This window comes from Streptomyces sp. NPDC088745 (assembly GCF_044751045.1).
Classification (GTDB): domain Bacteria; phylum Actinomycetota; class Actinomycetes; order Streptomycetales; family Streptomycetaceae; genus Streptomyces; species Streptomyces cremeus.
Map to the genome: position 1 here is coordinate 622,955 of NZ_JBIVLB010000002.1, position 56,991 is coordinate 679,945.

At 73.8% G+C, this 56,991-nt stretch carries 49 protein-coding genes (2 of these 49 only partly in view); 14 read left to right on the forward strand and 35 right to left on the reverse strand.

Annotated features, from left to right (window positions below; translation table 11 throughout):
- Both ACIP93_RS07420 and ACIP93_RS07425 read right to left on the reverse strand, forming a co-directional pair.
- Positions 1-437: the start of a glutathionylspermidine synthase family protein gene (locus tag ACIP93_RS07420; protein ID WP_401756606.1), read on the reverse strand. Its footprint begins 748 nt before the window's first position; the window shows 437 of its 1,185 coding nt (coding positions 1-437); it begins with the start codon at positions 435-437; its stop codon lies off the left edge, out of view.
- Positions 438-555: 118 nt separating this feature from the next.
- Positions 556-870, reverse strand: a complete 315-nt coding sequence (locus ACIP93_RS07425; protein ID WP_345228825.1) for a hypothetical protein — start codon at positions 868-870, stop codon at positions 556-558.
- A 374-nt stretch (positions 871-1,244) separates the two neighbouring features.
- Here ACIP93_RS07425 and ACIP93_RS07430 point away from each other — a divergent pair, with 374 nt between their 5' ends.
- Positions 1,245-1,628, forward strand: coding sequence for an STAS domain-containing protein (locus ACIP93_RS07430; RefSeq protein WP_401756608.1), 384 nt, complete (start codon positions 1,245-1,247; stop codon positions 1,626-1,628).
- A 96-nt stretch (positions 1,629-1,724) separates the two neighbouring features.
- Here ACIP93_RS07430 and ACIP93_RS07435 read toward each other — a convergent pair whose 3' ends face one another.
- The 4 genes from ACIP93_RS07435 to ACIP93_RS07450 form a co-directional block, all read right to left on the reverse strand.
- Positions 1,725-2,822 (reverse strand): methyltransferase, encoded by a 1,098-nt coding sequence (locus ACIP93_RS07435; RefSeq protein WP_401756610.1) that lies wholly within the window; start codon positions 2,820-2,822, stop codon positions 1,725-1,727.
- The gene (locus ACIP93_RS07440) at positions 2,819-4,480 is read right to left on the reverse strand and encodes a class I adenylate-forming enzyme family protein (RefSeq protein WP_401756612.1); all 1,662 of its coding nucleotides are present in this window, start codon (positions 4,478-4,480) and stop codon (positions 2,819-2,821) included. The genes ACIP93_RS07435 and ACIP93_RS07440 overlap by 4 nt, the downstream gene beginning before the upstream one ends.
- 75 nt (positions 4,481-4,555) lie before the next feature.
- A complete protein-coding gene (locus ACIP93_RS07445) occupies positions 4,556-5,740 on the reverse strand; it encodes an FAD-dependent monooxygenase (RefSeq protein ID WP_401756614.1) in 1,185 nt (394 codons plus the stop codon).
- Positions 5,741-5,984: 244 nt separating this feature from the next.
- A complete protein-coding gene (locus ACIP93_RS07450; protein ID WP_401756616.1) occupies positions 5,985-7,280 on the reverse strand; it encodes a CynX/NimT family MFS transporter in 1,296 nt (431 codons plus the stop codon).
- Positions 7,281-7,374: 94 nt separating this feature from the next.
- Here ACIP93_RS07450 and ACIP93_RS07455 point away from each other — a divergent pair, with 94 nt between their 5' ends.
- Both ACIP93_RS07455 and ACIP93_RS07460 read left to right on the forward strand, forming a co-directional pair.
- Positions 7,375-7,854, forward strand: coding sequence for an Rrf2 family transcriptional regulator (locus tag ACIP93_RS07455; RefSeq protein ID WP_345228831.1), 480 nt, complete (start codon positions 7,375-7,377; stop codon positions 7,852-7,854).
- Positions 7,855-7,949: 95 nt separating this feature from the next.
- A complete protein-coding gene (locus tag ACIP93_RS07460; RefSeq protein ID WP_345228832.1) occupies positions 7,950-8,699 on the forward strand; it encodes a helix-turn-helix domain-containing protein in 750 nt (249 codons plus the stop codon).
- Here ACIP93_RS07460 and ACIP93_RS07465 read toward each other — a convergent pair.
- Positions 8,674-9,264, reverse strand: a complete 591-nt coding sequence (locus tag ACIP93_RS07465; RefSeq protein WP_401756619.1) for an AfsR/SARP family transcriptional regulator — start codon at positions 9,262-9,264, stop codon at positions 8,674-8,676. The genes ACIP93_RS07460 and ACIP93_RS07465 overlap by 26 nt on opposite strands.
- A gap of 671 nt (positions 9,265-9,935) precedes the next feature.
- Between ACIP93_RS07465 and ACIP93_RS07470 the strand changes: the two genes are divergently transcribed.
- The 5 genes from ACIP93_RS07470 (at position 9,936) to ACIP93_RS07490 (ending at position 15,970) form a co-directional block, all read left to right on the forward strand.
- Complete coding sequence (locus ACIP93_RS07470) at positions 9,936-10,787, forward strand: 2-amino-3,7-dideoxy-D-threo-hept-6-ulosonate synthase (protein WP_345228834.1); 852 nt, start codon at positions 9,936-9,938, stop codon at positions 10,785-10,787.
- Positions 10,784-11,887 (forward strand): 3-dehydroquinate synthase II, encoded by a 1,104-nt coding sequence (locus ACIP93_RS07475; protein WP_345228835.1) that lies wholly within the window; start codon positions 10,784-10,786, stop codon positions 11,885-11,887. The genes ACIP93_RS07470 and ACIP93_RS07475 overlap by 4 nt, the downstream gene beginning before the upstream one ends.
- Before the next feature lie 143 nt (positions 11,888-12,030).
- Positions 12,031-14,031, forward strand: coding sequence for an FAD/NAD(P)-binding protein (locus tag ACIP93_RS07480; RefSeq protein ID WP_401756622.1), 2,001 nt, complete (start codon positions 12,031-12,033; stop codon positions 14,029-14,031).
- Positions 14,028-15,458 (forward strand): 3-carboxy-cis,cis-muconate cycloisomerase, encoded by a 1,431-nt coding sequence (pcaB, locus tag ACIP93_RS07485; RefSeq protein ID WP_401756624.1) that lies wholly within the window; start codon positions 14,028-14,030, stop codon positions 15,456-15,458. The genes ACIP93_RS07480 and pcaB overlap by 4 nt, the downstream gene beginning before the upstream one ends.
- A gap of 104 nt (positions 15,459-15,562) precedes the next feature.
- Positions 15,563-15,970 (forward strand): hypothetical protein, encoded by a 408-nt coding sequence (locus tag ACIP93_RS07490; protein ID WP_401756626.1) that lies wholly within the window; start codon positions 15,563-15,565, stop codon positions 15,968-15,970.
- Between the two features lie 78 nt (positions 15,971-16,048).
- On the opposite strand, the gene ACIP93_RS07495 is transcribed toward ACIP93_RS07490, so the two are convergent.
- The 3 genes from ACIP93_RS07495 to ACIP93_RS07505 form a co-directional block, all read right to left on the reverse strand.
- Positions 16,049-17,452: an MFS transporter gene (locus ACIP93_RS07495; RefSeq protein ID WP_401756628.1), complete on the reverse strand. Its 1,404-nt coding sequence runs from the start codon at positions 17,450-17,452 to the stop codon at positions 16,049-16,051.
- A gap of 20 nt (positions 17,453-17,472) precedes the next feature.
- On the reverse strand, positions 17,473-18,672 hold the full coding sequence (locus ACIP93_RS07500) for a cupin domain-containing protein (protein ID WP_345228840.1): 1,200 nt from the start codon (positions 18,670-18,672) through the stop codon (positions 17,473-17,475).
- Between the two features lie 89 nt (positions 18,673-18,761).
- Positions 18,762-19,859 carry a SagB/ThcOx family dehydrogenase gene (locus ACIP93_RS07505; protein ID WP_345228841.1) on the reverse strand — a complete coding sequence of 366 codons (1,098 nt, stop codon included), beginning with the start codon at positions 19,857-19,859 and terminating at the stop codon, positions 18,762-18,764.
- Positions 19,860-20,544: 685 nt separating this feature from the next.
- Here ACIP93_RS07505 and ACIP93_RS07510 point away from each other — a divergent pair.
- On the forward strand, positions 20,545-21,048 hold the full coding sequence (locus ACIP93_RS07510) for a carboxymuconolactone decarboxylase family protein (protein ID WP_380837265.1): 504 nt from the start codon (positions 20,545-20,547) through the stop codon (positions 21,046-21,048).
- Between the two features lie 102 nt (positions 21,049-21,150).
- Here ACIP93_RS07510 and ACIP93_RS07515 read toward each other — a convergent pair whose 3' ends face one another.
- The 16 genes from ACIP93_RS07515 to ACIP93_RS07590 form a co-directional block, all read right to left on the reverse strand.
- The gene (locus ACIP93_RS07515) at positions 21,151-21,561 is read right to left on the reverse strand and encodes a VOC family protein (protein WP_345228842.1); all 411 of its coding nucleotides are present in this window, start codon (positions 21,559-21,561) and stop codon (positions 21,151-21,153) included.
- Positions 21,562-21,620: 59 nt separating this feature from the next.
- Positions 21,621-22,586, reverse strand: coding sequence for an ABC transporter substrate-binding protein (locus tag ACIP93_RS07520; RefSeq protein ID WP_345228843.1), 966 nt, complete (start codon positions 22,584-22,586; stop codon positions 21,621-21,623).
- A complete protein-coding gene (locus tag ACIP93_RS07525; protein ID WP_401757022.1) occupies positions 22,586-24,544 on the reverse strand; it encodes an ABC transporter permease in 1,959 nt (652 codons plus the stop codon). The genes ACIP93_RS07520 and ACIP93_RS07525 overlap by 1 nt, the downstream gene beginning before the upstream one ends.
- Before the next feature lie 124 nt (positions 24,545-24,668).
- A complete protein-coding gene (locus ACIP93_RS07530) occupies positions 24,669-25,736 on the reverse strand; it encodes a glycine betaine/L-proline ABC transporter ATP-binding protein (RefSeq protein ID WP_401756632.1) in 1,068 nt (355 codons plus the stop codon).
- 17 nt (positions 25,737-25,753) lie between these two features.
- Positions 25,754-27,316 (reverse strand): GMC family oxidoreductase, encoded by a 1,563-nt coding sequence (locus tag ACIP93_RS07535; RefSeq protein ID WP_401756634.1) that lies wholly within the window; start codon positions 27,314-27,316, stop codon positions 25,754-25,756.
- Between the two features lie 502 nt (positions 27,317-27,818).
- Positions 27,819-29,318, reverse strand: coding sequence for an aldehyde dehydrogenase family protein (locus tag ACIP93_RS07540; RefSeq protein WP_345228845.1), 1,500 nt, complete (start codon positions 29,316-29,318; stop codon positions 27,819-27,821).
- Positions 29,319-29,535: 217 nt separating this feature from the next.
- Positions 29,536-29,874 carry a hypothetical protein gene (locus ACIP93_RS07545; RefSeq protein ID WP_401756636.1) on the reverse strand — a complete coding sequence of 113 codons (339 nt, stop codon included), beginning with the start codon at positions 29,872-29,874 and terminating at the stop codon, positions 29,536-29,538.
- 109 nt (positions 29,875-29,983) lie between these two features.
- On the reverse strand, positions 29,984-30,721 hold the full coding sequence (locus ACIP93_RS07550; protein WP_401756638.1) for a hypothetical protein: 738 nt from the start codon (positions 30,719-30,721) through the stop codon (positions 29,984-29,986).
- Positions 30,722-30,812: 91 nt separating this feature from the next.
- A complete protein-coding gene (locus tag ACIP93_RS07555) occupies positions 30,813-31,361 on the reverse strand; it encodes a hypothetical protein (RefSeq protein WP_345228848.1) in 549 nt (182 codons plus the stop codon).
- On the reverse strand, positions 31,358-31,609 hold the full coding sequence (locus ACIP93_RS07560; protein ID WP_345228849.1) for a helix-turn-helix transcriptional regulator: 252 nt from the start codon (positions 31,607-31,609) through the stop codon (positions 31,358-31,360). Before ACIP93_RS07560 ends, ACIP93_RS07555 begins: the two co-directional genes overlap by 4 nt.
- A gap of 119 nt (positions 31,610-31,728) precedes the next feature.
- Positions 31,729-32,718 carry a malate dehydrogenase gene (locus tag ACIP93_RS07565; RefSeq protein WP_185028179.1) on the reverse strand — a complete coding sequence of 330 codons (990 nt, stop codon included), beginning with the start codon at positions 32,716-32,718 and terminating at the stop codon, positions 31,729-31,731.
- Positions 32,719-33,037: 319 nt separating this feature from the next.
- Positions 33,038-34,399, reverse strand: coding sequence for a helix-turn-helix domain-containing protein (locus tag ACIP93_RS07570; protein ID WP_401756641.1), 1,362 nt, complete (start codon positions 34,397-34,399; stop codon positions 33,038-33,040).
- Positions 34,400-34,681: 282 nt separating this feature from the next.
- Positions 34,682-35,680 carry a helix-turn-helix domain-containing protein gene (locus tag ACIP93_RS07575; protein ID WP_401756643.1) on the reverse strand — a complete coding sequence of 333 codons (999 nt, stop codon included), beginning with the start codon at positions 35,678-35,680 and terminating at the stop codon, positions 34,682-34,684.
- Positions 35,677-36,423 (reverse strand): helix-turn-helix domain-containing protein, encoded by a 747-nt coding sequence (locus ACIP93_RS07580; protein ID WP_401756645.1) that lies wholly within the window; start codon positions 36,421-36,423, stop codon positions 35,677-35,679. Before ACIP93_RS07580 ends, ACIP93_RS07575 begins: the two co-directional genes overlap by 4 nt.
- A 212-nt stretch (positions 36,424-36,635) precedes the next feature.
- Positions 36,636-37,328 carry a DUF3017 domain-containing protein gene (locus tag ACIP93_RS07585; protein WP_401756647.1) on the reverse strand — a complete coding sequence of 231 codons (693 nt, stop codon included), beginning with the start codon at positions 37,326-37,328 and terminating at the stop codon, positions 36,636-36,638.
- 35 nt (positions 37,329-37,363) lie between these two features.
- Positions 37,364-38,230 carry a bifunctional methylenetetrahydrofolate dehydrogenase/methenyltetrahydrofolate cyclohydrolase gene (locus tag ACIP93_RS07590; RefSeq protein WP_401756648.1) on the reverse strand — a complete coding sequence of 289 codons (867 nt, stop codon included), beginning with the start codon at positions 38,228-38,230 and terminating at the stop codon, positions 37,364-37,366.
- 266 nt (positions 38,231-38,496) lie between these two features.
- On the opposite strand from ACIP93_RS07590, the gene ACIP93_RS07595 reads away from it, so the two are divergent.
- Entirely contained in the window at positions 38,497-39,273 is a 777-nt protein-coding gene (locus ACIP93_RS07595; RefSeq protein WP_345228855.1) for an RDD family protein, read from the forward strand.
- Positions 39,274-39,360: 87 nt separating this feature from the next.
- Here the strand turns inward: ACIP93_RS07595 and purH are convergent, their stop codons facing one another.
- Both purH and purN read right to left on the reverse strand, forming a co-directional pair.
- Positions 39,361-40,968, reverse strand: coding sequence for a bifunctional phosphoribosylaminoimidazolecarboxamide formyltransferase/IMP cyclohydrolase (gene purH, locus ACIP93_RS07600; RefSeq protein ID WP_345228856.1), 1,608 nt, complete (start codon positions 40,966-40,968; stop codon positions 39,361-39,363).
- On the reverse strand, positions 40,949-41,614 hold the full coding sequence (gene purN / locus ACIP93_RS07605; RefSeq protein ID WP_345228857.1) for a phosphoribosylglycinamide formyltransferase: 666 nt from the start codon (positions 41,612-41,614) through the stop codon (positions 40,949-40,951). The genes purH and purN overlap by 20 nt, the downstream gene beginning before the upstream one ends.
- A gap of 345 nt (positions 41,615-41,959) precedes the next feature.
- Between purN and ACIP93_RS07610 the strand changes: the two genes are divergently transcribed.
- Complete coding sequence (locus ACIP93_RS07610) at positions 41,960-42,724, forward strand: hypothetical protein (protein ID WP_401756651.1); 765 nt, start codon at positions 41,960-41,962, stop codon at positions 42,722-42,724.
- Between the two features lie 39 nt (positions 42,725-42,763).
- Here ACIP93_RS07610 and ACIP93_RS07615 read toward each other — a convergent pair whose 3' ends face one another.
- On the reverse strand, positions 42,764-44,578 hold the full coding sequence (locus ACIP93_RS07615; RefSeq protein WP_401756652.1) for a DUF6350 family protein: 1,815 nt from the start codon (positions 44,576-44,578) through the stop codon (positions 42,764-42,766).
- Positions 44,579-44,709: 131 nt separating this feature from the next.
- Here ACIP93_RS07615 and ACIP93_RS07620 point away from each other — a divergent pair, with 131 nt between their 5' ends.
- Entirely contained in the window at positions 44,710-46,065 is a 1,356-nt protein-coding gene (locus ACIP93_RS07620) for a sigma factor-like helix-turn-helix DNA-binding protein (protein ID WP_401756654.1), read from the forward strand.
- Positions 46,066-46,183: 118 nt separating this feature from the next.
- Here ACIP93_RS07620 and sucD read toward each other — a convergent pair whose 3' ends face one another.
- The 6 genes from sucD to ACIP93_RS07650 form a co-directional block, all read right to left on the reverse strand.
- Positions 46,184-47,068: a succinate--CoA ligase subunit alpha gene (sucD, locus tag ACIP93_RS07625; RefSeq protein WP_345228861.1), complete on the reverse strand. Its 885-nt coding sequence runs from the start codon at positions 47,066-47,068 to the stop codon at positions 46,184-46,186.
- A 21-nt stretch (positions 47,069-47,089) separates the two neighbouring features.
- Positions 47,090-48,271 carry an ADP-forming succinate--CoA ligase subunit beta gene (gene sucC, locus ACIP93_RS07630; protein ID WP_345228862.1) on the reverse strand — a complete coding sequence of 394 codons (1,182 nt, stop codon included), beginning with the start codon at positions 48,269-48,271 and terminating at the stop codon, positions 47,090-47,092.
- A gap of 250 nt (positions 48,272-48,521) precedes the next feature.
- A complete protein-coding gene (locus ACIP93_RS07635; RefSeq protein WP_401756657.1) occupies positions 48,522-49,706 on the reverse strand; it encodes a VWA domain-containing protein in 1,185 nt (394 codons plus the stop codon).
- Positions 49,703-52,321: a DUF5682 family protein gene (locus ACIP93_RS07640; RefSeq protein ID WP_401756659.1), complete on the reverse strand. Its 2,619-nt coding sequence runs from the start codon at positions 52,319-52,321 to the stop codon at positions 49,703-49,705. Before ACIP93_RS07640 ends, ACIP93_RS07635 begins: the two co-directional genes overlap by 4 nt.
- Positions 52,318-53,445 (reverse strand): AAA family ATPase, encoded by a 1,128-nt coding sequence (locus ACIP93_RS07645; protein ID WP_401756661.1) that lies wholly within the window; start codon positions 53,443-53,445, stop codon positions 52,318-52,320. Before ACIP93_RS07645 ends, ACIP93_RS07640 begins: the two co-directional genes overlap by 4 nt.
- A 140-nt stretch (positions 53,446-53,585) precedes the next feature.
- Positions 53,586-54,035 carry a hypothetical protein gene (locus ACIP93_RS07650; protein ID WP_345228866.1) on the reverse strand — a complete coding sequence of 150 codons (450 nt, stop codon included), beginning with the start codon at positions 54,033-54,035 and terminating at the stop codon, positions 53,586-53,588.
- A 129-nt stretch (positions 54,036-54,164) separates the two neighbouring features.
- On the opposite strand from ACIP93_RS07650, the gene ACIP93_RS07655 reads away from it, so the two are divergent.
- Positions 54,165-55,535: an SWIM zinc finger family protein gene (locus tag ACIP93_RS07655; RefSeq protein ID WP_401756662.1), complete on the forward strand. Its 1,371-nt coding sequence runs from the start codon at positions 54,165-54,167 to the stop codon at positions 55,533-55,535.
- Between the two features lie 193 nt (positions 55,536-55,728).
- Positions 55,729-56,991, forward strand: partial view of a DUF5691 domain-containing protein gene (locus ACIP93_RS07660; RefSeq protein WP_401756664.1) — the 5' portion only. It continues 342 nt past the right edge of the window; the window shows 1,263 of its 1,605 coding nt (coding positions 1-1,263); it begins with the start codon at positions 55,729-55,731; the stop codon falls past the right edge of the window.

Consider the following 56,991-nt stretch of genomic DNA (forward strand, 5'->3'; position numbering starts at 1 on the left):
AACAGCTCCTCCATCCAGAACCACTGCGGGCTCGCGGCCTCGACCAGGGAGGTGGGGGTGTCGGCGTTGTACTCCAGCAGCTTGGCGGGGCCGGCGCCGTCGTAGCGGAGGTCGAAGCGGCCGTAGAGGGAGGGCAGTTCGGCGCGGCGGCGCCAGGACTCGGCGACCAGCTCCGCGAGCCGGGGGTCGGTGATGCCGAGGTCGGCGAAGCGGTCGGTCTCGACGATGTGGGCGGCGGCGGCGAGGCACATGGCGTGCAGCTCCTCGACGACCTCTTCGAGGGCTTCGACCTCGGGGAGGGTGAAGGAGTAGTACGCGCTCTCGTCCCAGTAGGGGCGGAGGGTGTCGTCGGGGTAGCGGGTCAGGGGGTAGATGACGCCCTGCTCCTCGACGATGCGCTGCCAGTCGGGGCGGGGGGTGGTGGTGTGACGTTGCATGGCGGGGCCTTCGACGGGGGCGGGGCGGGGTGACGGCGGGCCCCGTCGCCCGAGGGGCCGGGGGAAGGGGTGGGCTGCCCCGCCGCCCAGGAGGGCGGGGGGCGGCCCGGAGGGCGGGTCAGCCGCCGCCGGAGCCCGAGCAGCCGAAGCCGCCGCGGTCGACGGCCTGCTTGTCGAAGCTGCCGCCGGACACGCGCTGGTTGCTGACGCTGCCGCCGTAGTAGTACGCGCCGTGGCGGGCGGCGGTCCCGCTGCCGCCCTTGCCGTCGTCGTCGTCGCACTCGTAGCTGGGCAGCTCCTTGTGCGTGACCGGGTCGACGCAGCGCCGGTCCGGTTCGTCACCGCAGGAGGTGAGGGTCAGGGCGAGCACGCCCATGCCGCCGAGCACCACCGTGCTGGACCTCAGTCGTCGCCGTCGCCCTGCCGCTGCCATGCCCGGCCCACTCCCCCGTGTTCGATACCGCACGCCTGACTGTCTCGGATCGTCGACAGACTAGAGGGCTGCGGGGCCGGGAGGAACGGCGGAGCCGGGACCGGGGGGATTTGCCCCGGTGGGGGTGGGTGGCGGCACGGACACAAGGGATGGTTTATCCTTCACCTATGCGCGGGTTCTTCACCCCGCCTCCTCATGCCGCCCCGGCCGGTCTCCCCCGTCCGGCCGGGGCTTCTGCTTCCCGCCGTTTCTGCCGTTCCCGCCGCGCCCGTACGCGTCGTGCGCGCACTCCTTGCGCACGTGTCCTTCGCGCGGCCGGGTGATCCTCGGGCCCCGGCGGTGCCCCCCGGGGGCCGGGCCTCGTTGCAGACGGCGTGAACACCACGGCAAGCCCCTCCCACATACTGCAGGTCCCGATCCGAACCGACCGCGGCGCCGCCCGGCGCCCGCTGCCCGGCGTCGTGGCCTCGTGCCGCACCGAGGGCACCACGCTGAGCATCGCCGTACAGGGTGAGATCGACCACTTCACGGTGGCCCCGCTGAGCGCGCTGCTCACGTCGGCGGCGGCGTTCGGGCACACCCGGCTGGTGGTCGACGCGTCCCGGGTGACGTTCTGCGACTCCGGTTTCCTGAACGCGCTGCTGGCCTGGCGGCGGGGCGGCCGCCGGCTGGTCCTGGCGGCGGCGTCCGCGGCGGTGAAACGGCTGCTGGCCGCCACCCGGAGCGGGAAACTCCTGACGCAGGAGGCCCGGAGGTGAGCCGGGACTGAGCCCCCCTCCCGTACCGCCCGCCCCGCACCGCGGCCTCCGCACCCGTACCCGGTCGTACGGGTCCGGGGGCCGCCCCGTGCGCGGTCACCGGCGCAGGGTGGCCGCCATCAGGTGGGTCTCCAGCGGGAGCGTGGTGACGGAGTCCAACTGGAAGCCCGCCTTCTCCAGCAGCGTGCGGTAGGCGTCCTCGTCGCGTTCGCGGCCGCCGCCGAGGACCACCAGCATGTGCATGTTGTAGCCCTGCGCCAGGGACGAACCGGTGCCCCGCGTCAGCAGGCGTTCGACCACCACCAGCCGGCCGCCCGGCGCCATGGCCGAACGGCAGTGGGCCAGGATGCGCAGGCACGCCTCGTCGTCGAAGCAGTGCAGGATGCGCGACAGCAGGTAGACGTCGCCCCCCTGCGGCACTCCCTCGAAGAAGTCGCCCGGCACCAGCGTGACGCGGTCCCCGTGCTCCGAGGCGATCGGCCGGTCCGCCGTCTCCGCGATGACGTGCGGCGCGTCGAAGAGCACCGCGCGCGGCTCCGGGCAGGACTTCAGGATCTCGTGCAGCAGCGCCCCGTGCCCGCCCGCGACGTCGACGATCAGCCGGGCCCCGGAGAAGTCGTGCACCTCGGGGACCTGAGCGAAGAACGGCGTGCCCGCGACCATGGCCCGCTCGTAGGTGAGGGAGAGGTCGGGGTGCTGGTTGAGGTAGCGGAACAGGTCGCTCCCGTACACCTCGGTGAAGGCCGAACCCCCCGTCCTCAGCGAGTGGTCGAGCGCGCCCCACGCCCGGTAGAAGTGCGAGCCGTAGATCCGCACGTGGTCGCGCATGGAGTCCTGCGTCCCGGTGCGCAGCAGCTCGCCGACCGGGGTCAGCGCGTATCCGGCGGGGTCCTCGCCGCTCACCACGTCCAGACTCTCCAGGAACAGCAGGAGCCGCCCCAGGGCGTCGGGATCGGTGCCCGTCCGGTTCGCGAGTTCGACGGCCGGGGCCCGGCCGGCCGCCGCGATGGCGTCGACGAGACCCGACTCGGCGGCCAGGTAGATCGCCTGGGTCTTCCAGAAACCGGCCATCAGCTCGATGAGCCGTCGCCCGGCGGTGTCCGGCGCGGCCTGCTGCGCCTGCCGCGTCCGGACCGGCGCGGTGTGCTGCGTCTGGTCCGGCGCGGTGTGCTGCGCGTTTTCCGGCACGGTCATGCCCCCACTCCCTGGTCGGTTGCCCGGACGCCCTGGATCAGCCGGGCCAGTTCCGGTTTCTGGATCTTGCGGGTGGACGTGCGCGGCAGGTCTTCGAACCGGAACTGGCGCACCGGCGCCATCGTCGGCAGGTCGCTGGTCGCCCGCTGCCAGCGCGCCGCGTCGAGCGGGTTCTCGTCGACGGTGGCGACGACGGGGACCGGTTCGCCGTCCGCCCCGGGCACCAGGACCACCTCGCGCAGTTCCTCCAGGCGGCTCATCAGCAGGTCCTCCACCGCCAGGCTGCTCTCCAGGTCGCCGATCCGGTCGACCTCGCGGTCCAGCAGGTGCAGCAGGCCCCAGCGGTCGCGGCGGCCCATGTCGCCCACCCGCCACCATCCGTCGTGCAATTGCTCCGCGTACCGCTGGTCCTCGCCGAGGTAGGTGAGGATGCGCGTCCTGCTGCGCACTTCGAGGTGGCCGGTGCGCCCGCCGCGCAGCCGCTTCCCGGCGTCGTCGACCACCCGCAGCGAGATGAAGCCGGGCAGCGGCAGCCCCACGCAGCGGCCGTTCATCCTGGCCGCCGAGCGCCGGGTGTACCAGCGGCCGGCCATCGGGCCGATCTCCGACTGGCCGTAGAACTGGACGAACAGCGGGCGGGTGCGCCGGGAGGCGCCGAGCATGCGCTGGATGGTCCGGGGGTGCATCGCGTCGAAGGTCGCACCGAAGACCCGTACGCCGGCGAGCGGTTCGCCCGGGGCGTCGGCCAGCGCTTCCCAGTCGACGTAGGTGTTGGGGTGGGTCTCGATGTAGCCGGGCCGTTCGCGCGCGAACAGCGGGCCGATCCGGCTCGGGTCGGGGTCGACGGCGATCAGCATCGGGTTGCCGTGGCTGAGGAACATGGCCAGGCCCTGGTAGAAGCGCGAGTGCACGAACGTCATGCACAGCGCCGCCTTCTCCTTGCCGCGGATCGGCCAGGACACGACCTTCTGCGGAACCAGCCGGTGCCAGCCCGCCTCGGGGCAGTGCACCGCCAGCTTGGGGACGCCGGTGGTTCCCGAGCTGTGCGTGATCAGCGAGGGCTGGCGCGGGTGCAGGAAGACGGGCGGCCGCTTCGGGGCGCCCCGGTGGTCGGCCAGCCGCACGACGGGAGCGGGCGGCGGCGCGTCCCCTTCGGGAGCGGGCCCGGTCGCGCCGGCTGCGGGAAGCGCGCCCTCCGCCGGTGTGCCGGTCGTCAGCAGGACCGCTCGTACGGATGCCGGTGCGAGCACCGTCCCCAGGGGGCCGGCGAGGGTCGTCGCGTCGGTCAGCAGCCACGGCCCGTCGAGCCGGTCGAGCAGCGTCCGTACGACCGGGGCCTCCAGGGCGGGCGACAGGAGGGCGGGGACCGCGCCGATCCGCGCGGCGGCGCAGGCGTGCAGCGCGATGTCGAAGTTGTCCTTCTTGTACAGCGCGACCCGTTCGGTGGGCCGCACGCCCGCGGCCCAGAGCCGGGCGGCCAGTTCGTCCGTCTGCTCGGCGAGCTGCCCGACGGTGAAGCGCGTGCCGAGCTCGGGGGCGTACTGAAGGGGCTGGTCGAGCGTGACCGGTGTGGTGGCGTCGTGGCCGGCGGCGGCGTGGAAGAGGTCGCCGATGTAGAAGCCGTTCCCGCGTGTGACCCGGCGCAGCAGTGCGTGCACTGGTCCTCCTGATTTCCCGTTCGTCGCGTGGGGGTGGGTGGGCGAGCGTGGCGTGAGGTGGGTGCGGTGCGCGGCTCAGGGCCGGGGGGCGAGGTCCGAGGCGTCCGGGAGTCCGGCCGTGCGGCCGTACAGCCAGGCGAGGTGCGTCGGGTCCTGGGTGGCGCGCATCCGCTGGTCGCGGTCCGTGCATTCCGGCCCGTCGGGCAGGTGGAACTCCTCGGCGAGGCGCCTGGCCCGCCGGTGCACCTCGGCGGTGCGGGGCAGTCGCAGGCTCTCGTACTGCCGCACCGCCTCCTGCGGCGCGCCGGGGCGGGCGTCGAGACAGCCGACCAGTGTGGTGACGTCCTCCAGCGCCTGGTTGGCCCCCTGGGAGAGGTAGGGGAGGGTGGGGTGCGCGGCGTCGCCCAGCAGCACCACCCGGCCCGTGGCGTAACGGTCGGGGATGTCCCGGTCGTACAGCCCCCAGCGGGTGACCGAGGAGGCCGAGGTCACCACCCGGCGCACCTCTTCGTGCCAGTGGCCGAACGCCGCCCCGAGGTCCTCGGGGCCGCCGTCGGGGCTCTCCTCGGGGCTGACGCCGACGGCGCTGAAGTGCACGGTGCGCCCGCCCGCCACCGGGTAGTAGGTGACGTGCCGTCCGGGACCCAGCCAGAACATCACCCGCGGGTCGTCGCGGAAGGACGGCACGACGGAGGCCGGGACCAGCCCCCGGTGCACGGCGTACCCGGCGTACCGGGGGGCGTCGCGCACCACGGACCGCCGGACGACGGAGTGGACGCCGTCCGCCCCGATCACCAGGTCGGCGTCGGCCATGGTGCCGTCCGTGAAGTGCAGCCGGACCGCGTCCGGGCGCTCCTCCACCTGGGCGCAGGCCCGGCCCAGTTCGACCGCGCTGGCCGGCAGCAGGGAGGTCAGGCACCGGTGCAGGTCGGCCCGGTGGATCAGGTAGTACGGGGCGCCGTACAGCTCCTCGCACCTGTCGCCCAGCGGGGTGCGGGCGATGGGCGCGCCGTCGGCCCAGCTCCGGGTCTCGATCGCCCGGGCGCGCACGCCGGTGGCGGCCAGGGAGTCCCGGAGGCCGAGGCCGTGCAGCACCCGGACGCCGTTGGGCGAGAGCTGGATGCCCGCGCCGACGGCGACCAGCCGCGGCGCCCGTTCGAAGACGCGGCAGTCGACGCCCCGGTCGCGCAGGAGGGCCGCGACGGTCAGGCCCGCCACGCCCGCGCCGACGACGGCGATGCGGATGTCTCGGTCAACCATGCGCGTCCTCTCGGATGGGTGCCTGTACGGGCGCGTGCGGCTCGTACGGCTCGTACGGGAAGGGCTCGGGGACAGCCTTCCAGGGGCCGTTCGAGAGCGAGCAGCAGAAACGTTCGAGAGGAGCCCGGCCAGGGCGTTCGCGGGGACCCGTGCCGCGGTGCGCCGGGAAACGACCGAGGGCCCGCCGGTGTGCGGCGGGCCCTCGGGGGCGGCTGGGCCCGTCGGCGTGCGACGGGTCCGGGCGTTACAGCGCCTTCTGCTGGTCCTGCTCGATGCGCCGGGGGGACAGCCGGGCGATCGGCAGCAGCATGAGGAAGGTGACCACCGCCAGCAGCCCGAAGGCGAGCCGGTAGTCGCCCGTGATGTCGCGCAGGCCGCCGACGAGCACCGGCCCCACCGCCGCGCAGCCGTACCCGACGAAGAACGCCATCGCGCTGAACCGCCCGGCCTGGACCGCGTCCCGGCTGGCGGAGACCGGCAGGGTCAGCACCAGCGTGAAGAGTCCGCCGTGGCCGATCCCCATCGCGAGGATCCAGATCCAGGCGCCCGTGCCGGGGCTGAAGGCGAAGCCCAGGAAGCCGATCGCGGTCAGCACGCTGGTGGCGGCGAGGCCCGTCCTCTTGTCGGCGCGCTCTCCGAGGAGGGCCGGGACGCCGAGCATGGCGACCACCTGGATGGAGATCATCACGGTCAGCATGACACCCGCGTTGGCCTCGCTGACACCGCCGGAGTCGTGCAACAGCGGTGCGATCCAGGCCAGTTCGCAGTAGTAGAGAGCCGAGTTGGCGGCCGACAGCGCGGTGATGCGCCAGGCGAGGGAGCTGCGCCAGGGCAGACCGCTGGTGGCGGGGCCCTTGGGCCCGGCCACGTGCTCCAGGCCCAGCGAACGCCGGGCGGCCGTCCACATCACGATGCCGATCACGGCCAGCACCGCCCACGAGGCCAGGGCGCCCGGCCAGGACCCGAGCGCCTGGGCGAGCGGGGCGCTGGCGCCGGCCGCGACCGCGCCGCCGAGGCCGAGGCCCGCCGTGTAGATGCCGGTCACCAGTCCGGCGCGGGCCGCGAAGCGGGTCTTGACGACGGCGGGCAGCAGGGTCTGCGCGATGGCGATGCCCGCGCCCACCACGGCGGCGGCGCACAACTGGAGCCAAGCCGCCTCGCCGAGCCCGCGCACCGCGGTCGCGAGGCCGACCACGAACAGGCCTGCCAGCACGCCCCGTTGGAGGCCCCAGCGGCGGCCGATCGAGGCCGCCAGCGGGGCGCAGGCGCCCATGGCCAGCGTCGGAACGGTGGTCAGCAGCGCGACCCCGGTGGCGGACAGGTCGAGGTCCGTGCGGATCCGGTCCACCAGCGGCGACACGGCGGCGATGGCCGGCCGGAGGTTGGCCGCGGCCACGAACAGGGCGAGGGCCGCGAGTCCGAGCGCGACGCGCGCGTCGGCGGCCGGAGCGGGTCCCGGTCGCGCGTCGGCGGCCGTGCGGTCGCCGGCGCCGGGCGCCTGCGGTCCGCCGAGTCGTAAACGGTCATCTGTGTCCGCCATGTCAGTCCACCTCTTCGGCAATCTCGGATATTCCTTGTCCTGGTTATAGCAGAATCACGGACATCGGATGTCGGAGATTGCTAGAGTGCTCGTCATGAAGCTCTCCAACGGGGTCGAGTGGGGCCTGCACTGCTGCGTCTCGATCAGCCAGAGCGACGGCCCGGTGTCCGCCGCCCGGCTCGCCGAGCTGCACGGTGTCCCGCCCTCCTACCTGGCCAAACACCTTCAGGCCCTGTCCCGGGCCGGGATCGTGCGCTCCACCCCGGGGCCGGTCGGGGGCTATGCCTTCACCCGGCCGGCCGCCGAGGTCAGCGTGCTCCAGGTGGTACAGGCCGTCGACGGTCCCGAACCCGCCTTCCGGTGCACGGAGATCCGCAGGCGCGGGCCGCTGGCGCTGTCCCCGGAGAGGTGCGAGAAGCCGTGCGCGGTCTCCCGGGCCATGGCCACCGCCGAGACCGCCTGGCGGGAAGCGCTGGCCGGGATCTCCGTCGCCGATCTGGCCGGCCGGATAGACCAGGACAGCTCGGGCACGGCCATGCGCGATCTGCGGTCCTGGCTGGCCGGCGCCCCCTAGGCCCGGCGGCCGGCGCCCGTGGGCCGTCGTGCAGGACGGCCCACGGGCGGCCCCGCGTCACCCGCGAACCCCCCACACACGAGGAGCAGCAGCCCATGAGCGTTCACGGCTACCGCACGCCGTCACGCGCGAACCTGCCCCGTCCCGCCGCCCCGCGCTCCTGCGAGGAGCCGCCCGGTTCCGCCGTGGAGGCGGTCCCGGTCGACCTGTTGCTCCCGGCCGGCCACGGGCGGTCCGGCCGCGGGGCCGCGGGCCCGGTGGCCGGGGCCGGCCAGGGCGACGGGCGTCCGGTGGTCGTGCACCGCGGGACGATGCGGGTGATCGTCGGGGCGGCCGTCCTGTACGCCGCACGCGCCCGGGGCGCGCGCACCGTGGACGTGCGCTTCTTCGACGGTTCGCTGGAGGAGGCGCTGACGATGGCCGCGGAGTCCGCCCTCGCCCTCCCCGCCGTCACCACGCCCGCCCAGCGCGCCGCCGAGGCGGCCCGGCTGCTGCGCGCCCACCCGCAGTGGTCGGACCGGGCCGTCGCCGCGGCCGCGGGCGTCTCGCCCAAGACCGTCGCCGCCCACCGCGCCCGGCTCCGCGGGACGGCCGCCGCCCCGCAGAAGCGCATCGGGCTCGACGGCAGGGCGCGCCCGCTCAGCAGTGCCGAGGGGCGCGCGCTCGCCGGGCGGCTGCTGCTCGACGCCCCGGGCGCCTCGCTCCGCGAGATAGCGTCCAGGGCCGGGATCTCACCGGCCACCGTCCGCGACGTGCGGGAGCGGCTGAAGCGGGGTGAGAATCCGGTCCCGCCCGGCTGCGCGCCCTCGGCGGCGCAGGTCAGGTCCCGCCCGAGTGGGAGTTGAGGATGGCCAGTTGCAGGTCCTGGAGGTCGCGGCCCGGTTCGATGCCGATCTCCTCCACCAGCCGGGCGCGCAGCCGGCTGAACACCTCCAGCGCCAGCGCGCGACGCCCGACGAGGGCCAGCGCCCGCATGTACTGGCCGTGCAGTCCCTCGTGCAGGGGGAACTCGCTGGTGAGCGCGGCCAGATCGGCGATCGCCAACTGGTGCAGCCCGGTCCGCAGCCGCGCCTCGGCCAGCGTCTCCATGGCGCCCAGCCGCCACTCGTCGAAGAGCCGCCGCCGGGTCTCCAGGACCGGCCCCTCCGGCACGTCCGCGAAGACCGAACCCCGCCACAGCGACAACGCGCCGTCGAGCAGGTGGATCGCCCGGTCGTCCTCGCCCGCCTCGACCGCCCTGCGCCCGAGATCCGAGAGCCGCCGGAAATCCTGCCAGTCCAGTGTTCCCGCAGCGCTTTTGTAGCTGTAACCTCCCGGTCGTGTCACCAGTATTTCCTGCGCGGTCTCCGCCAGGCTGAGTCCGGTGAGCTTCGCCAGCGTCTTACGGCAGTTCAGGATGTACGTCTGCAAGGTACGGAGTCCACTCGCGGGGGGATTCTCACCCCAGATCTCGCGCATCAGCACGGAAACCGGAACCACGAAATCCGCACTCACGGCGAGAGTGGCCAGCACCGTACGTATCTTCGGGGCGACAGGGGCGCTTTCAGCGGATTCTCCGATTCCGATGTAGAGCGGGCCGAGAACCCCGCATCGCAGTCCCCGGTCCGGGGAGCCGGCGGCGCCGATCCCAGTGTTGAGCGTCTGACCTGGTGAGAACGTGGAAGTGTACAAGGCATCCTCCATCGAGGGCCGCTGCGACTGTAAGCGACACACGAGGGAGAATCATGCATCAGATGCGGCCCGACGGCGGGGCTCTCCCCGAATAGCAGCCAAAATTCGACCTGTTGGCCAATTCGCTTCCCCGCGCCGCGACCGAATCCAGTCGGAGCCGCCGGACGGCGTCCCGCCCCGCCGCATTCCGCGGTCAACCGGAGAACTTCCGCAGTTGCACAGGGAAGCCCCTGAACGCCTCTCCTGGCACTTCTAAACCTATTCCCAGCAAATAGCCGAGAACAGCTCCTGGCACGGGCTCTCGACAGTTTCGTAGACCATTTCTCGAATACCGCTTGGGAAGCTGCTCGCTGTTCGGTCCGACCCATACCCCCGCTCCCCCCGACCGTGCACCCAGCAAGGAGTGTCAGATGACAGGAACCGCATTACCGGGTACCTCGTTGCGCATGGCCAGGCTGGCCGGGCACGGCGACGGCAACCTGCTGCTCGTGCCCCTGGACCATTCCGTCTCCGACGGCCCGATCGCCTCGGTCGAGGGCTTCCACCAACTGGTACGGGACGTCGTCGCGGGTGGCGCGGACGGGCTGGTCGTGCACAAGGGACGGGCCCGGCTGCTCGACCCGCTGCTGTTCTCCACCTGCTCGCTGCTGGTCCACCTCAGCGCCAGCACCGCCCACGGGCCCGACGTCGACGCGAAGGTGCTGGTCGGCGACGTCGAGGACGCCGTACGGCTGGGCGCCGACGCGGTCAGCGTGCACGTCAACATCGGCTCCGACACCGAGTCCGCACAGCTCTCGGACCTCGGGACGGTGGCGGCGGCCTGCGACCGGTGGGGCATGCCGCTGCTCGCCATGATCTACCCGCGCGGGCCCCGGCTGACCCGGCCGCCCTCCCCCGAACTGGTCGCGCACGTGGTGAACGTCGCCGCCGACCTCGGCGCCGACCTCGTCAAGACCGTGTTCGTCGGGCCCGTCGAGCGGATGGCCGAAGTGGTCGCCGCCTCGCCCCTGCCGGTCCTGGTGGCCGGCGGCGCGGACCAGCGGCAGAGCCTGGCCGAATTCGCCGGCACCGCGATGGCCGCGGGCTGCCGGGGACTGGCCGTGGGCCGCCGGGTGTTCGCCTCGGCCTCGCCCCGGCAGACCGTGCGCGAACTGTCCGCCATCGTGCACGGCCGGCCCGCCGACGCCGAGGCCGTGGGCTTCCCGGCCCCGGTCGCGCACTCCTCCTCCACCCCTTCCTCCGCATTGGCAGGTGCCCTGTGAAGCTCAGCTGGATAGACATCCGCACCATCGGTTCCGCGAAGGACGCCGTCGTCCAGGAGGCCCTGCACGCGGGCGTGCACGGCATCCTCAGCGACCGCGTCGAGGACCTGGCCCCCCTCCCGCCGTCGGTGAAGCGCGTCCTCTTCCCCCAGGGGCAGGCGCTGCCCGAGGACTTCGGCGCGGCCGACGTGGTGATCGTCGACCCCGCCAAGCACGGCGAGCCCGCCGAACTCGCGCTGCTGCACCCGGACGTGGAGTTCGGCCGGTTCACGGAGATCGTCGACGCGGAGACCCTGGAGGAGGCCTGCGCGTCGGGCCGCCAGGAGAAGTGGAGCGTGCTGCTCTTCCGCGACCCCACCAAGATTCCGCTGGAGATCGTCATCGCGGCCGCCGCCCGCGCGACCGGCAGCCTGATCACCGTGGCGCAGGACGTCGAGGAGGCCGAGATCATCTTCGGTGTGCTCGAACTCGGCTCGGACGGCGTCCTGATGGCGCCCGCCCGGGTGGGCGACGCGACCGCGCTGCGGCAGGCGGCCGAGACCGGCGTGCCCGACCTCGAACTGGTCGAGCTGGAGGTCACCGCCACCGCGCACGTGGGCATGGGCGAGCGGGCCTGCGTGGACACCGCGACGTACTTCCGCAAGGACGAGGGCATCCTGGTCGGCTCGCACTCCAAGGGCATGATCCTGTGCGTCAGCGAGACGCACCCGCTGCCCTACATGCCGACCCGCCCCTTCCGGGTCAACGCCGGCGCCATCCACTCGTACACCCTGGCCAAGGACGAGCGGACCAACTACCTCAGCGAGCTGAAGGCGGGCAGCAAGATCACGGCGGTGGACATCCACGGGAAGACCCGGCTGGTCACGGTGGGCCGGGTGAAGATCGAGACCCGCCCGCTGCTGTCCATCGACGCGGTCGGCCGCGACGGCCGCACGGCCAACCTGATCCTCCAGGACGACTGGCACGTCCGGGTGCTGGGCCCCGGCGGCACCGTGCTGAACAGCACCGAGCTGAAGCCCGGTGACAAGGTGCTCGGCTATCTCCCGGTGGCGGACCGGCACGTCGGTTACCCCATCGAGGAGTTCTGCCTGGAGAAGTAGCCGGGAGCGGCCCGTCGGCCGGAACTCGCGTCCCGGCCCGGCGCGCCCCCTGCTCCGGTACGTCCCCGCAGCGGCCCGAGCCCGCGGGGCGGAGGACCACAGCCAACGGGCCCGTGCGGCCATGAACTCCCCTGGAGACATCCGTGAGCGTCAGACGGCTCACCGTGTGCATCGTCGGTGCGGGACCGCGCGGACTGTCGGTGCTGGAAAGGCTCTGTGCCCACGAACGGAAGTCCGCCTCGCACCCGGCGGTGACGGTTCACGTCGTGGACCCGGCCCGCCCGGGCGCGGGCCGGGTGTGGCGGACCGGTCAGCCGCGCCAGCTGCTGATGAACACGGTCGCCTCGCAGGTGACCGTGTTCACCGACGGGTCCGTCGACATGGCGGGCCCGGTGGAGGCCGGCCCCAGCCTCCACGAGTGGGCGCGCGAACTGGCCGCCCTCTCCCCCGTGGAGGAGCTGCTCGGCGGCCACGACGACGCCACCCTGGCCGAGGCCCGGGCCCTGGGCGCCGACTCGTACCCCACCCGGGCCTTCTACGGGTGCTACCTGGAGGAGATGTTCCGCCGGGTGGTCTGCGGCGCGCCCGCCCACCTGGAGGTGCGGGTGCACCGCTCGACCGCCGTCTCCCTGGCGGACGAGACGCCGGGCTCCGGAGGCGCGCAGAGCCTGCTGCTCGCCGACGGCACCCGGCTGGCCGGGCTCGACGCGGTCGTGCTCGCGCTCGGCCACGTCCGCGCGGAGGAGCCGGGCGCCCCCGACCCGCGCGCCGCCGCGCTCGGCCTGGCCCACTTCCCGCCGGCCAACCCCGCCGACCTCGACCTGTCCGGCATCGCGCCCGGCACCCCCGTCCTGCTGCGCGGGCTCGGCCTGAACTTCTTCGACCACATGGCGCTGTTCACCCTCGGCCGGGGCGGCGCCTTCAGCCGCCGCCCGCACGGGCTGCGGTACCACCCCTCGGGGCTCGAACCGCGGCTCTACGCCGGTTCGCGGCGCGGGGTCCCGTACCACGCGCGCGGGGAGAACGAGAAGGGCGTGGACGGGCGCCACACCCCGCTGCTGCTCACCCCCGAGCGCATCGCCGAACTGACCGGCCGGCACCGCGAGGGCCCCGGCCTGTCGTTCCTCCGGACGCTGTGGCCCCTGATCGCCCGCGAGGTCGAATGCGTCTACTACGGAACGCTGCTCGCCTCCCGCGGCCGGGCGGCCGAACGGGACGCCTTCGTGACGGCGTACCTGGCGGGCGGCGACGACACGGACCGGGGCGGGGTGCTGGAACGTTTCGGCATCGGCCCGGCCGACCGGTGGTGCTGGGAGCGGACCGCGTCCCCGCACCCCCGGCACGGCTTCACCGGGCCCGACGGGCACCGCCGCTGGCTGCTGGAGCACCTGGCCCAGGACGTGCGCCGGGCCAGGGCGGGCAATGTGAGCGATCCGCACAAGGCCGCCCTGGACGTGCTGCGCGACCTGCGCAACGAGATCCGGCTCGTGGTGGACCACGGCGGGCTCGACGGCCTGTCGCACCGGGACGACCTCGACGGCTGGTACACCGGCCTGAACGCGTTCCTCTCGATCGGCCCGCCCGCCTCCCGCATCGAGGAGATGGCGGCCCTGATCGAGGCGGGCGTGCTCGACGTCGTCGGCCCCGGCCTGGAGGTCGACATCGACGAGGCGGACGCCGCGTTCGTCGCCCGCTCCCCGCTGGTCGCCGGCCGGCCGGTGCGCGCCCACGTGCTGATCGAGGCCCGGCTGCCGGTGACGGACCTGCGCCGTACCGCCGATCCGCTGTTGCGCGACCTGCTGCGCAGCGGGCAGTGCCGGTCCTACCGCATCCCCGCCGGCCGGGCGCCGGAGGGCTACGAGACCGGTGGCCTCGAAGTCACCCGTCGCCCGTACCGCCTGGTGGACGCGCTGGGCCGGGCGCACCCGCGGCGCTTCGCCTTCGGCGTGCCCACGGAGGCCGTGCACTGGGTCACCGCCGCCGGGGCGCGGCCCGGCGTCAACTCGGTCACCCTGGGGGACGCCGACGCGATAGCCCACGCCGTCGCCTCGCTCACGCCGGCCGCCGCCCCCCGGCTGCCCGCGTACGAGGACCCCGGCGTCCGCTGCCCCTCCGACGACCGGCTCACCGAGGTGACGGCATGACCAGACCCCCCGCACCCCCGCCCGGCGCCCCCGGCGCCGACGAGCTGCTCGACTGCGGGCTGCTGTCCCCCGTCCGGGCCGGCACCCCCGTCGAAGCGCTGGTCTGCGACTCCGCCTGGCTCCAGGCGATGCTCGACGCGGAGGCCGCGCTGGCCCGCGCCCAGGCCAGGACCGGCTTCCTGCCCGCCGCCGCGGCCGAGGCGATCACCGCGGCGGCGCGGGCCGACCGGATCGACCTGCTCGCGGTCGCCCGGGGCGCCCGGGAGACCGCCAACCCCGTGGTGGGGCTGGTGGCGGCGCTCACCGCCGCGGTCCGCCGGGACGACCCGGCGGCGGCCGAGTACGTCCACCGGGGCTCCACCAGCCAGGACGTACTGGACACCGGGGCGATGCTCGTCGCCCGCCGGGCACTGCGCCTGATCGGCGACGACCTGGACCGGGCGGCCGACGCCCTCGCGGCGCTCGCCGCCGACCACCGCGACACCCCCATGGCCGGCCGCACGCTGGCCCTGCACGCCGTGCCGACGACGTTCGGGCTGAAGGCCGCGGGCTGGCTGGAACTCGTCAGCGAGGCCGCGGGGCGGGTGGCGCGGCTGCGCGACGGGCTGCCGTTCTCGCTGGGCGGCGCGGCGGGCACGCTCGCCGGGTACTTCGGCGACCGCACGGACCGGGGCGACCCGGCCGTCCTCCTCGACCGGCTCCTCGACGCCTACGCGGCGGAGACCGGGCTCGCCCGGCCGGTGCTGCCCTGGCACGTGCTGCGCACCCCCGTGGCCGATCTGGCCGCCGTGCTCGCGTTCACCGCCGGGGCGCTCGGGAAGATCGCGGTGGACGTGCAGTCACTGGCCCGCACGGAGGTGGCGGAAGTCGCCGAGCCGGCCGTGGAGGGGCGCGGCGCCTCCTCCGCGATGCCGCACAAACGCAATCCCGTCCTGTCGACGCTGATCCGCAGCGCTGCGCTCCAAGTGCCCGCCCTGGCCACGGGGTTGACCCAGTGCCTGGTGTCGGAGGACGAGCGGTCGGCGGGCGCCTGGCACGCGGAGTGGCAACCGCTGCGCGAGTGCCTGCGGCTGACCGGGGGCGCCGCCCGCACCGCCGTGGAGCTCGCGGCGGGGCTGGAGGTGGACGCCGCCCGGATGCGGGCCAACCTCGACCTCACGGACGGCCGGATCGTCTCGGAGTCGGTCGCGGTGGCGCTCACCCCGCTGCTCGGCAGGCAGGCGGCGAAGGAACTGCTGACCCGGGCCGCGTTCACCGCCGGCCACGAGGGCCGGACGCTGGGCGAGGTGCTCGGCGAACTGCCCGAACTGGACGGGGTGCTGCCGAAGGAGCGGTGGGAGGCGCTGCTCGATCCGGCACGTGCCACCGGGGTCGCGGGAGCGCTGGTGGACGGCGCGCTCGCCCGGCGCCGCCCGGCGGCCCGGTGAACCGGGCCGCCGGTCCCGTGGACCGAACCCGCGACACCCCCATCGGGTCCGCCGCCCCCACGGGCCGGGCCCCCGCCCCCCATCGCGAGGAGTGTTCCGTGCCCATGTCCCTTGTTCCGCTGCACCGGCGGATACGGCTGGAGCGCAGCGGTCTCGCCCTGCGCTTCGCCCTGATCATCGGCGACCGCCGGCTGGCCGACGCCCACCAGGTGTCCTGCGAGCACGACACGGTGACGGTGGCCTTCCCCGAGGTGCGCGTCACCGTCACCCTCACCGGCTCGGCGACCGAGTGGGGCGTGCTGGTCGCGCTGCGGCTGCGCACGAGCCCCGGGGCGCTGCCGGGCCCGGCGCCGTACGCCGCCGACCGGGTGCTCACCGGCCGGGCGGGCGGCCCCGAACAGCGGGAGGCCCTGCTGCGCGAGATCCTCGCCGCCCGGGGCCCGCACGCCGCCGGGCGTCCGGCGGCACGGACGGGCCTGACCCCCTTCCACGTCCTGGCGGCGGCGGTCTGAGCACGGCACGCGCGGGCGCGGCCCGCGGCCGGGCGGTGCGTCCGGCCTGCGGTCCGGCTCGCGCGTACGCCCTGCCGTTCAGGCCGCGCGGGCGGCGGGGGCGGGAGGCGGGACGGGGTCCTCGAACCGCTTCACCCCGGGCACCAGCAGGCACAGCAGACTGGACAGCGCGACCACCACGCCGCCCGCCACCAGGGTGACGGTGGTGCCCAGCAGTGCCACCAGGGGCCCGACGAGCGCGTACCCGACCGGGAGCAGCGCGTAGGCGCCCAACTGGTCCAGCGCGAAGACCTTGCCCAGCACCGCGTCGGGGAAGGCCCGCTGGAGCGCGGAGACCCAGTAGACGAAGTACAGCTCGACCACGAAGCCGCCGAGTGCGAAGCAGACCACCACGGCGGGCAGCGGGAAGGGGGCCGCGAGGCTCAGCGGCACCAGCGCGTACCCGGTGAGCGCGACGACCGAGACGGTGCCGCGCGACGCCGGCCGCCAGCGGCCCGCGAGCACGATGGCCGGCAGCGCCCCGATGCCCATCGCCGACAGCACCACGCCGTACGCGAAGTCACCGCCCAGCTCCTCGCGCGCCACGATCGGCAGCAGGGTGAGCGCGGTGGCCGAACCGGCGAACAGGTGCAGGCAGACCGTCCCCATCATGGCCATCACCCAGGGCCTGCGGCGGATCGCCCGCAGCCCCTCCGCCGCCTCCGCGAGCACTGAGGCGCGGCCCTTCGCGTCGCGCCGTTCGTCGGGTATCCGCGCCACGACCAGCGCGCCCAGCGCGAAGACGCCGCTGACCACCAGCAGCGCGGTGCGCGTGCCGATCAGCGCCACCGCGGTGACGCCGAGCATCGCGCCCAGCACGGCGGAACCGCGCTGGACGGCGGAGACCAGCGCGTTCCCGCGCTCCAGCAGCGCCGCCGGAAGCAGGTTGGGCACCAGGGAGCGCGACGCGGGACGCGACAGCGCCTCGCCCGCGCCGACCAGCGCGGTGATCACCGGCAGCGCGCCGAGCGGCAACCGGGTCAGCAGCAGTCCGGCGGCGAGCAGCAGCACCGCGCGGAAGCAGTCCGCGCCGATGAGGATGCGGGTGCGCCGCAGCCGGTCGGCGATCACCCCGCCGATCAGCAGGCACAGCACGAGGGCGACCGCCCGGCCGCCCAGCACCAGACCGACGCCGCTCGCGCCGCCGCCCCGTTCGAGGACGTACAGGCTGAGCGCCACGGGCAGCACCTGGTCGCCGACCGCGCCGGTCGCCTGGCTCGCCCACAGGCGCAGGAAGCGCGGGTGGTGCCGCAGCTTCCCCGCGCCGGCGCCGGGCGCTCCGGAAGCGCCGGACGCGCCGTCGGCCGTACCGGAAGCGCCGCCGCCCGTGCCGGAGGCGGCGGGAGGGCCGCCGTCCGCGTGCGGCGTCCCTCCGGCCGTCCCCGGCACTCCCCCGCTCCCGTCCGCCGCGGTGCGGTCCGGGCGCGCGGTGTCCTCGGTCATGGTTCTCCTTCTGCGTCTGTCTATGCGGGTGGTACCGGGACCAGCAGTCCCATCGCGACGAGGGCGGCCGTCACCTTCCGGGCGACCTCCTCGCCGAGTTCGGCGACGAGCCTGCTCCCGTCGAGGGCCGGGTCGTACCGCAGCGTCTCCAGGACGGGGGCGACGGGCCGGGGCAGCCGGACCCGGCGCGGTCCCACCAGGAGTTCGACGCCGTCCGCGGACTCGCCGCGGAGCCGGAAGTGGACGCCCTCGCGCAGCCGGTGGCCGGCGGCCGGACCGCCGGGCAGCACCGGAACCGGTTCGGGCGTCTGCTCCCTGAAGGCCTTCCTGCGTACGTCCCACAGCAGTTCCCGCGGGTCGTCGCCGCGCGCGAACTCCCCGAGGCGCTCGACGGCCCGGCCGAGGAACGCACGGGCCTGCTCGGGGTCCTCGGCCCAGTCGTCGGGTTCGACGCCGGCCCGCAGCCACTCGTCCTCGGCGGCCCGGCGCACCAGTTCGGCGAGCAGGTCGTGCCGGGTCAGCCGGGTGACGGCGACGGTGAGGTGGATGGACAGCGTGTCCAGGGCCACCGGCGAGTGCATGGTGCCGCGCGGCAGGTAGAGGGTGTCCCCCGGGCGCAGCGTCAGGTCGTCGAGCGGTTCGGAGGCGGCGCGCAGTTCCGCGCGGCGGTGCTCGGGGATGTCGAACCAGGCCTGCGCGGGCAGCGGGTCGCGGACCGGCCGGGTGCGCAGGACCCAGCGCTTCTCGCCCGCCACCTGGAGGACCAGGACGTCCTGGATGTCGAAGTGCAGGTCCACGCCCTGGGAGCCGGGCGGGGTGAGGAAGGCGTTGATCTTGACCGGGTGCCCGAGCTCGGCGGACAACGCGTGGGCGAAGCGCCGCAGCGGCGCGTGGAAGCGGTGCAGCGAGCGGACGATGAGGGTCTGTCCCGCGGCCAGCCCGGCCCGGATCGCGTCGGTGTGCGGAAACGGCGGGGCGCCGGGGGCGTCGCCGGACTCCGGCACCGCCCCCGTGTCGACGGGGCACTCGACGCCGTCGCGCACCAGCCGCAGGGACGACAGCCGCATGCCGCCCGAGAGCAGGTCCTCCAGCGCGTCCGGGGAGAACAGGTCGGTGAAGCCCTCGGCCAGTTCCTCGGCACGGGTGTGCAGATGGTGGTTCCCGAAGACCGCCTTGCGGAATTCGTGCGGGGTGACGGCGACGCAGCGTTTCAGGGCCATGGCGATCTCCTGCCGGTCTCGGCGCGGGCGGACCAGGGGGCGGGTTGGGGCGTGCGGGGTACGGGTCCGGGGGGCCCGGAGCCCGGTTTTCAGCGCAGGGCGGCCGGCCGCGGGTGCGCGAAGTCCGACGGCAGGAGCGGGCCGGCCTCCCGCGGGACGCCGGCGGCGAGCAGGTACACGGCGAACTCCTCGTCCGGGTCGACGCCGAGGAGCCGCTCGACCGCGCTGTCCTCGAAGGCCACCGTCTGGAAGGGGCCCAGTCCGAGCGCGGTCGCGGCCAGCGCGAACGTCTGCCCGTAGTGTCCGGCGTCGTACATCCACAGCCGGTAGGCGCGCGGGTGCCGGTACTTCCACGCCAGCCGGTTCGCCACGGCGGTGGTGAAAATGGTGAACGCCCCACGGTACGACGCCTCTTGGCGGTACGTCAGCTCCTCGACCTGTTCCCGGCGCACATCGGCGTCGAGGAGTTCCAGGACGTGCCGGGCGGCGGAGTAGTGGTAGAGGCCGGGGGCGACGCCGGTCACGTTGTGCGCGACGAGGTACGCCTCCACCTCGTGCCGTCCACCCGCGGAGGAGCTGACCCGGGCCTGCTGCACGCCGAAGGGGCCGCCGTCGAGGAACCGGTGCGGGCCGAAGCCGTGGAACAGCAGGGTGCTCAACTGGTCGATGCCGACCGGGTCCTCGGTGAAGAGCCGATGGGTGCGGCGCGCGGCGAAGACGTCGTCGACCGTGCCGTGCAGCGGCAGCGGCCGCCGGGGCAGCGGCACGACGGGACGGCCGGGGTACTCCTTGAACGCGTCGGGCATGCCGCCCTCGGCCACGATCTCCCCGGCCACCTCTCCCCTGCGGGGGGACTCGACCAGGTAGTCCGCGTCGCGGCCTTCGACGTGGAAGCGCTCGGCGACGCCGCCCCAGCGCTCCCAGAGCGGCGCGGGCCGCACTTCGGAATCGGCCGGAACCAGGAGGCCGATGGCGGTCAACTTGTCCAGTGCGGCGCGTAGTTGGGGGGCGTTCTCCTCGCCGAACGCGGCGGCGAGTTCGTCCGTTCCGACGCCTTCGCCGGCCCGCTCCAGGATCTCGCGCAGTTCGGGTGAGAGCCGGACCCACTGGCGGCGCCCGGGCACGCCGACCTCCAGGCCCTCGGGGACCCAGCGGCAGATCAGTTGCGCGCGACGGCGAATCTTCAACGTCTTTCCCTCTCGCGGGGAGCGGTGCCCGGCGTTACCGTGAAGCCAGCGGTATCTGCACATGCGTGTGCACGAGCGCACGGGCGGGTCGCTGCCGCCGCGCGCTCACCACGATGTCCGACTGCGATGCACTGCTCGCACCGCAGCCGGACATCTGTGTTTCCCCTGAGCGCTTCACCCGAAGGTGGCCTCAGGCGGGCACCCTCAGGTGCTCGGGTGGTGCAGCAGCACCACGGCGTCCTCGATGATCTCGATGTCAAAGGCCATTGTTGTCACCTCCTTCTTTCCTTTGTCGATTCGGTCCGGATTTCCCTTTTCAGGGCCTCCCGTTCCGCTGCCAGAACATTAGGACAAGGAATTGACGGCCAACAAGGGCCACTCTCCCATCTGGCAGGAACACTCCCCCACTTCACCGATCAGCCTCACAAAGCAGCAGGTCAGCGGCCTGCGTGCGGGAATCACACCCCTCGGCCGGTTTCCGAAAACCGACTCCACTTACCCCATGAACAGACCTTGACCGAACCTCGACAGGGACCCCCTAGAATGCCTCCATGATTTCCCGGGAATCCCCCGCACGGCGGGCCGGAAGTCCGTGAATTCATTCCGGGCCGCCGCGATTGGCCCATGATCCGGTCGCCGGATTGCACCGTGCCGCCGGCCTCGCCGGTCCCCTAGCCTGACGGTCATGAGCGAGAACGACAGCACGCCGAACGCCCCCCACGTCCCCGAGCACACGCCCCGGATGAACTGGACGGACCACGCCCCCGACGTCTTCAGGGCGATGCGCCAACTGGACAAGGCCGCCGGGAAGCACCTGGACCCGGTGCTCGCGGAACTCGTGAAGATCCGCGCCTCGCAGCTCAACCACTGCGCCTTCTGCCTGGACATGCACACCAAGGACGCCCTGGCGGCGGGCGAGCGGGTGGAGCGGATCGTGCAGCTCTCCGCCTGGGAGGAGTCGCGGCACTTCTACACGGCGAAGGAGATCGCGGCGATCGAGCTGACGGAGGCGATCACGGTCCTGACGGACGGGTTCGTGCCGGACGAGGTGTACGAGCGGGCGGCGAAGCACTTCGACGAGGTGGAGCTGGCCCACCTGATCGCGGCGGTCAACACGATCAATGCGTGGAACCGGTTCGCGGTGTCCACGCGGATGGTGCCGGGCCACTACGAGCCGGGATCGCACTGACCGGACGGGCCCGCCCCCGGCGACAGCGCGCCGGGGGCGGGTCCGCACGCGGGGGCGGGGCCCCGAGCGGCCCGCCCCGGTGCGCCGTCGGGGCCCGGGATTTCAGCCGAGCGAGGGCCAGACCGGGCCTTCTTCGGTCCAGACGACGCCCTTGTTGCGGCACAGGCAGAAGGGGTGACCGGCCGGGTCGGTGTAGATCCGCCAGCCGTAGCCCTCGGGGCCGATGAAGTCCTGCCGCAGCGTCGCGCCGAGGTCCAGGACGCGGCGCTGCTCGGCCTCGATGTCGTCCACCTCGAAGTCGAGGTGGAACTGCTTGGGGTGCTCGTCGTCGGGCCACTGCGGAGCCCGGTGGCCGTCCACCCGGATGAACGCCAGCTCGATCTCGCCGAACCGGATGCCGGCCCACTCCTCGGAGCTGTCCTCCTTCACCGGACGCCCCGTCACCTCGGAGTAGAACGCGGCCAGCTTCATCGTGTCCGGGCAGTCGATGATGAAATCAGTCAGTCGTAGCATCCCGCGATCCTGCCACGGGACCTCGTCCGCGTACACGTCCGTCTGCCGGGCGGCGGCGGTCACTCGGGAAGCCAGGCGCGCCAGGTGGACTCGTTGGCGGCGACCCACTTCTCCGCCGCTTCCTCGGGGGAGAGCTTCTGGTCGGCGATCATCAGGGAGACCTGGTTCTGCTGCTCCGCGTTCCACTTGAAGTTCTTGAGGAAGGCCGCGGCCCTGCCGCCCTTCTTCGCGAAGTCGGCGTTCATGTACTTCGCGAGCGGAGTGGTCGGGTAGGCGCAGTCGATGTCCTGCGGAGCCTTCGCCGCGCACTCCTGCGAGTACGCGGGGAGCTCGACCTCCACCATCGGGACCTGCTCGAACAGCCACTGGGGCTGGTACCAGTAGGTCAGGAAGGGCTTCTTCTCCTTCGCGAAGCGCTGGATCTGGGTGATCTGGGCGGCCTCGGAACCGGAGAAGACGACCTGGTAGTCGAGTTTCAGGTTGTCGACGAGGGCCTTGTCGTTGGTGACGTAGGACGGGGAGCCGTCCAGCAGTTGGCCCTTGCCGCCGCTCTCCGGGGTCTTGAAGTACGAGGCGTACTTGTTGAGGTTGCGCCAGTCCGTGACGTCCGGGTGCGCGTCGGCGAAGTACTTGGGGACGAACCAGCCGATGTGGCCGGTCACCCCGACGCCGCCCGCCGGGACGATGGTCTTCTTCTCCTTGACGTAGCGGGCCTCCTGTTCCGGGTGGCCCCAGTCCTCCATGATCATGTCGACCCGGCCCTGGCTGAGGGCGTCCCACGCGGGGACCTCGTCGACCTGGACGGTGTCGACGCGGTAGCCGAGTTCGCGTTCCAGGATCAGCTTGGCGACGGCGACGTCCGCCTGGGCGCCGACCCAGGACTGGACGGAGAGGGTGACCGTCCTCGCGCCCGCCGCGTTCGCGTACGGGGACGCCTGCTGGGTCATGTCGGCCGCGCCGCAGCCGGTGAGGAGCAGTGCGCCGAGACCGAGCGCGGTGGCCTTGACTGCCGTACGACGGTTCATCACGCGTCCTCCTTGCGGGCGGCCCGCGAGGGCTGGGTCACCCGGTCGAGCATCAGGCCGAGGCAGACGATGGCCGCGCCCGCCTTGAGGCCGGTGGCCAGGTCGCCCTGGGCGAGGCCGAACACCACGTCGTAACCGAGGGCGCCGCCGCCGACCAGGCCGCCGATGATGACGACGGCGAGGACCAGGACGACGCCCTGGTTCACGGCGAGGAGCAGGGACGGCCGGGCGAGCGGCAGTTGGACCTGGCGGAGCTGCTGGCCGCCGGTCGCGCCGAGCGAGCGAGCGGCTTCCAGGGCCGCAGGGGAGACCTGCTGGAGGCCCTGGGTGGTGATGCGCACGACGGCCGGCAGCGCGTAGACGACGGCGGCCACCGCGGCCGGGGCGCGGCCCACGCCGAACAGGGCGACGACGGGGATGAGGTAGACGAACTGCGGCATCGTCTGCATCACGTCCAGGACGGGGCGCAGCACGCGCTCCAGGCGGCGGCTGCGGGCCGCCGCGACGCCGATCGCGAAGCCGATGACCAGGGTGACGGCGACGGCCGCGAGGACCTGGGAGAGCGTGTCCATGGACGGCTTCCACACGCCCAGGACGCCGATCGCGGCCGTCGCGAGCGTCGCGGTCAGCGCCGACTTCCAGGTGCCGATCAGCCAGGCGAGGGCGGCGACCAGGAACAGGACCGCGTACCAGGGCAGGGCCGTGAGGCCCGAGCGGATCGGGTCGAGGATCCAGGAGGTGAAGTGGCCGGCCCAGTCGGCGGTGCCGCCGATGACGGGGACGCCCGAGTAGAGGTGGTCGGTCATCCAGCCGACGGCCCTGTTGACGGTTGGGGCGATCTCGACGGACCAGCCCTCGGGCCACAGGAGCGAGCCCGCGAGCCGGCCGGCGACGGCGACGGCCGCGGCGACGGCGAGGCCGAGGGCCGCCGGGAGCCAGGACCGGCCCGCCCCGCGCTCGCCGGAGCCGGCGGCCGCGGTGACCCGGTCGAGGACGATCGCGATCAGCACGATCGGGAGACCGGCGGCCAGCGCCTGGCCGACGTCGACGGAGGCGAGCGCCTGGTAGACGCGGTCGCCGAGACCGGCGGCGCCGATGACGGACGCGATGACGGCCATGGACAGCGCCATCATGATCGTCTGGTTGAGGCCGAGCAGGAGCTGCTTGCGGGCGAGGGGGAGGCGGGCGGTGAGGAGGCGCTGGCGGGCGGTCGCGCCGAGGGACTCGACCGCTTCCAGGACGCCCTTGTCGGCGTCGCGCAGGCCGAGCGCGGTGAGCCGGGCCATCGGCGGAGCCGCGTACACGACGGTCGCCAGGACGGCGGCCGGGACGCCGATGCCGAAGACCAGCACCACGGGGAGGAGGTACGCGAAGGCCGGGAGCACCTGCATGGTGTCCAGGACCGGCCGCAGGACGCGGAACGTGCGGTCCGAGAGACCGGCGGCGAGGCCCAGGAACGCGCCCAGGAGCACCGAGGCGGCGACGGCGACGGCCATCAGCGCGAGGGTCTGCATGGTCGGCACCCACATGCCGAGCAGCCCGCAGGCGGCCAGCGACACGAGGGTGCCGGCCGCGAGCCGCACCCCGGCGGCACGCCAGGCGATCAGCGCGGCGACGGCGGTGGTGCCGGCCCAGCCGAGGGCGAGGAGGACCAGGTAGACGGCCCGGACGCAGAGGACGACCGCGTGGGAGACGTGGCCGAAGAAGTACAGGAAGAGGGGGTGGCCGTCGCGGTTGTCAATGATCCAGTCGCTGACCTCGCCCAGGGGTGCGGTGAGGTCGACGGTGAGGGGGGCCGGCCAGGTGCCGGACGCCCAGCGGGCGTGCAGCACGGGGACCGCGACGGCGGCGAGCACGAGGAGCACGCCGAGCTTGCGGAGGGCGGGCCGGCGGGCCAGGCGCTCCCGCAGGCCGGCCCGCCGGCCGCGGGGCTTCGGCGGGGCGGAGGCGGTGGTCACGGCACTCACGCGGTCACCTCGCCGGTACGGGGGCGGACGGCGCCGGGCCGGGCGGCACGGGCCCCCGGGCGGCGGGCGGCGCGGCGGTCCGCGCGGGGCGCGGGGAACGTACTGGCGTACCTCATCAGGCGGTCACCGCCAGGGTTCCGGCGACCACCGCGAGGAGGCAGGCCCGGTCGACGACGCCCAGGAGGCGGCCGTCGGACATCACGCGGGCCGTGGGCTCGCCCGTGCGGACCAGGGCCTCGATGGCCTGGGAGACGGGGGCGGACGGGGACACCGCCGGGCCGGACTCGGCGTCGCCCGCCTGCGGGGCGCGCATCGCGGAGGCGACGGTGAGGACCTGCTCGCGGGGCACGTCGCGGACGAAGTCCCGCACGTAGTCGTCGGCCGGGGAGCCGACGATCTCCTCGGGCGTGCCGAGCTGGACGATCTCGCCGTCCCGCATCAGGGCGATGCGGTCGCCCAGCCGCAGGGCCTCGTTGAGGTCGTGGGTGATGAAGACCATCGTGCGGCCCTCCTCCTCATGGAGGCGGACGACCTCCTCCTGCATGTCGCGCCGGATGAGCGGGTCCAGCGCGCTGAACGGCTCGTCGAACAGCAGGACCTCGGGATCGACCGCGAGCGCGCGGGCCAGGCCGACGCGCTGCTGCTGGCCGCCGGAGAGCTGGCCGGGGCGGCGGTCCTCCAGCCCGTCCAGGCCGACCTTGCCGACGACCTCGGCGGCCCTGGCGCGCCGTTCGGCCCTGCCCACGCCCTGCACTTCCAGCCCGTACGCGACGTTGTCGAGGACCGTGCGGTGCGGCAGCAGCCCGAAGTGCTGGAAGACCATGGCGGCGCGGTGCCTGCGGAGTTCGCGCAGCCGGCTCTTGTCCATGGACAGGACGTCCTCGCCGTCGATGGCGAGGCTGCCGGAGGTGGGCTCGACGAGCCGGGTCAGACAGCGCACGAGCGTCGACTTCCCGGAGCCGGACAGCCCCATGACGACGAAGACCTCGCCCTTCCGCACGTCGAAGGAGACGTCGCGGACGGCGGCGGTGCAGCCGGTGCGTTCGCGCAGTTCGGCGACGGAGAGACCGGTGAGGTCCTGGTCGCCGGGGATCCTGTCGGCCTTGGGGCCGAAGACCTTCCAGAGGTTCCGTACGGAGAAGACGTGCTCGGCGGCGTCGCTCGGGGGCTCGGTGGTCGTCATGGCGGGAGTCGTCCTCATTACGCGGCACCTCCGGAGATGGTCGGTTGCTGCTGCGCGGCGTCGGCCAGCAGCAGCTCTGCGCACTTCTCGCCGACCATCAGGACGCCGATCATCGGGTTGACGGCGGTCATGGTCGGGAAGACGGACGCGTCGGCGATGCGGATGCCGTCGAGTCCCTTGATCCTCAAGTCGGGCGTGACGACGGCGAGCCGGTCGTCCGCCGCGCCCATCCGGCAGGTGCCGGCCGGGTGGTAGACCGTGTGCGCGACCTTGCGCGCGTACTCGCTCAGCTCCTCGTCGGAGGTGATCTCCGGGCCCGGGCAGACCTCGCGCTTCAACCACCCCGCCAGCGGAGCGGACTTGGCGATCTCGCGGGCGATCCTGATGCCGTCGACGAGGGTGCGGCCGTCGTAGTCGTCCGCGTCGGTGAAGTACCGGAAGTCGAGCGCGGGCTTCACGGCCGGGTCGGCGCTGGTGAGGTAGAGGCGGCCGCGGCTGCGCGGCTTGGGGATGTTGGGGGTCATCGACACGCCGTGCGCGGGGCGTTCGTAGCCGAGCCGCTCCGGGTTGTCGGTGAACGGGATCTGGTAGAAGTGGAACATCAGGTCCGGGCCCGCGTGCCCGGGGTCCCGCCGCACGAACAGTCCCGCGTCCGAGTCCATCGCCGAGTTCTCGGGGATCGGCCCGTGGGTCTCCCACACGATGACCGACTCGGGGTGGTCGAGGAGGTTCTCGCCGACGCCGGGGAGGTCGACGGCGACGGGTATGCCGAGCGCTTCGAGGTCGGCGGCCGGGCCGATCCCGGAGTGCATCAGCAGCCGCGGCGTGTCCACCGCACCGGCGCAGACCAGGACTTCGCGCTTCGCCCGTACGAGGACCTCCTCGCCGCTCCCGGTGCGGACGCGGACGCCGCGCGCCCGGGTGCCGTCGAGCTCCAGCCCGTACGCCCAGGTCTCCAGCATGAGGTGCAGGTTCGGGCGGTCCAGGAAGGGGTGGAGGTAGGCCACCGACGCCGACGAGCGCTTGTTGTCCTCGGGGTGGTAGGCGAGGTCGAAGAAACCGACGCCGTCGTCGAAGGGCTCCTTGTTGAAGCTCTCGACGCGGGGGACGCCGAGGGCGTCCTGGGCGGCGTCGACGAAGTCGCGGGCGATGGCGTTGCGGTCCGCCTCGTCGACCGGGACGATGTTGTTGCGCAGCTTGGCGAAGTACGGGTCCATGGCGGCGGCCCCCCATCCTTCGGCGCCGTTGGCCTCCCACTCGTCCCAGTCGCTGGGCAGCGGCTTGAACGCGATCAGCGTGTTGTGCGAGGAGCACCCGCCGAGGACGCGGGCCCGGCTGTGCCGGATGTGGGAGTTGCCGCGGGGCTGCTCGGTGGTGGGGTAGTCGTAGTCCAGCTCACCTCCCAGCAGGCCCATCCAGCGGCGCAGGGTGAGGACTTCGGGGCGGTCCACGTCGGAGGGGCCGCCCTCGATGACGGCGACGCGGACGGCGGGGTCCTCGGTCAGACGGGAGGCGATCACGGATCCGGCGGTGCCGCCGCCGATGACGACGTAGTCGTATTCGTGGATGGGCTCGGGCATGTGGTGCTGCTCCTCTTCTGGCGAAGGTTCTGTCGCGTAATGGGTACGGGGCGACGCACGGGCCGCCGTACGGGGCTGTGCTCGATCTGCGGCTCGGGCGCGCGGGCGCTCTTTCCGTGCCCCGTCAGGGGCGCGGGGCTGTGCTCGATCTGCGGCTCCGCCGCGCGGGCGCTCTTTCCGTGCCCCCGTCAGGGGCGCGGGGAACTGCGCGACCAGCCACGACGCACCCGCACGGGAACCGTGCAGCCCCCGCGGGTTCAGGTGAAGGGGCGGGGCTGGGGACCTGCCTTTCCGGTACGGACGGTGCCGGTCCCCTGCTGGACGGCCGTCCGGAACAGGGCCCGGCCGGGGCCGCTCCGGGCGGGGCCGGAAGCGGGAGGGGCCGCCCCCCTCGCCCCCTCGGGGCGGCCCCGTCGCCCAAGGGAACGGGGCGGCTGCGAAGCCCGAGGGGGGCGGAGGGGAAGTGACGGGGCGGCAGGACCCGCCGAGTCCGGACCCGGGATCAGCCGGAGAACCAGCGGACCGGCGCCGGATTCAAGTTCTGATAAACGTGCTTGGACTCCCGGTACTCCGCCAACCCGGCCGGCCCCAGCTCCCGTCCCACCCCCGACTTCCCGAATCCCCCCCACTCCGCCTGCGGCAGATACGGGTGGAAGTCGTTGATCCACACCGTCCCGTGCCGCAGCTTCGCCGCCACCCGCCGCGCCCGCCCGGCGTCGGCGGTCCACACCCCGCCCGCGAGCCCGTACTCGGTGTCGTTGGCGAGGGCGATCGCCTCCGCCTCCGTGGTGAAGCCCTCCACGGTGAGGATCGGCCCGAAGGTCTCCTCCCGTACGACCCGCATCTCCCGGTGGCAGCCGTCCAGGACGGTCGGCCGGTAGAAGTACCCCTCGTACCCGTCCCCCTCGGGCCGCCACCCGCCGGCCCGCAGCACGGCGCCCTCCTCCAGCGCGGCGGCGACGTAGTACTCGGTCTTCTCCAACTGCGCGGCGGACACCAGCGGTCCGCACTCGACGCCCTTCTCGGTCCCCCGCCCGATCCGGATCCGGTCGGCCCGCCGCGCCAGCTCGGCGACGAACCGTTCCCGCACGGACTCCTCCACGATGAGCCGCGATCCGGCGGAACAGACCTGCCCGCTGTGGATGAAGGCGGCGTTCAGCGCCTGGTCGACCGCCGTGTCGAAGCCCTCCTCCGTCGCGCACGCGTCCGCGAAGACGACGTTCGGGTTCTTCCCGCCCAGCTCCAGGGCGACCTTCTTGACGGTCTCGGCGGCGGCCTGCATGACCTTCGTACCGCTCACCAGTCCACCCGTGAACGACACCAGGTCCACCTCCGGGTGCTCGGCCATCCGCGCCCCGACCGAGGCCCCGGGCCCGGTGACAACGTTCGCCACCCCCGCCGGCAGCCCCGCCTCCACCAGCAGCGCGACGAGCGCGACGGTGGTCATGGGGGTGATCTCGCTCGGCTTGACGACGAACGTGTTGCCGGCGGCCAGCGCGGGCGCGATCTTCCAACTCGCCTGCAAAAGCGGATAGTTCCACGGCGTGATCAGCGCGCACACACCCACCGGCTCGTGCACCACGACGCTGTGGATCTCGGCGGACCCGGCGTCCACGACGCGTCCGGCCCCCTCCCCGACCACCAGGTCGGCGAAGTACCGGAAGGCGTCCGTGACGCAGTCGATGTCGACGCGCCCCTCCTCCACGGTCTTTCCGGCGTCCCGCGCCTCCAGCCGCCCCAGCTCCTCGCGGTCCCGCTGGAGGAGGTCGGCGACCCGGCGCAGCAGCGCGGCACGCTCGGCGGTGGGCGTCTGCGGCCAGACGCCCTGCCCGCCCGCGAAGGCCTCGCTCGCGGCGGCGACCGCTGCGTCGACGTCCTCCGCGCCGCCCTCGGCGACCACGGCGAACGGCTTCGCGTCCGCGGGGTCGAGGATCTCGCGCGTGGCGCCGGAGAGGGCTGCCCGCCACTCCCCGCCCACATGGATGGTCTTTTCTGCCGACACGACGCTTTCGCCTTCCGTTACCGAAAGGACCAGAGGGCTGGTCCCTGCCAGTCCAGGAGCACTGGCGGCGGGACCCCTCCCCCGGGCGGCCGAAAGCATGCCGTTTACCCGGCCGAAAGTGCCATGAGTCACTTTCGGCCGGGCCGGAAGTCCTGATCGGACGCGGACGCGACCCGGGCGGCACAGGGCCCGCCGGGGCCGGAAGCAGCCCCTCCCCTCAGCGTCCCCCGGCGGCCGCCGCCTCCTTCGTCAGGATCAGTGCCTCGTACAGACCCAGTTGGGGCTCGGCCTTGCGCAGCGCCTTGATGGCCCGCACGGAGTCCGCCTCGGCCTTCACCCCGGCCGCTTCGATGCGTTCCCGGGCCCACCGCCCGCGCATCTCGGCCTGCGGGGTCTCGGGCGCGCCGGCCACGAGCGCGACCGCCCGCTCCAGCCCCGGCCGCTCGGCGTCATCGGCCCCGGTGGCGTCGAGGGCGTCCCTCAGCAGCCCGAGCAGGGCGTCGCGGTCGCTGAGCGCGATGACGTGCAGCTCGCGCTTGTCGAAGAGTGTGGCCATGGGAGCACCCCCGATTGGATGAATGCGGTCACCCCCCTGCTTCCACGACCGGGACCCCGCCAACCCACACTTGATCGTTTCCTGAGCAACCGGACGGCCACGGCGTCGCCTACGGCGTGTCCCGCACGGGCTCGAAATGGCGCAGGGCCGCCTCCAGGGTGTTCCGCTGCCGGGGCCACTCCCCGGCCGGGCCGACCACCGCGAACGCGTAACGCCTGCCGTCGGCGGCGGGGAAGACCCGCTGGACGAGGGTGAGCCGGCGGCCCGTGCGCAGGCTGTCGTACGAGTGGACGAGCTCGGCGGCGCCCTTGGTGGTGGGGTGCAGGGAGTGCACTTCGAAGCGCGGGTAGTGGCGCTGGGCGGCGACCGTGACGCGCAGGGCGCGGGTCGCGCTCATACGGGAGTCCGGCAGGGGCCAGAACTGGAGGAAGCGGCTGTACGGGGACGAGGGCGAGCGGTAGTGGACGGAGGCTCCCACGTCCCGCCGCCAGCCGCTGGGCACGGCGAGGGTCACCCCGGAGGCGTCCCGGACGACCGCGAAGTCGGCGGGGAGGGCGGGCGGGGAGGGCCGGGGAGACGCACCGGTGGCTCGCGCCGGTGAACCGGGTCCCGGCGCCGCCCGGGGGGCCGGAGGCGGCTGCGGGGCCCCGGCCGGCCGGTCCTGGACGAGCCATCCCGTACCGATCCCGATCACCAGGCCGAGCACCACCAGAAGAACGTTGACCGGGGTGAGCCGCAGCCGCGGCCCGGCCTTCCCGGTACTGAACGCCGAACGGACCGCCGGGCCACCGGAGTCGCCCGCCTCCCCCACCGGGCCCGGGTGCGTGCGTTCATCGTCCTGCACCATGCCCCGCTCCCCCTCGGCCGTCTGAACTCCCCTGCGGACGGAGGGTCATGGTAGATCCGCCGACCGTGATCGGGACAGCTCGTGCCCGGCGTCAGTACGAGGGGACCGCGTCGTCCTCGAAGTCGTCGGCGGGGGTGTCCTGGACCTGGAGGCCCGCCACCCACAGCGGCATCATCCAGAGCAGGACGAACACGCCGACGAGCAGCGGGGCGACGTACGCCCTGGTCAGTTGGCCGTCGGAGGCCCAGGCCGCCAGCCAGAGCCCGGCGGCCGCGCCGATGACCAGCGCTCCCGTCATCCGGTGCGCCGTCGCGCGGGCCCGCTCGCGTTCCATGAGCTGGCGCTCGTCCAGGGCGCGGGCGCGGAGTTCGAAGAGCCCGGCGGTGGCGCCGTTGAGGACGCCGGCGGCCAGGCACCAGAGGAGGGTGACGGGAATCAGGGCGAAGACGGCCCACCGCTGGTCGTACGCGAACACCTGCACGACGAGGGCGACATCGGCCACGGTCAGGGTCACGCTCGCGGCGACGGCGGCCCGGCGGCGGCCCTTCGTGGCGCTGAGGACGCGGCCCCTGGGGTCGTTCATCAGGGCCCGCATGCGCCGGTCGTATCCCGTCATCCTCTTGCTGGCGGTCGCGTTCATGACTGTGCCTTCCTCCCGTAGACCTCGTGCGTGAGCGAGCCGAACGGCTCCAGCGAGAACAGCGCCTCCACCGGCAGTTCGAAGAACGCGGCGACCCTCAGGGCCAGGTCGAGGCTGGGGTTGTACTGCCCGCGCTCGATGTAGCCGATGGTCTGGTAGTGGACGCCGACCGCTTCGGCGAGGGCCTGCCGAGAGACTTTCCGCTCGGCCCGCACCACGGCGATTCTGTTGTGCACCTGCTCGCTCATGTATAAGAAGTACTACATTCGAGCGCAGGTGCACAACAGCTACGGGTGCCGGAGCACACGAGAAAGCCCCCGGCGGTCGGACCGCCGGGGGCTTTTCGGGAGGGTTGCCCGAAGGTGTCTCAGATCAGGCCGAGCTCGCGCACCGCGTCGCGCTCTTCCTTGAGCTCCTGGACCGAGGCGTCGATCCGGGCGCGGGAGAAGTCGTTGATCTCCAGGCCCTGGACGATCTCGTACTTGCCGTCCTTGCAGGTGACCGGGAAGGAGGAGATGAGGCCCTCGGGGACGCCGTAGGAGCCGTCCGACGGGATGCCCATCGAGGTCCAGTCGCCCGCGGCCGTGCCGTTGACCCAGGTGTGGACGTGGTCGATGGCGGCGTTGGCGGCCGAGGCCGCCGAGGACGCACCCCGGGCCTCGATGATCGCCGCGCCGCGCTTGGCGACGGTCGGGATGAAGGTGTCGGCCAGCCACTGCTCGTCGTTGACGACCTCGGCGGCGTTCTTCCCCGCGACCTCCGCGTGGAAGATGTCCGGGTACTGGGTGGCGGAGTGGTTGCCCCAGATCGTGAGCTTCTTCAGCTCGGAGACCGGGGTGCCGGTCTTCTTCGAGAGCTGCGAGAGCGCGCGGTTGTGGTCCAGGCGGGTCATCGCGGTGAAGCGCTCCGCGGGCACGTCCGGGGCGGCGGCCTGCGCGATCAGGGCGTTGGTGTTGGCCGGGTTGCCGACGACCAGGACGCGGATGTCGTCCGCGGCGTTGTCGTTGATGGCCTTGCCCTGCGGCTTGAAGATGCCGCCGTTGGCCGAGAGCAGGTCGCCGCGCTCCATGCCCTTGGTGCGGGGGCGGGCGCCGACGAGGAGGGCGACGTTCGCGCCGTCGAAGCCGACGTTCGGGTCGTCCGTGATCTCGATGCCCTGGAGCAGCGGGAAGGCGCAGTCGTCGAGCTCCATGGCGGTGCCCTCAGCGGCCTTCAGGCCCTGCGGGATCTCCAGGAGACGCAGCTTGACCGGCACGTCCTGGCCGAGCAGGTGACCGGAGGCGATGCGGAAGAGCAGCGCGTAGCCGATCTGTCCGGCCGCGCCGGTGACGGTGACATTCACGGGAGTGCGGGTCATGGCGGTCTCCGTAAGGCAAGCGAAGTGGCGGGGGGTCCCTGCCCCTGGTGTGCGGGATATCTCGATGTGGAGAGATGTCCGGCGCCAGGCTATCGCGCCTCGGACGGGCCGTATCCCCGGGCCCGTGTGGGACGGGGCACACCCCGTGGGCGTACGGGTCCCGGCGCACGCGTGCGCACGAGAACGGCGGGAACGCCGACGGCCGCCCGCGCAGAGGGGGGGGAAGCGCGGACGGCCGTCTCGGGTGGCATCACCCGTGGGGGGGATGACGTCCGCCTGCCCCGGGGGACGGCGGACATGCGCCCTGTTCCAGAATTTTCTACTCGGCGGTGGTGCAGCCCTTCTTGCCGGTCTTCAGCGTCGCGCAGGCGCGCGCCTCGTCCGCCGTGGCCGCCTCGACCATGGCGGTGTACGCGTCGGTGGCCGCCGCGCCGACCACGCCGTTGCGGCCGGCCGCCGAGGTGTCGGAGGAGACCGTCACCTTGTCGCCGCCGCCCGCTCCGGTGATACGGGCCCAGGCCGCGCCGCAGGTCTTGCTGTAGCGGACCTCGATGCGGGCCGCGCCGACCGTGCCGCGCGCGGACGTGACGGCGTACTCGCCGCCGCAGCCCATCGCCTCGGGGTCCTTGCCGTCGCAGGCCTTGCCGTTGCACTTCACGCCGGCAGGCAGCTTCGGAGCGGGCTCCTTGGTCTGCGAGACCGCCGGGGTGTCGCCCGCGGTCGGCTTCTTGTCCTTGTCGTCGCCGCCGGTCAGCAGCACCGCGGCCACGATGACCAGCAGCGCGCCGACGACGCCCGCCAGGAACATCGTCAGCTTGCGGCGCTGACGCCGGCGGTCCGGCGCCGAGTTCGGCGGCGGCGTGCCGGGACGCCCGGGACCGGGCGGCCCCGAGGGACGGTCGTAACCGCCCGCGCCGCCCGAAGCGGAACGCGCCGAAGGAGCCGAGGACGCCGTCGAGGCGGACGGGCTGTTGTAGCTCTGGCCCTGGCTGAAGCCACGCTCGAAGTCACTCGCGTAACCGCGCTCGTGCTCCGGGCGGCCCGGCGCGGGACGGCTCGGCGCGGTGCGCCCGGCAGCCGAGGGCCCTTGGCCGGTACGGGCCGCCGGACCCGACCCGGTGCGCGCCGCGAGCTCGCTCGGGATCTTCAGGTTCGTCGTCATGTCGAACGCGTCGGTGTTCGGCCGGGCCGCACGACGCTGCTGGCCGGTGTCGGTCAGCGCCGGGTCCGACGCCCGGCCGGGGCCGGAAGCGGAACCCGGACGCGCCAATCCCGGACGTGCCGGCGGCGTCGAGGTGGTGCCCGCCTTGCGCGACTTGGCGTTCTGCGACGCGGGCGCGCCGAACTCGCCCAGGGCGGCCCGCGCCTGGGAGATCCGGATGGCCTCCATCGTCATGTCGTGGCGCATCTCGGAGCGGCTCCAGGCGCGCTCCGCGAGCTCCCACATGGTGGTGAGGTGCACGGGGTTGGTCCCGGTCACCTCGGAGAGCGCGACGACCGCGCCCTTGGGCGCGAGCAGCCGTCCATTGAGATAGCGCTCCCAGGACGTCTTGCTGTACCCGGTGCGGTCCGCGACCGCGGCCACGCTCAGACCGCTGCGGTCGACGAGCCGACGCAACTGGTTCGCGAACTCCCTGACCTGCGGGTCGAGTCCCTCCGGCAGCGCTTTCCAACGAGGCATAGCTTCCCCCTTGTCCCCCCGTACGTTCCTGAATTGCCCCGCGCTCTTGTTCCGGCCCCCTGCTCTTGCCCCTTCGATCCTGGCGTACCCAGAGGGATGCGCAGAGCCAGGATGTCAGTTCCTGGGGCGGGAGCGCACGGGAGCACATCGGAAGTCGGGCGCACCCCATTGCGCGCTCCCGTTCCGATCGCCCGTACCAGTGTCCCACCGATGCTGTGTGCGGATTGCCCGAGCCCCGGCCTTCCCGCACGGCGGTCCACTATGTCCAGACAAGTCAGTTCTTCAACTGTCTTGCGGCATCTTTCCCCGAAACAAGATCTTTCTCATGCCCTGTCCCGGCACACCGGATCCCAAGACGCCTCCCAACGTCGGAATGGTTCCCTCCAGTTGTGTAAGTCGATCTTTGGCCGACCGGCCGGTGAAACACTCCGGCGCGCCTCCCGCCGAGGGCTCCAGACAGGCCCGCACGCCCGCCGGATCGCGGGGCGCGAGCATGGGCGTGACGACCCAATGTGTGGCATCCCCCACATCCACGGCCTCCGCCCGCATGGCCTTCGGGGCGGTTTTCAGCGCTTTGTCGCCTTCGTCGGCGGGAGGCGGATGGAGCGCCACCCGGTCCCCGGCCTTCAGGAACGACGCCCGCACCCACACCGCCCGGCACACGCTGCTGTACCGGATCTCCAGCCGCTGCCCGTTCCGCGCCGTCCGCTCGGCCAGGGACTTCACCGCCCCCGACTGCCCGCACCCCATCCCCTTGGGCGTGCGCCCCACGCACCGCTCGCCCAGGCACCCGGCCTCCGCGGTGCCCGCCCGGCCCGGCCCCACCGGCGCGCCCGCCTCCCCCTGCGGGCCGCCGGCGCCGAGCAGCCCGAGGCCGAGCACCCCGAGGACCACGGCCGCGGCCCCGGCGAGCGCACCGGCCGCCATCAGGGCGTACGGCTGCCACTTCCTCCGCCGTACGGGCCGCGTGCCCGTGGACACGGGTGCGGGCGCGGGCTCCGGTGCGGCCCCCGACCGGCCGCTCCAGGACGCGTCCGCCAGCTCCCACAGCGCCAGCAGCCGGGCGGGCGGCTCTCCCGCGACCGTGCACAAAGCCTCCACGGCCCGCCTCGGCACCGGCTTCCGGCCGTTGAGGTAGCGCTCCCAGGAGGACTTGCTGTACGGCGTACGCGTCGCCAGCGCGGCCAGGCTCAGCCCCGTACCGGCCCGCAGCGCACGCAGTTCCGCCGCCAGGTGGTCACGGGCCCCGCCCGCGACCGGTGCCGTTTCCTCACCGCTCATCGGCGCAGCTCCCGCCAGGTGTGCTCGCCGACCAGACCGTCCGGCACCAGTCCGCGCTCCTGCTGGAAGGCGCGGGCCGCCTCCTTGGCGGCGGGACCGTAGAGACCGTCGACCGCGCCCGCGTCGAAGCCGTGCGCGGTGAGCAGGCACTGCGCCTCGACGACGTCCCGCCCCCGGGCGCCGGGCATCAGCAGGTTCTCCCGGGTGACGCTGTGCCCGGCGTACCGCCCGCCGTCCTTGCGGCCGTCCGCGCAGGAGTACGTCCTCCCCTCCTCGTAGGCGTACGTCACCGGCCCCCCGGGGCCGCCCGTCGACGTGCGGGCGAGGGCGAGGGCGTACCCGGCGGCGAAGGCGGCCAGCAGCGCGCAGCCGAGGGCGGCGAGCAGCAGGGGGCGCGGCCGGCGGGCGGGGCGTTCGGCCGCCGGGGGTTGCGGAGGCGACTCGTCCGGGCGGGGGCGGGCCCCCGCGCCGGGGCCGCCGCACCGCTCGCGGGCGGCGACGTCGTACAGGACGAGAAGGCGGGTGGGGTCGCTGCCGCAGACCCGGGCCAGTTCCTCGACGGCCTCGCGCGGCGGCGGCACGCGCCCGTTGAGGTAGCGCTCCCAGGAGGAACGGCTGCTGGCGGTCTTCGCCTCCAGCGCGGCCAGGCTCAGGCCGCTGTGGTCCTTGAGCCTGCGGAGCTGGACGACCAGTTGGCGGTCGCGTTCGCCCAGCCCGGACGGCAGTGTCTTCCAACGCGCCATGCCTCACCCCGTACGCGTGCGTCCGTGCTCTCCGTGCTTTCGCGGCGGGCCCCGGACTCCCGACGCGGACAGTCCTACCCGCGGCGGTCCCCGCTCATGATGCGAAGGGGCGTCAGGGGGGCTCCCGGAGACGACTGTGGCCCGTTTCCTCCCGCACGGGGAAAGAAACGGGCCACACCATGGCCTGCCGGGCCCGCCGGGCCGGCCGGGGGTCAGCGCACCGTGAAGCGCACCGCCTCCTCCAGGATCGGGATCGTGAACCACGGCTTGGGCTGCGTCATCATCGCCAGCAGCATGATCACCAGACCGAGCGTCCCGTACGTCAGGATGTCCGTGAACCGGGAGCGGACCGCGAGCATGCCCACGCCCGGCAGCACCCAGCGGAAGACGGCTCCGGTGACCAGGGCGAGCCCGACCAGCACCGTGCCCAGCCGGAAGCCCATGCCGAACGCGTCGACCGCGACCAGCAGCAGCCCGACCGCCGTCAGGCCCAGCACGGTCACCAGCGGCCACTGCCGCACCGGCGCCGGGGCGTCCCGGTCGGCGGCCCGGCCGCCGCCCTCGGGGCGGGCGGTGTCCCGGGTGAGGAGGGGGAAGCGCCGGGTGGTGCGCACCGGGCCGTCGGGGCCCGGAGCGCTGACGACGCCCTTGGCGTGGGGCTCGGCCGCGGATCCGGGTCCGCTGCCGGGCCCGCTGCCGGGTTCGGGCACGGGCTCGGGCACGGGCTCGGGCTCGGGTTCGCGTTCGGACGCGGGCTCGGCGGACCGCGTCGCCCCGTCCTGGGCCGTCCCGGCCGACGCGGCGGCGGCCCGCGCCTTCCCGCCCTGGGCCGCCCCGGCCGACGCGGTCCCGCCCGGTGCGGTCCCGCCGTTCGGCTCGTCGTGGTCGTCGGCCTGCCCGCCCATGGCTTCGCTCCCTCTTCGTCCCGTACGGTTCCGGCTCAGCCCGCGTCGGGGCCGGCTGCGCGCTCGGCCGCCTCAACGACGTTGACCAGCAACTGGGCACGGGTCATCGGGCCCACGCCGCCCGGGTTGGGGGCGACCCAGCCCGCGACCTCGGCGACACCGGGGTGGACGTCGCCGACGATCTTGCCGTTCTCGTCCCGGCTGACGCCGACGTCCAGGACGGCCGCGCCCGGCTTGACGTCCTCGGGCTTGATCAGGTGCGGGACACCGGCGGCGGCCACGACGATGTCGGCCTGGCGCAGGTGGTGGGAGAGGTCACGGGTGCCGGTGTGGCACTGGGTGACCGTGGCGTTCTCGGACTTGCGGGTGAGCACCAGCGGCATCGGCCGGCCGATGGTGATGCCCCGGCCGACGACCACGACGTGGGCCCCGGCGATCTCGACGCCGTGGTGACGCAGCAACTGCACGATGCCGTACGGGGTGCAGGGCAGCGGGCCGGTCTCGCCGATGACGAGCCGGCCCAGGCTCATCGGGTGCAGGCCGTCGGCGTCCTTGGCCGGGTCCATCAGCTCCAGGACGCGGTTGGTGTCGATGCCCTCGGGAAGCGGGAGTTGGACGATGTAGCCGGTGCAGGCGGGGTCCTCGTTGAGTTCCCGTACGACGGCCTCGATCTCCTCCTGGGTGGCCGTGGCGGGGAGTTCGCGCTGGATGGAGGCGATGCCGACCTCGGCACAGTCGCGGTGCTTGCCCGCGACGTACCACTTGGAGCCGGGGTCGTCGCCGACCAGCAGGGTGCCGAGCCCGGGGATGACCCCCCGGCTGATCAGGGCCGCCACGCGGCCGGTGAGTTCGGACTTGATCGCGGCTGCGGTGGCCTTGCCGTCGAGAATCTGGGCGGTCATGTGCCCATCCTCGCGGATGCGGGGAGGAGGTTCCAATCAGTGCCCGCGCGGGCGGGGGTGCGCCCGGTCGCCGGGATCGTCACCGGCCGGGATCAAACGTTGCACTTGCACAACACCTCCCACTGCTGGCTGGACAAGAACAAGCCACTGATACGACGATGTGGCGCGCAGTTCGCGGTGGCGCAGGGGGGCAGACCGCTCGTTTTCCGTACCCGTTCCTCCGCCCGGGCCGCACAGTCCCCAGCACGACAACGGAGGAATCGCACGTGAGCTTCGGCGACCCCAACAACCCCTACGGCCAGCCCCAGGGCCAGCCGCCGCAGCCCCCGCAGGGCCAGCCCGGCTACGGCTACCCCGCCCAGCCGCCCCAGGAGCAGCCCGGCTACGGCTACCCGCAGCAGCCGCAGGGCCAGCCCGGTTACGGCTACCCGCAGCAGGCCCCGCAGGGCGTCCCGCCGCAGCAGGGCTACGGCTACCCGCCCCAGCAGCCGGGCGGCACCCTCCAGGCCAACAACGGCTACATCAACGTCGGAGGGCTCGGCACCGTCGAAATCGCCACCATGGGTCGCCGCCTGGGTGCGCGTGCGCTGGACGCGGTGGCGTACGGCATCCTCTACGGCATCTTCACCGCCGTCGGCATCGCGGGCATCTTCGGCGCCTCGAAGAGCATCGAGTCCTGCGGCTCCTACACGGACCCGGGCTACCAGAGCTGTGTGAACGACATCAGCGGTGGTTTCGTCGCGGCCTTCTTCGCCGCCATCGCCGTGTTCGCCCTCATCGCGCTGCTCTACGAGTGGCTGATGGTCTCCATCTGGGGCGCGACGCTCGGCAAGATGGTCCTGGGCGTCAAGGTCGTCAAGGAGAACACCGGTCAGGCCCCCGGCCTGGGTGCGGGCTTCATCCGCTGGATCCTCCCGATGGTCGGCTCGCTCTTCTGCGGCCTCGGCACGCTGCTGGTCTACCTCTCCCCCTTCTTCGACAACTCGGGCAAGCTCCAGGGCTGGCACGACCGCGCGGGCGGCACGATCGTCATCAAGAAGTAGCCACGGACCACGGCGCGGCGAAGGCCGCCGACTCCCCCCTCAGCGAGGGGAGTCGGCGGCCTTCTTCGCGTGCGGTACCGGCGCGGGTCAGTGGAAGAAGTGGCGCGTGCCGGTGAAGTACATCGTCACGCCCGCCTTCTTCGCGGCCTCCACCACCAGCTCGTCACGGACCGAACCGCCCGGCTGGACCACGGCCCTGACGCCCGCGTCCAGCAGGATCTCCAGGCCGTCGGGGAAGGGGAAGAACGCGTCGGACGCGGCGTACGCACCGCGCGCCCGCTCCTCGCCCGCCCGCTCGACCGCCAGCTTCGCGGAGTCGACGCGGTTGACCTGACCCATGCCGACGCCGACCGACGCGCCGTCCTTGGCGAGCAGGATCGCGTTGGACTTCACCGCGCGGGAGGCCTTCCAGGCGAAGGAGAGCTCCGCGAGCTCCGCCTCGGACAGCGCCTCACCGGCGGCCAGCGTCCAGTTCGCCGGGTCGTCGCCCTCGGCCTGGAGCCGGTCGGTGACCTGGAGGAGGGCGCCCCCGTCGATCGGCTTGACCTCGACCCGGGCGGAGGGCGCGCCCGCGCAGCGCAGCACGCGGATGTTCTTCTTGCGGGCCAGGACCTCGACGGCGCCGTCCTCGTAGTCCGGCGCGACGACGACCTCGGTGAAGATCTCCGCGACCTGCTCGGCCATGGCGACGGAGACCGGGCGGTTGACGGCGATCACGCCGCCGAACGCGGACAGCGGGTCGCAGGCGTGCGCCTTGCGGTGCGCCTCGGCGACGTCCGCGCCGATCGCGATGCCGCACGGGTTGGCGTGCTTGATGATCGCCACGCAGGGCTCGGCGTGGTCGTACGCGGCACGGCGGGCGGCGTCCGTGTCGGTGAAGTTGTTGTACGACATCTCCTTGCCGTGCAACTGCTCCGCCTCGGCGAGGCCGCCGGTGCCGTCGACGTAGCGGGCGGCGCCCTGGTGCGGGTTCTCGCCGTAGCGCAGGACGTTCTTGCGGGTGTACGTCTGGCCGACGAAGGCCGGGAAGCCGCTGTCGTCCGCCGCCGCGCCGTGCTCGTCGGCGGCTCCGCCGCCGGTCCCTGCGAACCAGTTCGCCACCGCCACGTCGTACGCCGCCGTGTGCTGGAAGGCCTCGGCCGCCAGGCGCCTGCGGGCGGTGAGGTCGAAGCCGCCGTCCCCGACCGCCGCGAGGACGTCCGCGTACCGCTCGGGGCTGGTGACGACCGCGACCGAGGGGTGGTTCTTGGCGGCGGCGCGGACCATGGACGGGCCACCGATGTCGATCTGCTCGACGCACTCGTCGTCGCTCGCGCCCGAGGCGACGGTCTGCGTGAACGGGTAGAGGTTCACGACGACCAGGTCGAAGGGCTCGACGCCCAGCTCGGCGAGCTGGCTGCGGTGGTCCGCCAGGCGCAGGTCGGCCAGGATGCCCGCGTGCACGCGCGGGTGCAGGGTCTTGACGCGGCCGTCCAGGCACTCGGGGAAGCCGGTCAGCTCCTCGACCTTGGTGACCGGGACACCGGCGGCGGCGATCTTCGCGGCGGTGGAGCCGGTCGACACCAGCTCGACGCCGGCCTCGTGCAGGCCCCGCGCCAGCTCCTCCAGGCCGGTCTTGTCGTAGACGCTGACAAGAGCGCGCTTGATGGGCTTCTTGTTGATGGAGTTGGCCGGGTTAACCGAGTTCACCGACATGAACCTTTCGTCCCTCTATGCGGTAGCCGTTGCGGGCGAGACGCCCCACGACCTCGACGAGCAGCATGCGCTCGACTTCCTTGATCCGCTCGTGGAGAGCGGCTTCGTCGTCTTCGTTCCGGACCTCGACCACGCCCTGGGCGATGATCGGGCCGGTGTCGACGCCGTCGTCGACGAAGTGGACGGTGCACCCGGTGACCTTCGCGCCGTACGCGAGAGCGTCGCGGACGCCGTGCGCACCGGGAAAACTGGGCAGCAGGGCGGGGTGCGTGTTGACCACGCGCCCGCCGAACCGGGCGAGGAAATCCCTGCCCACGATCTTCATGAACCCGGCCGAGACGACCAGGTCGGGCTCGTACGCGGCGGTCCGGGCCGTCAGCGCCGCGTCCCACTCCTCGCGCGTCCCGTAGTCCTTCACCCGGCACACGAACGTGGGGATCGCGGCGTTCCTCGCCCGCTCCAGGCCGACGATGCCGTCGCGGTCGGCGCCGACCGCGACGATCTCCGCGCCGTAGTGGGGGACCGCGTCGATGACGTCGAGCAGGGCTTGGAGGTTCGTACCGGACCCGGAGACCAGGACCACCAGACGGGCGGGGCGTCCGGAGGGGGGCGGGAAGGCGGAAGCGGAGGGGGGCGGGGAGGCCACGGCGGGTCTCTTTCTCGCGGCTCGTGCGGTTTCTGGGCGCGAACGCGGCTTTGTGGGGTCGTACGAAGAAATCGCAGCCCGCTGTACGGGGAACCCTACGAAGGCGCCGGACGTCAGCAACGATACCGGCACACCGGCCCGCCCCCACGGGACGGGTGCACCCGCGCCAGGTAGCGTCAGGGCAGGACTCGCATCCCGTCGCGGGCCCGGCGTCGCCGCCGGGCCGCCGCCGGGCCGCGGGCCCGGCCCTCACCCGGCCGGGCACCAACGACACACGACCTTCCGCACCGCGGAGCACAACGCTCCGGGCACCGACGGAAGGTCCGAGGGGAAGACGTTCACCAGATGACGGACCGACGCCGCGACGCGGCCCCGAGCCGCCACCCGTTCCCGCTGCCGCAGCACTCGGCCGGCGGTGGGCTCCTGCTGCGGGACCGCAAGGGCGGCGGGGAGACGGACGCCGCGCCGGACTCGTCCGCCCCGCCCCGGGACGACAATCCGTTCGCGCCGCCGCCGGAGGGCACGCCGGACCGGCCCTGGCAGCCGCGGAAGCCGTCCGGGTCCTCGGAGGACTCGGGCACGGGTACGGGTACGGGCTCGGGCTGGGGCGGCCAGTGGAGCAACCGTCAGCCGGGCCGCGGCAGCGGCGGCTTCGGCGGCCCGCAGTCCCCGGGGCGCGGCCAGAACGGACCGGAGGGCCAGGACGGCGGACCGGGCCACGGGCTGCGCTGGGACCCGACGGACCCGGTCCAGCGGCGCGCCCGGTACGCGCTGCTCGCGGGCATGTGGGCGTTCTTCTTCGCGGTGTTCACGCTGCGGGAGATCGCGCTGCTGCTGGGCGCGCTGGCGCTGTACTGGGGCATCAGCTCGCTGCGCAACCGCACCGAGGCGGACCCGGCCACGAGCACCCGCCCGCAGACGACGGCGGCGGTGAGCGGGCTGGTCACGGCGGGCCTGGCGCTGCTGATCGTGGCGGCGACGTTCACGGCGCAGCTGGTGTACCGGGACTACTACACGTGCGTGGCCGACTCCCTGACGAAGTCGGCCCAGGTGGCCTGCAACGAGGAACTGCCGAAGTCCCTGGTGCCGATGCTCGGGGTGCGGGAGTAGGCAGCCGCGCGGGTTCGGGCAAGGGAGGGGGAGGAACCGTCATCCGCCGGGGGCGGGCGGCGGCTCCTCCCCCTCGTCCCGCACCTCCGCCGCGATCCCCCCGGACCCCTCCCGCAGCGCGGCCCACCGCACGTCACGCGCCCCGCTGTCGTGCCGGGAGCCGTGTTCGGGCGACGAGCGCACGGCTGTGCCGGGGGGCTCGGACGCGTAGGCGGCCCGCGCCGGGGGTGCGGAGGACGGGACGGCTCGTACGGGGGGTGCGTGTTCGGGGGCCGGAGGCCAGGGGGCCTGGGGCCCGGAGGGTGCGTGCAGGGAGGCCGCCTGCGCGGAGACGCCGGGGTGCCGCGTCGCCGGAGTCGGAACCACCGCCGGAATCGGACCCGCCGCCGGAGCCGGAACCACTGCCGGAGCCGGAACCACCGCCGGAACCACCGCCGGCGTCGGAGCCGCGTCCGCGGCCGGAAGCACGGCCGGGGGCCTTCGCCACCCCGCCCTCTCCCGCAGCCGCCAGGCCCTCATCCCCAGCGCCGCCGGCACCCCCACCAGCACCACCCACCCCGCCGCCGCCAGGCCCGCCGCCCACCCCACCGGCCCGAACTCCGCCAGCCGGCCCACCCCGAGCGGCCCGCCCGACGCCGCCGCGAGCACCGCCGTCAGCGCCCCGCACGCCCCGCCCGCCAGGGCCACCGCCCCGGCCGTCCGCCGCCGCCCCCAGGCCTCCTCCCGTACGGCACAGACGGGCGCGGCCACCCGTACGACCATCCACGCGACCACCACGGCGGCGGCCAACGGCACCCCCGCAGCCGCCCAGTTGAGCGCCGTCCCGCGGCCTTCGCCGGGCAGCGCGGCCAGCAGCGGGAAGGGCGGCACCGCACCCGTCCCCGCCGCGGCCAGCGGGGCGACCGTCGCGCCCGCGCCCGCCTCGAAGCCCGCCCCGAGGCCGTAACACGCGCCCCACACCGCCGCGTTCGGGACGAGCGCGAGGGCGAGCAGCAGCACCCCGACGCGTCCCGACCACTCCCCCGCGAGCCGTACGAAGGTCTCCTGGGCGAGACCCGCGTGCCACCCCAGCGAGATCCCGACGAGCAGGGCGCCGCCGCCCACCAGCACCGCGACCCCCGCGCCCGCCGCGTGCGCCGCCACCGTGAGCCGGGGGCGCGTGAGTGCGCGCCGCACGCCCCCCGGAACCCAGTGCGGCAGCGGTCCGCGCGGCCGTCCGTACGCCCGCCACACCCCGGCGGCGGTGGCGGCGCCCACCACGAGCGGCAGGTGCAGTGCCGTGCTGCCGGCCGTCGCGGGCAGCGGACCACCGGCCGCGTGCGCCGCCGCCAGCCCTCCCACCAGCAGGTATCCGAGTGTCACGCCTCCGAACGCCTGCCACCGGGAGGCGGCGCTCCGCGTCGCCCCGTCCTCGCCGTCCTCCTCGCAGGCGTCCCGCGCGGTGCGGTGGGCCAGCCACAGCGGCAGCACCGAGCACAGCAGCGGGGTCAGCCCGACGGGCGCGGCGACGGCGTCGAACGTGTCGTGCCGCACGAGGTCCGCCCCGTGGGCGAGCAGCCAGAGCCCGGCGGCGACGCGCAGCGCGGCACCGGCCCCCGCGTCCGGGTACGGCGAACTGATCCACAGCACCATCGCCAGCACCGCGAACGTCCCGAGCCCCAGCCCGGCGGCGAGCGCGCCCCGCACCACGCAGGCCGCCCAGACGGCCCGCGGACTCTTCGCCGCGTCCGCCGGCCGGGGCCGCGGTTCCTGCTGCTCCCCCTGCCCCTGCTGCCCCTGATGTCCCGTGCCCTCCGGGCCCTCGTGGTGCGGGGCCTGCGGCAACGGCTGCTCGGTCACTGGATTCGGGTTCACCCGGCCATGCTGCCCACGACACGCGCCAACTTCGCGTAACGGGAGAATGGCCGACGTGTCGCCCAATATACGTTTATGTACTTTTTCGCCCGCCGTGCTGCTACGGGAACTCCGGGGAGGGTGGTCCGCCGATGACCAGGACCACCGGGACCGCCCCCGCCGCCCCCGCCGTCGACCTGCCGTCCCCGAAGGAACGCCTCAGGCTGCGCGAGGCGAAGGCGCTGTCACAGGCGCAGGTGGCGGAGATCGTGGGTGTCACCCGCGAAACGGTCCGCTCCTGGGAGCTCGGCCGCACCTCCCCCCGCGGCCGCAAACGTGACCTCTACGTCCGCCTCCTCACCACCGAACCCGCCCTCCACGGCCGAGCCGCCCCCCTCGGCGCCCCCGGCCCCGACCGACGGGCCCGCCCCGATTCCGCCGGCCCGCTGGGGCGACGGGACCGCCGCCCCAAGGGGGCGGGCAAGGGGGCAGCCCCCGGCGGAGCCGAACCCTCCGCCCAGGCCAAGCCCGGCACGGCCCCGGTTCCGGCCCCGGCCCTCCCGGCGCTCGCCGCACCCGAGCCCGGCCCCTCCCGGAAGCGTCTCCGCCCCCGTACGACACGCGAAAGACCTTCCCGCTCCGAAGCCGTCGCCGTCGTCGAGCCCTCCCGCCGCACCCCCTGCGAAGCCTTCGACCACCTCTACTCGCGCACCGCCCCCTCCCTCCTGCGCCAGGCCTACCTCCTCACCGGCCGCCACCGCCTCTCCCAGGAGACCGTCGAGCGCGCCTTCCAGCTCGCCTGGCAGCGCTGGCCCGAGGTCGCCACGGACCGCGACCCGGCGGGCTGGGTCCGGGCGGCGGCGTACGAGTACGCGCTGTCCCCCTGGCACCGCTTCCGCCCGTCCCACCTGCGCGTCAACCCCCCGTCGGCCCCGCGAACGGAGAGCGCGGACCCCGCGCCGCACGCCCTCCTGGAGGCCCTCCTCGAACTCCCGCCCGCCTACCGCCGCACCCTCGTCCTCTACGACGGCCTCGGCCTCGACCTCCCCGAGACCGCCGCCGAGACCGAGGCCACCACCCCCGCCGCCGCCCACCGCCTGGAGCACGCCCGCGCGGTCGTCGCCCGGAGAGTCCCGGAGCTGGGCGGGACCCGCAGCCCCGCCGAGCAGTCCGCCCTCCTGCAGGAACGTCTCAGCGCCCTGGCGGCCGCCCAGCCCGTGGACGCCCTGCCGACCGGCCGCACGGTCCGCACCAGGAGCGAGCGCACGACCCGTTTCTGGACGCGGGCGGCCATCGCGTTCACCACGTTGATCATCGGCGCGACGAGTTTCACCCTGACCACGGCGCCGACCCGGTACGAGGCCCCGGTCCCGCCGGGCGCACGGGTCGGCGGCGTCCCCGTCCTGGGCGGTCCCCAGCACCTGGACTTCCAGGACGAGCAGCTCCGCGCCAAGCTCCGCGCCGACCCGGACAACGGCCCGCAACGCCTGGTCCCGCAGGGCCGCTGACCGCCGCCGGTCCACGCGAAAGGCCCGCACCCCCCGTCGGGGGTGCGGGCCTTTCGCGTGGCGACAGCCGTGTCACCGGCCATAGCCGGTATCAACAGCCGTGCCGGAAGCCGGGAACTCAGCCCGCGAGGATCGCGCGCGCCAGCTTCGCCGTCTCGGTCGGCGTCTTGCCGACCTTGACGCCGGCGGCCTCAAGGGCCTCCTTCTTCGCCTGGGCGGTGCCGGACGAGCCCGACACGATCGCGCCGGCGTGACCCATCGTCTTGCCCTCGGGGGCGGTGAAGCCCGCGACGTAGCCGACGACCGGCTTGGTCACGTTCTTCGCGATGTAGTCGGCCGCGCGCTCCTCGGCGTCGCCGCCGATCTCGCCGATCATGACGATGAGCTCGGTCTCCGGGTCCGCCTCGAACGCCGCGAGGGCGTCGATGTGCGTGGTGCCGATGACCGGGTCGCCGCCGATGCCGACGGCGGAGGTGAAGCCGATGTCACGGAGCTCGTACATCATCTGGTACGTCAGCGTGCCGGACTTCGAGACCAGGCCGATCTTGCCGGGCTTGGTGATGTCGCCCGGGATGATGCCGGCGTTGGACTGGCCCGGGGTGATGAGGCCGGGGCAGTTCGGGCCGATGATGCGGGTCTTGTTGCCCTTGGCCGTCGCGTACGCCCAGAAGGCGGCCGAGTCGTGGACGGCGATGCCCTCGGTGATGACGACGGCGAGGGGGATCTCCGCGTCGATGGCCTCGACGACGGCGGCCTTGGCGAAGGCCGGCGGCACGAAGAGGACGGAGACGTCCGCGCCCGTCTTCTCCATGGCCTCCTTGACGGAGCCGAAGACGGGGACCTCGGTGCCGTCGAAGTCGACGGACGTGCCGGCCTTGCGCGGGTTCACGCCGCCGACGATGTTGGTGCCGTCGCCGAGCATGAGCTTGGTGTGCTTCATGCCCGTGGCACCGGTCATGCCCTGGACGATGACCTTGCTGTCCTTGGTGAGGAAGATAGCCATGGTGTTTGGAGTCCCTCTTCCTTACTTCGCAGCCGCGGCGAGCTCGGCGGCCTTGTCGGCCGCGCCGTCCATGGTGTCCACGCGCTGCACGAGCGGGTGGTTGGCGTCCGAGAGGATCTTGCGACCCAGCTCGGCGTTGTTGCCGTCGAGACGGACAACGAGGGGCTTGGTGACTTCCTCGCCCTTGGTCTTCAGGAGTTCCAGGGCCTGGACGATGCCGTTGGCGACCTCGTCGCAGGCGGTGATGCCACCGAAGACGTTGACGAACACGGACTTGACGTCCGGGTCGCCGAGGATGATCTCCAGGCCGTTCGCCATGACCTCGGCGGAGGCGCCGCCGCCGATGTCCAGGAAGTTGGCGGGCTTGACGTTGCCGTGGTTCTCACCGGCGTACGCGACCACGTCGAGGGTGCTCATCACGAGACCCGCGCCGTTGCCGATGATGCCGACCTCGCCGTCGAGCTTGACGTAGTTGAGGTTCTTGGCCTTGGCGGCAGCCTCGAGCGGGTTGGCTGCGTCCTTGTCCTCCAGCGCCTCGTGGTCGGCCTGGCGGAAGTCGGCGTTCTCGTCCAGCGAGACCTTGCCGTCGAGGGCCAGGATGCGGCCGTCCTTGGTCTTGACCAGCGGGTTCACCTCGACGAGGAGGGCGTCCTCGGCGACGAAGGTGTCCCACAGCGTCACCAGGGCCTCGGCGACGCCCTCGGCCACGTCGGCCGGGAACTTCGCGAGGGCCACGATCTCGCGGGCCTTCTCGATGTCGACGCCGTCCACGGCGTTGACCGGGACCTTCGCGAGGGCCTCGGGGGTCTTCTCCGCGACCTCCTCGATGTCCATGCCGCCCTGCACCGAGGCCATGGCCAGGAAGGTGCGGTTGGTGCGGTCGAGGAGGTACGAGACGTAGTACTCGGCCTCAATCTCGGGGGACAGCTCGGCGATCATCACCTTGTGGACCGTGTGGCCCTTGATGTCCATGCCGAGGATGTCGGTGGCGCGGGCCACCGCCTCGTCGGCGTCGCCGGCCAGCTTGACGCCACCGGCCTTGCCGCGGCCGCCGACCTTCACCTGCGCCTTGACGACCGACTTGCCGCCCAGTCGCTCGGTGGCTTCGCGCGCCGCCTCAGGCGTGTCGATGACTTCACCGGCCAGCACCGGTACACCGTGCTTGGCGAAGAGGTCCCTCGCCTGGTACTCGAACAGGTCCACGCGCGTCCGTCCCTTTTCTGAAGATCGCGGGTTCTGGTGATCGCGTTGCGTTCAATGCGATGGGCGTGCCGCGAAGGCAACGTGACGGCGCTGTCACAAGGGAGGCGTACACGGTGTCCGGTACGCGGCATGTCCGTCTCGCAGGTTATCCCCGAGGGACGTAGGTCCCTAAATCGCAGGTCGCACCTGAACGGTGATACCTGTCACAGAGTGCCGCCGATGACCATGACCGGTGTCACTGAGTGTCCGATCATGCGGCCTCCGGTATCGGCAGGGGCCGCTTTTCGATCGCCGCCGCCATGATCTCGGGGAAGAGGTCCGGAGTGCAGGCGAAGGCGGGGACGCCGAGGGCGGCGAGCGCGGCGGCGTGCTCGCGGTCGTGGGCGGGGGCTCCCTCGTCGGAGAGGGCGAGCAGGGTGACGAACTGCACGCCGGAGGCCTGCATCGCGGCGACCCGCTTGAGCATCTCGTGGCGGATGCCGCCCTCGTACAGGTCGCTGATCAGCACGACGACGGTGTCGGCGGGCCGGGTGATCCGCGACTGGCAGTACGCGAGCGCCCGGTTGATGTCGGTGCCGCCGCCGAGCTGCGTGCCGAAGAGGATGTCGACGGGGTCGTCCAACTGGTCGGTGAGGTCGACGACCGCCGTGTCGAACACGACGAGCCGGGTCCGGATCGACCGCATCGAGGCGAGCACCGCCCCGAAGACGGAGGCGTGGACGACGGAGGCGGCCATTGAGCCGGACTGGTCGACGCAGAGCACGACCTCCTTCTGCACGGCCCGGGAGGCGCGTCCGTGACCGATCAGCCGTTCGGGGACGATCGTGCCGTGCTCCGGCAGGTAGTTCTTGAGGTTGGCGCGGATCGTGCGGTCCCAGTCGATGTCGCGGTGCCGGGGGCGGTGGACGCGGGCGCTGCGGTCGAGGGCGCCGGTGAGGGTGGCGCGGGTGCGGGCGGCGAGGCGCCGCTCCAGGTCCTCGACGACCTTGCGGACGACGGCGCGGGCGGTCTCCCTGGTCGTCTCGGGCATGGCCTTGTGGAGGGAGAGGAGGGTGCCGACGAGGTGGACGTCGGCTTCGACGGCCTCCAGCATCTCCGGCTCCAGGAGCAGCCCGGCGAGCCCGAGCCGCTCGATGGCGTCGCGCTGCATGACCTGCACGACGGAGCTGGGGAAGTACGTGCGGATGTCCCCGAGCCAGCGCGCGACGGACGGCGCGGAGGCCCCCAGCCCGGCGCCCCGGTCGCCGGTGCGGCCGTCTCGCCCGGCGGCGGGGTCCTTGCGGCCGTAGAGGGCGGCGAGGGCGCCGTCCATGGCGGCATCCTGCCCGGAGAGCCGGTGGCCGGTGCCGTCGGCGGACTCCCCGCCGAGCACCATCCGCCAGCGCCGCAGCCGCTCCTCGGCCGCTGGGCGGGGCGGGTCCGGGGTCGTGGTCATCGCGGGGACACCTCCGTCGGGTCGTGGTTCTCCGGTGCGGGTGGGGTGCCGAGCAGCAGGTGCAGCAGGGGCAGTACGGCGTCGGCGCGGGTGGGGTCGAGGGCGGGGCCGAAGCCGGGGACGCCTGCTTCGGCGGGCCCGCCGGGCGCCGGCGGGGTGCCGCCGGGCGGGGCCGGACCGCGGCGGACCAGTTCGCCGAGGGTGCGGCGCACTCCTGGTTCGTACGCCGAGAACGTCCGGCGCAGCAGCGGCAGTACGTCGGTGAAGGCGTCCGCGGGGACTTCGGTGAGCCAGGAGTCGAGCAGTCCCAGGAGGCGTACGTCGTGGACCAGGAGCATGCCCGAGCCGGACGCGCCGCCGACGAAGCCCTCGATCCAGGCGGCCGCGTCGGCGGGCGGGGCGCCGGGTGAGAGGGCGAGGCCCATCAGGCGGGCGGCGGCGTCCTCGTCGAGGCGCCCGTCGTCCAGGAGGAGGCGTACGGCGCGGCCGCGGAGGACGCCCGCGACGGTGTCCCGGTCGGCGAGGGCGCGCAGGGCCCTCGCCCAGCGGCCGGTCAGGTCGTGCGGGTCGTGGGCGTGGTGCGGGCGGCGGGCTGCGTGGGGGTCGTGGGCGTGGTGCGGGTCGCGGGCATCGCGTGGGTCGTGGACTGCCTGTGCGTCGAGCGGGTCGTGGGCTGCGTGCGGGGCGGGCGCGGTGCGCGGGCCGGTGCCGTCGGGTGACCGGGTCAGCAGGCCGACGGAGGTGTGCACGGCGTCGAGGTGGCCGCGCATCGCGGCGGCGCCGTCGTCGTCCAGGCCGGTGCAGGCCGACGGCAGTCCGACGCAGATCCGCATCGTGAGGCCGGCCGCGACCTCGGCGAGGGCGGTGGTGTCGGTGCCGCGCACGTCGCCGTAGCGCAGGGTGCGGGCGAGCGCGGGAAGGGCCTGGGCGAGGTGGCCGACGTCGCTGTCCAGGGCGGCGCGGTCGGCGAGGGCGTTCATCACCACCGGGAGGGCGTCGGGCAGTTCGGCCAGCAGGCACTGTTCGGCGAGGGCGGTGACGGCGGAGAGCGCGGTGGCCCGCCCGGCCTCGGACTCCGCTTTCGCGGTGGCCGCGGCCAGGACGGTGGTGCCCCAGATGCCGGCCTCGGCGACCTTCACCGACAGCTCGGGGTCCCAGCGCAGCCGCCAGCCCTCGCGGAAGGTGCCGGTGCTGCCCCGGAATTCGGCCGGTTCGCCCCAGCCGACGCCGAGCAGGCGCAGCCGGTGCAGGAGGCGGCTGCGGGCGGCGTCGGTGTCCTTGCGCAGGTCGAGCTCCAGCTCCCGCTCGGCTGCTTCCGGTTTCAGCCGCAGGGTGCGCTGCCACCGGGTGAGGTCGCGTTGCAGGGGGACGACGGGGGCGCTGTCCGGCACCTCGCCGAGGACGTCGCCGACGATCAGCCGGTCCCGCACGAGCGAGAGCGGCACGTCGGAGCCGTCGCACAGCACGGCCCGGATCGCGTCGGTCGTCTCGGTGAGCCCGGCGAGCGGCCGGCCGCGCATCGCGGCGAGGGCCTCGGCGAGCCGGACGGCCTCGATGACGTGGGCGGAGGAGACGAGGCGGTCCTCGTCCCGCAGCAGGCCCGCGACCTTGGTCATCCAGCGCGCGACGGGCCGGTCCGGCGCGCCGAACAGATGCCCGTACCAGCCCGGCGAGTCGATGCCCGCCCCGTACCCGCTGTGCCGGGCGAGTCTGCGGTGCGTCCAGGGCACCCAGGTCAGCTCGGCCCTGACCTTGGGCAGGCCCTTGAGGAGGGCGCGGTCGGCGGTGAGCGTCGGGGGCTTCCCGGCGAGCGCGGGCACGTGCCAGGCGCCGCAGACGACGGCGACCTCGTCCCCGAACTCCTTTCTGGCGGTGCGGAGCTGGATGCGCATGTACGCCTCACGGACCAGGTCGCGGGCGTGTCCGCCGTGCCCGTACTCCTCGCGGAGCGCCCCCATCGCCTCGGCGAGCGCCTCGAACGGGGCCAACGGGGCGAGGGGGCCGGTCCCCCGGGCGCCGCGGTGCTCCACGACGTCCTCCCACCAGCGCTCGGGGTCGTCGTACCCGGCGGCCTCGGCGAGCACGGCGAGCGGGTCGACGGCGAGGGCGTCGATGCCACCGGCGGCTCCGGGACCGGCTTCGGGGCCGGGGCCGCCCTCCGGCTCCGTTCCCCCCTGTGCGGCGCTCTGCTCCCGCGCGGCCAGCGAGTGCGCGGCGGGGAGGTCGATGAAGCGGACCCGCGCCCCGTGGTCCAGGGCCCAGCGGACGGCGACCCACTCCGGGGAGAACGCGGCGAACGGCCAGAACGACGCCCGACCGGGGTCGTCCGTGACGTGTGCGAGCAGCGCGACCGGCGGCCGCATCTGCGGATCGGCGGCGAGCGGCAGCAGTGCGTCGGCCTCCGGCGGGCCCTCGATCAGTACGGCCCGGGGCCGCGCCGCGTCGAGCGCGTCCCGTACGGCACGCGCCGAGCCGGGCCCGTGATGCCGCACCCCGAGCAGCCAGGGCCCGCGCGGAACGGGGGCGGCGGCCGACGCGGGCGGCGTGTCCGTGACGCGGGGCACGGGGCCGGCGGCGGCGTCCGGCGCGGCGGCGACGGCCGCGGGGGGCGTCATGCGCCCGCCTCGCGGCAGGCGCGGTAGAAGTCCTTCCAGCCGTCGCGCTCGCGCACGACCGTCTCCAGGTACTCCTGCCAGATGACCCGGTCCGCCGCCGGGTCGCGGACGACCGCGCCGAGGACTCCGGCGGCGACGTCACCGGAGCGCAGCACGCCGTCGCCGAAGTGGGCGGCGAGGGCGAGGCCGCCCGTGACCACGGAGATCGCCTCGGCCGTGGACAGGGTCCCCGACGGCGACTTCAGCTTGGTGCGCCCGTCGGCCGTGACGCCGGAACGCAGCTCGCGGAAGACGGTGACCACGCGGCGGATCTCGTCGACGGCGTCCGTGCCACCGGGCAGGTCCAGGGAGCGGCCCAACTGGTCGACCCGCCGGGAGACGATGTCGACCTCTTCCTCGGGGGTGGCGGGCAGCGGCAGCACGACCGTGTTGAACCGGCGGCGCAGCGCGCTGGAGAGGTCGTTGACGCCCCGGTCCCGGTCGTTGGCGGTGGCGATGAGGTTGAACCCGGAGACGGCCTGGCACTCCTGGCCCAGCTCCGGTATCGGCAGGGTCTTCTCCGACAGGATCGTGATCAGGGTGTCCTGGACGTCCGCCGGGATGCGGGTCAGCTCCTCGACGCGGGCGGTCATGCCCTCGGCCATGGCCCGCATGACGGGGCTGGGCACCAGGGCCTCGCGGCTGGGGCCGTGGGCGAGCAGCCGGGCGTAGTTCCACCCGTACCGGACGGCCTCTTCGGGGGTGCCCGCCGTGCCCTGGACGAGCAGGGTGGAGTCGCCGCTGACGGCGGCGGCCAGGTGCTCGGAGACCCAGGTCTTGGCCGTGCCCGGGACGCCGAGGAGGAGCAGGGCGCGGTCGGTGGCCAGCGTGGTGACGGCGACCTCGACGATTCGGCGCGGGCCCACGTACTTGGGGGTGATGACCGTGCCGTCGGGCAGCGTGCCGCCGAGGAGGTAGGTGGCGACGGCCCACGGCGAGAGCCTCCAGCGGGTGGGCCGCGGCCGGTCGTCGGCCGCGGCCAGCGCCTTCAGCTCGTGCGCGAACGCGTCCTCCGCGTGCGGCCGCAGGACCGCTGCGGCGTCCGCCCCCGCGGCGGAGTCGAAGTCGGTGGCAGGCGTGGTCATGGAATCCCCCTCCAGATTTCCCGGATGTGGTTCCCACGGTGCACCATGCCACTGACAATCAAGCGTCCGCGCAGGTCAGACCGCCGATTGAAGTATTACGGCAGCTATTTCACGACCGGCGGGGCGGCCGTGTCCGGCGACTACCCCGCGACCGGCGAGGCGGCGATGCAGCCGCCCGCCATGGCCTTCTCGCCCGACGCCTCGGCGAGGACCTTGCCCTTGTGCGTGACCTTGCACTTCAGGTCGGCGAGGCCGGTGACGGAGATCGGAGTGACGTTCGCCGGCATGATCCCCTTCAGCGTGACGGTCTTCGTCCACGGCGAGGCCGGCTTCTTCACCGATTCCAGCTTGGGCTCCAGGGCAGTGCCGCCGCCCGCGTGGAACTCGATGGACTCGATGTCCTTGCCCGTGACCTCGTAGGTGACCTCGTAGGTCTCGTTGACGGCCTTGTCGACCTGGTCGACGGCCTTGTCCGAGCCCTCGGAGGCGGCTGACTTGGCGGCCTCCTTCACCTCGGAGCAGGCACCGAGGCCGAGGACGAGGCCGGTGACGGCGGCGGCGCAAAGGGCGGTGCGGGCTGTGCGGTTCATCGCGAGGACCCCCGGTTTGGCTGGTGCTGGAGACCGCACCACATCGCAAAGGGAGGGTAAAGTCAAGCCGGTCCTCAGTGGAATCGCAGGTCAGAGCGATTGTCAGTGGGGGCCTCTACCGTCGGGGACATGAATCAGCTGGGGGTGCGCCGGACGGCGGATCAGGTGCTGGCACTGGCTCCTGACGTCGCTTCGCGCGAAGCGGGAAGCAGGCTCGGGACGGCCGGGCCGTGGTCGGACGCGGGCTGCGACGGCGCGGGGGCGCTGTGGGGCCTGTGCGAGGGCAGCGGCAGCAGGCCGTACCGCACGGTGGTGGATCTGGCGGGCCCGGTCCCGGCCTCCCAGTGCAGTTGCCCGAGCCGGAAGTCCCCCTGCAAGCACGCGCTGGGGCTGCTGCTGCTCTGGGCGGCCGAGGACCCGGTCGTGACGGCCGGCGCGGAGCCCGCCGGGTGGGCCGGGGAGTGGCTGCGGGCCCGCCGGGAGCGCGCCGGGGCGCGGCAGGAGGGGACGCCGGCGGAGCCGGGCGGCGCCACCGCGGAGAGGACCGCCGACCCGGAGGCGGCCCGGCGACGGGCCGAACGCCGGGCCGCCCGGATCGAGTCGGGCGCCGCCGAGCTGGAGCAGCGGCTCACGGACCTGCTGCGCGAGGGTCTGGCCTCGGCGGAGCGGGAGGGGTACGGGTACTGGGAGGAGACGGCCGCGCGGATGGTGGACGCCCAGGCCCCGGGGCTCGCGGCCCGGGTGCGGGAGTTGGGCGCGATACCGGCCTCGGGACCGGACTGGCCGGGACGGCTGCTGGAGGAGTGCGCGCTGCTGCACCTGCTCGACGCGGCCTGGCTGGGCCGCGACCGGCTGCCCGACGCCCTGGCGGCGACGGTACGGACGAGGGTCGGCCTGCCGTCCGCGCCGGCCGGGCCCGCGGTCCGCGACAGTTGGCTGGTCCTCGCCCAGTACGACCAGTCCGACGGCAAGGTCACCACCCGCCGCATCTGGCTGTACGGCCGGGACACGGGCCGCACGGTGCTGGTGCTGTCCTTCGGGGCGGCGGGGCGCGCGCCGGAGATCTCGCTGCCCGTGGGCCTCGCCGTCGACGCGGAGGTGCTGCCGCACGGCGGGGCGGGGCAGTTGCGGGCCACGCTCGGGGAGCGGTTCGGGGCGCCGTACGAGGGGGGTGCGCTGCCGCGGGGGGCCGGGGTGCGGGAGGCACTGGAGGAGTACGGGCGGGCGCTGCGCGAGGACCCGTGGCTGGAGTCGGTGCCGGTGACGCTGGACGGGGTGGTTCCGGTGCCGGTGGGCGAGGGGTGGCAACTGGCCGACGCGGACGGGAAGGCAGCGTTGCCGGTCGCCCGGGGGGCGGTGGGAAGACCCGGGCTGTGGAAGCTGGCGGCCCTCTCCGGCGGGGGGCCGGTGGCCGTCTTCGGGGAGTGCGGGCACCAGGGCTTCCAGCCCTTGGCGGCGTGGGGGGCTTCGGACACCGGTGAGCCGATACCGCTGCTGTGAGGCATTTCGGGGCGGGGCGAGGGCGGGCCGGTGCTCGCGTCGGCCCCCGGGGTGGGCGAGGGCGGGGCCGGGTGCTCGCACCGGCCGCCGGGGCGGGGGTCGCCGGGACGGAACCCGCTCCCGTGCCGCGCCCGGTACTTCGGTCGCCTGCGGCGCTGCCCGAGCCCTCCACACCGTTCGAGAAGGGAACCCCATGAGCACCATCGCTCCTCCGCCCCACTGGGAAGAGCTGGTCACCGCCGCTCTCCTGGGCACCGACCGGCGGCCCGCCCCGGGGGCGGAGACCGCCCCCGCGCTGCTGGACGCCGCCGCCGTGCACACCGTGCGACGACGGGCCGGACTCACTCCCGCCGCCGCGGATGAACTGCCCGCCCCCGCACCGCGGGACGGCCGGGCGCGGCTTCCCGGGCCCGCGCGGCGCAGGCTCGCCCTGTTGCTGGCGGACCGGGCGGCCCCCGCCCAGTCCGGTGGGCGACGGGGCAGCACGCCCGACCTGACGGAACTGCTGCCGCAGTGGCTGGCCGCCGCCAACGGACACCGGTACCGGGCTCCCGAGGACCTGCTGCCCGCGCTGCTGGACGCCGCGCGGGCCCGGACCGATCTGCGGCCGCAGGCGCTGGAGTTCGCCGGGGCGCGGGGCCTCTGGCTGGCCCGGCTCAACCCGGAGTGGAAGTACGCGCTGCGCGGGACCTCGGGCGGGGCCGTGCTCCCCGCCCTGGAGGACGCCGAGGCCGTACGGGCGCTGTGGGAGGAGGGCCTGTTCGCCGAACGCGTGCGGCTGCTCGGTGCGGTGCGGGCCGCCGATCCGGCCGCCGCGCTCACCCTGCTCACCGGCACCTGGGCGACCGAGCGGGCCGAGGACCGGCTGATGTTCCTGGACTCGCTGCGGACCGGGCTGAGCGCCGGCGACGAGGAGTTCCTGGAGCAGGCGCTCGCCGACCGCAGCCGCAATGTCCGCGCGGTGGCCGCGGAGCTGCTCTCGGCGCTGCCGGCCTCCGCGTTCGCCGCGCGGATGGCGGACCGGGCCACGTCCTGCGTGAGCCCGGACCGTACGGGCACGCTCGGCGGGATCGTGGTGGAGGCCCCGCACGAGTGCGACGCGGCGATGCAGCGGGACGGCGTGGTCGCCAAACCCCCGGCCGGGCGGGGCGAACGGTCGTGGTGGCTGGGCCAACTGGTGGAGTCCGCACCGCTTTCCGCCTGGCCGCCCCGGCTGAACGGCCGCACCCCTCAGGAGATCACCGCGCTGCCGGTGTCCGACGGGTGGGGCGAAGAACTGCACGCGGCGTGGTGCCGGGCGGCGATCCGGCAGGGGGACGCGACATGGGCACGGGCACTGCTCGGCGCGCCGTCGGTGCCGCCGGAAGCGGGAACGGGCACGGCGTCGCTCGCCGAGCGGGCCAAGCTGCTGACGACGCTGCCGGACGCGGAACGGGCGGACTGGGTGGCCGGTTTC

Coding starts and splice junctions, on each gene's coding strand:
- ACIP93_RS07425 (WP_345228825.1), bottom strand. CDS start 870: ATGGCAGCGGCAGGGCGACGGCGACGACTGAGGTCCAGCACGGTGGTG.
- ACIP93_RS07435 (WP_401756610.1), bottom strand. CDS start 2,822: ATGACCGTGCCGGAAAACGCGCAGCACACCGCGCCGGACCAGACGCAG.
- ACIP93_RS07445 (WP_401756614.1), bottom strand. CDS start 5,740: ATGGTTGACCGAGACATCCGCATCGCCGTCGTCGGCGCGGGCGTGGCG.
- ACIP93_RS07450 (WP_401756616.1), bottom strand. CDS start 7,280: ATGGCGGACACAGATGACCGTTTACGACTCGGCGGACCGCAGGCGCCC.
- ACIP93_RS07455 (WP_345228831.1), top strand. CDS start 7,375: ATGAAGCTCTCCAACGGGGTCGAGTGGGGCCTGCACTGCTGCGTCTCG.
- ACIP93_RS07460 (WP_345228832.1), top strand. CDS start 7,950: ATGAGCGTTCACGGCTACCGCACGCCGTCACGCGCGAACCTGCCCCGT.
- ACIP93_RS07470 (WP_345228834.1), top strand. CDS start 9,936: ATGACAGGAACCGCATTACCGGGTACCTCGTTGCGCATGGCCAGGCTG.
- pcaB (WP_401756624.1), top strand. CDS start 14,028: ATGACCAGACCCCCCGCACCCCCGCCCGGCGCCCCCGGCGCCGACGAG.
- ACIP93_RS07490 (WP_401756626.1), top strand. CDS start 15,563: ATGTCCCTTGTTCCGCTGCACCGGCGGATACGGCTGGAGCGCAGCGGT.
- ACIP93_RS07495 (WP_401756628.1), bottom strand. CDS start 17,452: ATGACCGAGGACACCGCGCGCCCGGACCGCACCGCGGCGGACGGGAGC.
- ACIP93_RS07500 (WP_345228840.1), bottom strand. CDS start 18,672: ATGGCCCTGAAACGCTGCGTCGCCGTCACCCCGCACGAATTCCGCAAG.
- ACIP93_RS07510 (WP_380837265.1), top strand. CDS start 20,545: ATGAGCGAGAACGACAGCACGCCGAACGCCCCCCACGTCCCCGAGCAC.
- ACIP93_RS07515 (WP_345228842.1), bottom strand. CDS start 21,561: ATGCTACGACTGACTGATTTCATCATCGACTGCCCGGACACGATGAAG.
- ACIP93_RS07520 (WP_345228843.1), bottom strand. CDS start 22,586: ATGAACCGTCGTACGGCAGTCAAGGCCACCGCGCTCGGTCTCGGCGCA.
- ACIP93_RS07530 (WP_401756632.1), bottom strand. CDS start 25,736: ATGACGACCACCGAGCCCCCGAGCGACGCCGCCGAGCACGTCTTCTCC.
- ACIP93_RS07535 (WP_401756634.1), bottom strand. CDS start 27,316: ATGCCCGAGCCCATCCACGAATACGACTACGTCGTCATCGGCGGCGGC.
- ACIP93_RS07545 (WP_401756636.1), bottom strand. CDS start 29,874: ATGGCCACACTCTTCGACAAGCGCGAGCTGCACGTCATCGCGCTCAGC.
- ACIP93_RS07550 (WP_401756638.1), bottom strand. CDS start 30,721: ATGGTGCAGGACGATGAACGCACGCACCCGGGCCCGGTGGGGGAGGCG.
- ACIP93_RS07555 (WP_345228848.1), bottom strand. CDS start 31,361: ATGAACGCGACCGCCAGCAAGAGGATGACGGGATACGACCGGCGCATG.
- ACIP93_RS07560 (WP_345228849.1), bottom strand. CDS start 31,609: ATGAGCGAGCAGGTGCACAACAGAATCGCCGTGGTGCGGGCCGAGCGG.
- ACIP93_RS07565 (WP_185028179.1), bottom strand. CDS start 32,718: ATGACCCGCACTCCCGTGAATGTCACCGTCACCGGCGCGGCCGGACAG.
- ACIP93_RS07570 (WP_401756641.1), bottom strand. CDS start 34,399: ATGCCTCGTTGGAAAGCGCTGCCGGAGGGACTCGACCCGCAGGTCAGG.
- ACIP93_RS07575 (WP_401756643.1), bottom strand. CDS start 35,680: ATGAGCGGTGAGGAAACGGCACCGGTCGCGGGCGGGGCCCGTGACCAC.
- ACIP93_RS07580 (WP_401756645.1), bottom strand. CDS start 36,423: ATGGCGCGTTGGAAGACACTGCCGTCCGGGCTGGGCGAACGCGACCGC.
- ACIP93_RS07585 (WP_401756647.1), bottom strand. CDS start 37,328: ATGGGCGGGCAGGCCGACGACCACGACGAGCCGAACGGCGGGACCGCA.
- ACIP93_RS07590 (WP_401756648.1), bottom strand. CDS start 38,230: ATGACCGCCCAGATTCTCGACGGCAAGGCCACCGCAGCCGCGATCAAG.
- purH (WP_345228856.1), bottom strand. CDS start 40,968: ATGTCGGTGAACTCGGTTAACCCGGCCAACTCCATCAACAAGAAGCCC.
- ACIP93_RS07610 (WP_401756651.1), top strand. CDS start 41,960: ATGACGGACCGACGCCGCGACGCGGCCCCGAGCCGCCACCCGTTCCCG.
- ACIP93_RS07620 (WP_401756654.1), top strand. CDS start 44,710: ATGACCAGGACCACCGGGACCGCCCCCGCCGCCCCCGCCGTCGACCTG.
- sucD (WP_345228861.1), bottom strand. CDS start 47,068: ATGGCTATCTTCCTCACCAAGGACAGCAAGGTCATCGTCCAGGGCATG.
- ACIP93_RS07635 (WP_401756657.1), bottom strand. CDS start 49,706: ATGACCACGACCCCGGACCCGCCCCGCCCAGCGGCCGAGGAGCGGCTG.
- ACIP93_RS07640 (WP_401756659.1), bottom strand. CDS start 52,321: ATGACGCCCCCCGCGGCCGTCGCCGCCGCGCCGGACGCCGCCGCCGGC.
- ACIP93_RS07645 (WP_401756661.1), bottom strand. CDS start 53,445: ATGACCACGCCTGCCACCGACTTCGACTCCGCCGCGGGGGCGGACGCC.
- ACIP93_RS07650 (WP_345228866.1), bottom strand. CDS start 54,035: ATGAACCGCACAGCCCGCACCGCCCTTTGCGCCGCCGCCGTCACCGGC.
- ACIP93_RS07655 (WP_401756662.1), top strand. CDS start 54,165: ATGAATCAGCTGGGGGTGCGCCGGACGGCGGATCAGGTGCTGGCACTG.